Here is a 57,671-nt window from a genome sequence, read left to right as displayed (position 1 = left end):
TGATCGTCACGGGCCGGACCGGCCGGGCGGGCCGGCGTTCGGGCTGTCTGTTCCTCGGGGGCATGCGGCTCCTTCACTCGAAAGTGCTTCGGCTCGGACCTGGTCAGCCGGCGGCCGGGACGGGCGGGAGGGGGAGCACGCCCACTCCGGCGCCGGTGAACCCGTTGCGCTTCGGGTCGTTGATGATCTTGAGGCTGGACTCGCAGGTCAGGTCCACGGACTCCCAGACCAGCTCGTCGTTCTGCTCGACCAGCTCGTGCAGCTGGACGTGCACCGTGTACGGGTAGACCCCGGGCCGGCTCGTGTCCACGGTCGCGGCCCAGTACCAGCCGTCGTAGATCATGTCGGGTGACCCGTACTGGGCCGGGTACATGATCTTCTCGGTGACGGCCGGGCCGGTGATATCGGTGATCACCGGAGCCGGGTAGTTGTACGCGCCGGGGCTGCTCGTGGTCTCACCGGTGACGTCCAGCAGCTTGGCCTCGGTGAGGCCGCGCCCGCCGCCCGACTTGCGGGCGTGCCTGCCGACCCGCTGCTGCAGCCGCTTGAGATCGTCGTCGCTCACGCCGCCCTCACCGCTGAGCGCGGCCAGTTCCTCCAGCGTGCGCCGGTCGTCGGCGCGTTCCTGCTCGGCCAGGTAGTTGCGCGGCACCGTCGGGGGGATCGACCCCAGCGCCGCGGGCAGCCAGTTCAGCACCTGCTCGGTCGCCTGCGACCCGTCGAGGAAATGGGTGCCGGGCACGATCGTCACCAGTTGCTCGGTGCCCACCCCGACCGAGCCGAGCAACTTCATGTTGTCGAACCAGTACGTGTTGCCGTCGAGCGACCGCGTCCGGAGCGCGTTCTCGACGTCGAAGAGCACGATGATCCCGTGTTGCTGGGCCATGAAACCGCCTTTCGCAGAACGTGACTCACACGCGCAGCAGCGCGGGCGAGTCGATGTGCAGCACGCTGTTGGGTCCTTCGTGGAGCTTGAGGGTGAGCCGGTACCGGTACGGGACACCGGGCGTCATGTCGTAGGGCACGACGCCCTCCCACACCAGTAGGTCGTGGTTCTCGTGCCCGTTGGAGTCCATGGCGTCGGCCCCGGTCCCGGGCACGGCATCGGGTGCCGGAACGGTGGAGGGCTCCACCGGGTACGGCGGCACGGTCTGGTCGGCCGGGTACGGCACGGTCTGGTCGGCCGGGGGCGGGACGGTCGCACCGGCCAGGAACTCGATGGCCTGGATCTCGACCGGAGTCTGCACGTCCACGTGGATGGGCGTCCAATGGACGACCTGTCCCGGGACCACCACCGTGACGAGGTCGGGGGTCCCCTGGTGCTTACTCCCCGCCTCGCTGTCGTCGATCAGCGAGAGGTTGCCGTTGTGCAGCGTCCGGTCGGACAACGCCCCGACGGCGTCGACCATCACGACGATGCTGATCTTATCTTTCATCGATCCTCCCTTGTCGGATGTCATTCGGGCGTACGGGCCACCACGTGCTCAGCCTCGGTCCCTGACCAGCGGCGTCTTGCCGACGGTGGTCCGCTCGATCTGCGGTGAGGAACGTGGCACGAACACCAGCCGGAACCCGTATCCGGTCTGCTCGATGGCCGCCGCGTTGGCCTCCCGGTCGTTGAAGAGCGACAGGGAGCTCGGCAGCGCCTGGGTGAACAGCTGCCGCGTCCCGCTCGGGCCGAGGCCGAGCTCGACGACCGCGGCCATGCCCTCGGCGTCGTCCACCGCCGCCAGCAGGGTGAGGGTCCGGTCCTCACGGTGGTTGTGGAACTGGACCTCGTGCGCGACCAGGTCCAGGTCGACGCCGGTCGTCGAGCGCAGCCGCCCGCGCAGGGCCGCGTAGGCCAGCGTCGCCGAATACTGGCTGTCGTTGAGGTGCAGCACGTCGGCGGTGCGCCCGGCGAACTCGAATCGCTCGGTGCGCAGCCCGGCCCCGTTCAGGGCGGGGCGGCGGATCATCCGATCGCCGAGCTTGAGCCGGAGCAGCGGCGTCTCTTCGGCGTGCAGCCGGGTGACGACCAGCTCGCCCTCCTCGCCTTCGGCGACGGCACGGCCGTGCTCGTCCACGATCTCCACCAGGTGCAGCCCCGGCACGGCGGAGAGTGCCTGCGAGGTGTGGTCGAGCTGGAGCCCGACGCACTCGGCCTGGGTCGCGGCGAAGTAGCTGAGGATCGACACGTTGGGAAAGAACGCCTGCAGCTCGTCGCGCTTGCGCTGCGGCAGGGACCCGCTGCCGTACATGGCGACCCGGAAGCTCGCCCTGGCATGCGGGGGCAGGGCCGCGCCCAGCTCGGGCAGGAGCCCGATGCCGGCGGTGATGCCCATCAGCGCCTTGTGGCCCGGGTAGGAGAACATGTGCTCCAGCACCGGCGCGCTCACCGGCCCCGCGCCGATGTAGTTGACCCCCGGGACGTGGGACAGGACGCCGCCGACCATGGTCCCGCTGCTCCACATCTGGTAGTCGGCCAGGGTGGTGAACAGCCAGCGCGGCGCGGGGCCGCGCAGGTAGCGGCCGAGCTGGTAGGCGCCCATGAACGCCCCGGCGATGCGGTAGGTGTCGCGCAGCTCCCGCAGGGAGTACACGATCTCCAGGGGCATGCCGTCCCCGGTGCCGCCGCTGGCCACCACCTCGAACCCGCCGCGGTCGAGCGGCACGACCATCCCGGCCCGCGCGCCCATGAACATGTCCCGCTGCACGGCCTTGTCCGAGAGAGGGATCCGCTCCCACTCGGACATGTCGGCGGGGGCGCCGCGGATTCCGAAGTAGTGCAGCCGCTCGCGCCACAGCGGGTTGAGCAGGGCGACGCCGACGAGTTGCTGAAGCCGGCGGAACACCAGCGCGTTCTGGAGGTCGAGCGGCGACTCGCAGTACGGGACTCCGGCGAGCCGCCCGCACTCCTCCAGCTTCCCCGCGAACGACGGCAGCCGGGTGACGTCGTCCACCGAGCGGGGCCGCAGCTCCTCCTCGGGGATCAGTCGTGCCGCCAGCTCCGCCGAGGCGGCGATGTCCAAATCCATCATGGTCATGAATGACTCCCATTCCGCTGGTCGTGCCGGGCCGCGGCGCTCGCGCGCAGCACCCGTTGCCCGATGTCCCTGATCTCAGCGATGAGCATGGCCAGGTGGTCGGCGTCGATCAGGTGGTTCATCACCACCACGCGCAGCGCCGCCACCCCGTCGATGTCGACCTTGGAGATGAAGAAGCGCCCGCCGCCCCGGATCCGGTTGCGGATCTCCAGCTGCAACCGGTGCACGGTCGCCGGTTCCAGGCCGTCCGGCCGGTACCGGAAGCACAGGATGTTGGACTCCGGCTCGTGCGCCACGGCGAAGTCCGGCTCGGCGGCGAGCATCCGGTACGCCTGCCGGGCCACCGCGCACAGCCGGTCGATCCGCTGCGCGAACAGCGCCGGGCCGTAGACCGACCAGACCGTCCAGAGCGGCATGATCATCGGACGTTTCGTGCACTCGAAGCTCTTGTCCGCGCTGTCGTAGGCGCTGTAGACGTCCGGTTCCTCATCGAAGACGTAGCTGGCGCGCTGCCGGAACGCGCCGCGCGCCGCCGCGCCGTCGCGGTAGAAGAGCAGCGTGCACGGCGCCGGCATGAACAGCATCTTGTGGGCGTCCCAGGTCAGCGAGTCGGCCTGCTCGATGCCGCGCAGCCTGTCCCGGTGCCGCTCCGACAGCAGCAGGCTCGCCCCGTGCGCCCCGTCCACATGAAGCCAGAGCCCATACCGGCGTGCCACGGCCGCGAGCTCCTCCAGCGGGTCGAAGGCGCCCATCGACGTGGTCCCGGCCGAGGCCACCAGGCAGAACAGTCGCAGACCGCGCCGACGCGCCTCGTCCAGTATCGGGCCGGCCAGATCGGGGCGGATCCGCCCGGCCCGGTCGACCGGGAGCCGGACGATCTGCCGTTCCCCGATGCCGAGCACCCCGGCCGCCCGGGTCACGCTGTAGTGGGCCTCCTCGCTGACCGCGATGGCCGGGGGACCCGACATGCCGCCGGCGCCGCGCGTCCAGATCTGTGGGAAGGCACGGTTGCGGGCGGCCAGCAGCGCGGTCAGGTTGGCCAGGGAGCCCCCCGAGGTCGTCACCATGGCGAACCGGTCGCGGTCCCAGCCGATGAACCGGTTGAGCTCCTCGGCCATGAGCCGCTCGGCGACGCTGGGGAGCTGCCCGGCCTCATAGAAGGAGGAGGGCTGGTTGACCACCGAGCCGACCAGGTCGATAAGGCTGGCCAGCGGCACCACGCCGGAGAACTGCCGTCCCATGTAGCCGGGTGAGTAGACCGGGATGCCGGTCCCCGTATACAGGTCGACGATCTGGTTCACCCGGTCGGCGTCGAAGTCGGCGATGCGCCGCCGTTCCGGGGTCATCAGTTCCCGCGCGGCCTTCAGCAGCACCGCCGGGTCGAGGAGGTCGAGTCCCCGGACCGACCGGTCGCCTAGATACGTCGTCAGGCGGCTGACGATGTCCACGGCGCCGTCGTGGAAACGTTCGGGGTCGAAGGCCGCGGTGAGGCCCGGCGTGGGTGACCGGGAGCCTTCGCCGGTCGTCGGCTCTGGAAAGGAACTTTGGACATCGGAAAGCGAACTCGTCACGGAGGAGACTCCAAACGATCCGGCGTCGAGAACGCCCATATGGTCGCGCCTGGACGAGAATTCGGACATGGTGAATTGAACTCTCGGGCGATCACATGAAGGTTCTCGCGAATAAATGCGTGATCTACGGTGATGCGTCGATCTAGAAAGAGATCCCCGGCATCCGGGGAAACGAGGCGGCATTCGTGCCACCGCTGGGCCGTGCCGGCGGTTTGGAACGGTCCAGACTTGGGGGGGTGTCGATCGATGATAGTGGGAGATGGCACGAGAGGGTCTCGTTGCCCCTTGTTAACACCCTGTTCGAGCAGTTCGGATCGGTCCGGCGAGGATGTCGCCGACGATCAGGATCTGAAGGGGACCCGGTGCGGCCGGATCGCGATTAATTCGACCTGAATTTCACCTGATGTATGCGTGGGCACGCCCGTCATGTAAGTGAGCTAATCATTGATGACAGGGGGGCGCAAGACCTCGAATGCAGGTGGAGTGGCAGATTCCGGCCACTGTTACTTACGCGCGGCGATTGAGATGGGGGATGTTCGGTGAGTCTTGACCGTTTTGCGGTTTATGAGTTTTTCTCACAAACCTGGATTAAGCTCGGAATTCGAGGCCGTCGCCTCGGCGGGCGATCCCGTTAACAGAACATTCTTATTGCATGTGGTTGTATTCTCAAAAATGCGACAGAAGCCTCAACGAGGCGTTGAACCAGTCTTTCCCGGCATATCGACACTAAAAGAGGAAATCCCTAACGTTTTCGGGCGGTGCCAGGCCCGCCCGTCGGCTCTGGCCGGCGAGTGTCGATCCAACCGGCGAGGAGCTTGCCGACCGCCTGGTGGGAGACTCCGAGCAGCAGGCCGATGTCCCGATGGGGAAGCCCCTGATCGTGCAGACGGCGCGCGGCCTCGCGTGAACGACCTGGCGTGACTGCCACCATGCACATCTGGCGTCTTCGAGAACTCGAAGCCGTACCGCTTGGCCAGGCAAGCCATCCGGCCAAGCAGATCGTTCCGTTTCCTCAGTCGGGGAGGACCGAGAGGCCGGACCGGGCGACGATGGCCTGGAGCGCGGCGACGTGGCCGGTGTAGGCCGCGCGCCCTTCGCGAGTGAGGCTGAACCACGTCCTGGGGCGCTTGCCGACGTGTCCCTTGCGGATCTTCAGGTAGCCGGCCGCCTCCAGTGCGCTCGCGTGTTTGGACAGCACCGAGTCACTGATGCCCAGGTTGTCGCGTACGAAGGCGAACTCGGCCTCCTCGGCGGCGGCCAGCAGGGAGACGATCTGCAGCCGGGCCGGCGCGTGGATCGCCGGGTCGAGTCGCGACGTCATCGCTTCGGCGTCTCCGCCCGCCGAACGGTCCGCGCGGACATCCACCGGGCCAGGACGGACGCGGTGACCGCCACGACCACCGTCATGATCACGCCCATGACGGTGCGCGGATAGGCGACGCCGAGTTCCTTGAGCCACAACGCCAGCGCGTAGCCCGCGAGAACGGTGGTGATAAGCCAGACGGCGAAGCCGGCCCATGCCCATGGATCCGTCATGGAGGAGTGCGGGCGCAGGTTCGCGTTCCTGATGTCGCTCACGAACTTGAGGACGGCGACGGCGAGGCCGGCCGACAGGGCCGTCACGGCGATCCAGAGCCACCAGGGGGGTGTGATCTCGGTGACGAACTGCATTCCGGTGACGACGATCCAAACCGCCACCGGGTACCAGGTGGGGAACATCGGCGGTGCGGCGCGCAGGACCCTGTGCTGTGTCTCGTGGACCTGAGCCAGCGACCGCGCGGCTTCTTCGGGAGTGATCTCCATGGGCTGCCCCTCCTTCTTTCCAATTTGGAAAGTACTTTCAAGTTTCCATATCGTCAAGTACTTTCCAAAGCCCGTCGGAACGGATCGGCGTCCGCCGTCCGCCACAACCGCTCCACCGAACGCCGCCTGGAGTGGTCGAGCAGCACCCGGCTCCGGATCCCGAACCTGGCGCGGCCTTCGGCCAGCCCGTCGAGCACCGCCTCCAGCGGCATCTCGGGCTGTCCGACCCGCTCCCCGTATGAGGCGGCGGTGAAGGTCACCTCGACGTAACGAGTGCCCTGAGCGGCCTAATCCTCGCAGAACTCCACGGCGATCCGGCGGAAGTGCTCGAGGGAAACGCCTCACCCTCAGGAGCACGGGGGGTCGTAAGGAAGACCCGGAACGTACTTCTCCCATTCGGCCGCGGTGATCGGGCTGCCCGCCGTGGCGCAGACGCGCCGCGAGACCTGCGCGATGTCGGTGTCCCACAGCCGGATCGTCGCGTCCTCGGAGGCCGTGGCGATGATGTCGCCCCCGGGCTGGAAGGACACGTCGGTGATGGGAGCGGTGTGACCGCTCAGTTCCGCCTCCAGGACGGGACGACGGGGATCGACGACCGAGTAGAGGTGAACGATGCGATCGCCACCCACCGCGGCCAGGACGGTGCCGTCACCGCTGAACGCCACCCGGGCCGCGACCCCCGTGGTGGGCGGGATGACGGCGAGGGGTTGCCCGCCGTGGTTCCAGAGACGGACCGTACCATCCTCCGAGGCGCTCGCCAGAATCCTTCCCGAGGGGTGGAAGGCGACGCCGGTGACGGCACCGGTGTGGCCGGCCAGGTAGGCGCTCTCCCCGGGGCGTCCGGGGTCGGAGACGTCCCACAGCCGGATCGTGTGGTCGTCGAGGCCGCCGGCGAGGAGCGTGCCGGACGGGTTGAACGTCAGCGCGTTCGGGGCGACGAGGGTATCGGGCCCGGCGAGCGACCACGCCGAGGCGGGTGACCGCTTCCCGGTGGCGTCGAGATGCCACACGGCGACTCCGATGCCACCGGAGTCCGGCGCGAGCCCCAGCGCCAGCAACCGGCCCTGCCGCGACAGGGCGACGCCGAAGTGGTTTCTGGAGATCCCCTCTCCCATTTGCACGGTGATTGGCTTGCGTGGATTTTTCACGTTCCACAGCTGGCCGGAAGACGCGAGAACGGAATTCGTCAGGAACGGCCGGTCGACAGAGAACGACAGACTGTTGGTGCTCGCATTGGTGGCGCCCCCCTCCAGCGAGGCCGCCGCCTGGAGACGGGTCCTGTCGGTGATCTGCCACAGTCTGGATCCGTCGAGTCCGGCCGATGCGAGCACGCCCCCGTCCGGAGAGAACGCCACAGCGTTGATCCCGGCCTTGTGGGTGGCCGCGCTGGAACCCGGTAACGGCCAGACCCGGACCGCCCCGTCACCTCCGGCCGTGGCGACCGAGGTGCCATCCCGGGTGATGTCCACCGACCGAACCGGGCCGGTGTGCGGCAGTGTGACGACGATCTTACGGGCGCCGACATCCCAGACGCGGACGGTGTTCTCATTCGCATAGGCCGCCGCGAGCGTTCCGGCGTCGGAGGTGAAGCTGAGAACCGAGGGAATCGACTGCTGCGGCAGAGCGAGCTTGATTGGCTCGCCCTCCTTGCCGGACTTCTTTATGGGCGTGACCACGATTGCGTTCTCGACGCTGGCCCTGGCGATGACGTCGCGCTCTGGGGCGATCACGCTATCGAAGTACGAGTCGCTCACCACCGACCAGTCACGCACCCGCCCAGAGTCCTCCAGGCTCCACAGCCGCGAGTGGAACACCCCCCAAAGCGACTCCAGCAGAAAACGCCCGTCCGAGGAGAAGGACAGGGTGTCGGATCTACCGAAGGCCGGGGTGAGGGCCGCCACTCTTCTGGGCTTGCCGTCGAGTTCCCACAGGACCACCAGGCCGTCGCTCCCGCTGACAGCGAAGATCCTGCCGTTGGGGTGTACGGCCACCGTCCATCCCTGGCCCTTCTCGCCCAGGGGAGTGATCAGGACCGGGTTGCGCGGGTCGGCCACATTCCACAACGACGCCCTCGCGGTGCTCCCGGCGTTCACCAGCAGCGAGTGTCCGTCCGGGCTCCACGCGACCTCCGTCGCCTCGCCGTGTCCCAGGGCTCCGGCGTCGATTCTTCCCGTCTCCCGCTGCGCCGCCACGTCCCAGAAGCGGACGGTATGGTCCGCCCCGACGCTTGCCAGGACCTTCCCGTCGGGGCGGAACCGTACAAAGGTGACCAACCCCTGATGCCCCAGGAGGCGGGTGGCATAAGGAGAGCCGAACGACGACAGAAGACTGCCGCGCGCCTCGACCGTGGGCGAGATCCGGTAGGAGACCAGGCCCAGTTGCATGGCCAGGGCGGGGTCGACGCCCCGCAGCGCGTCGGCCCGCGCGGCGGCCTGCTGCGACGATGCGACGATCTTGGCCTGGTCGGCTTGGTCACGCAGATTCAACGCGAAGGCTCCCCCGGTGACGGCGAGTACCAGCAGGGTGGCCAGCGCCACGATCACCACGCGGCGTACCCGCCCACGACGCCGTTCGGCCAGCAGGTCGGCCTTCTCCGCCCGGTCGCTCGCCTCGACGAACTCCTTCGCCAGATCACTCAGATCCCGGTCGCCCTCCCCGAGCCAGGTGAGGGTGGCCTCCAGCCGCGGGCCACGGTCCAGAAGCGTGGGGTGCCTTCCCTCCTGCTTCCAGACCGCCGCCGAGCCCTCCACCCGCTGGCTGACGAGCAGCCCCGCCTGGTCCTCCCGCAGCCAGGTGGCCAACCTCGGCCAGTGACGCAGCAGGGCCTCGTGCGTGATCTGCGCCACGTTCTCCCCCACCATGACCAGCCGGGCGGCGACGAACCTGTCGAGCACCTGCTCGCTCTGATCATCCGCGGGCAGCAGCTCGGCCGGCGGCACCTGTCTGCGGACGGCTTCCACTCCCTCGCCGACCCAGAGCAGACGGAGCAGGATGCGCCGTGCGAGTCGCCGCCCTCGCTCGTTCAGGCTCTCGAAGGTGTTGTCGGCGGTGGTGGCGATCGCGCGGCTGATTCCTCCCGTCGCCCGGTAGGCCGCCACCGTCAGCACACCGTTCTCCCGGTACTGCCAGGTGACCAGGAGGGCGTGGGACAGCAGCGGCAGGACTCCGCCGGGGTCGGCGGCCGAGTGCGCCCCCATGTCCTCAAGTAAGAGCTCCATCAGCCCGTCCTGCAGGCGCAACCCCATCATCTCCGCGGGCCGTCGGATCACCGTCTCGAGCTGCTCCGGAGACATCGGTCCGACGATCTGCGGGCGTTCCTGCGCGGCGGCCAGATCGGGAAAGCCCGCGCAGTGCCCGAAGAAGTCGGCGCGTAGACCGATCACCACCGTCGCGGGAGGGGGACCGCCGGACGGCGTGCAGGCCCGGGCGAGCGCCGCGACGAAGGCCCGGCGATGGGTCTCCTCCTCGCACCGGCTGAAGGTTTCCTCGAACTGGTCGACCACGATGAGCAGCCCGTTGGGCTCCACGCCCGCGGCCACCTCGCGCAGAGCCTCCGGATCGAGCAGCAGGCGCGTCCGCAGTCCTTCGCGGTCCACGTCGTCGATCGGCGCGAGACGGTCCGCGAGGGCGCCCAGCGGGTCGGCCCCCGGCGTCAGCAGGAGGCAGGCCGGATCGTCCCGGCCACCGTGGGACAGCGCGGCGAGCAGTCCGGCTCTCAGCAGGGAGGACTTCCCCGCTCCCGACGGCCCGGTGACCATCAGCAGGCCGCCGCGCGACCGGTGCTCGCGGACCCGCTCCAGCAGCCTCGCCGTGAGTTCCTCACGACCGTAGAAGTACTTCGCGTCGCCCTGCCCGAACGCGGCCAGTCCCCGGTACGGGCTCTCCTCGTCATCGGCTCCAGAGGACCTGGGAGGCGATGGCTCCGCAGGCGGCAGGTAGGCACGATTGCCCGTCACGACGTGACGGCCGCCGAGATCGATGCTCTGCCGCTTCGGCAGTGGCAGATGACGCTCACGCATGACCCGTTCCAGGTATTCGTGGACGTAGTCGAGCGTCAGCCATCTCGGACCTGCCGGGTCTCCCCTTTCCAGCAGCCGGATCAATTCACCGGTGAACGCGGTGTGCCGTTCGTCCGGCAGTTCCCAGGACAGGCTGGACCCGCCGGCGGAGGTGAGGAGGAACGAACCGTTGAAACGTGTGTTGTCGAAAGCCGAGTCTGCGGCCGAGCGGATCGCGACGACTCCACGACCGGAAAAACAGCAGTCGAGTACCAGGACGACCACCTTCGCCCTGCACACATCCTGGATGATCTCAGGGACGGCCGAATAACGCAGGGCCCGGAAGTCCGCGTTGCTCCTGGTCAGCCCGCCGGTCGACCGGGTGACCAGGAGGAGTTCGTTGTCCGCGCCGATCTCCCCGTGACCGACGTAGTAGAGCACGAACGCGTCGGTGGCCTCCCTTGCCACCTCTGTCACGACGTCGAACAACTCGGTCGGATGGGCCGGATCCAGACACACCGTGAGCCGGGCCGGATCCAGCCCCGCCTGCTCGACCAGGGTCCGGCCAAGGTCGGTGACCGTGTCGGTGACCGTGCGCAGGGGCGGCAGGCTCTGCGGGTCTGCGCCTTCGCTCGACCCAACCAGTAGGACCCTGGTCCCCGGTGAGGTCAGGAAAGCCGGCTCATCCACGGTCATCGGAAGGCAGGGACTTGGCAGCGATCTCCGTGACCCTCTCGGTGAGCTCCCGAAGGCTCTGTGCGTCCAGAGCCTTCACCCCCTTACCGGTGAGCTCGATCTCGTCCGTTCCACGCTTGATCTTCAAGATCACCTCACCCGGACGCGTTCTGAGCCAGGCGATGACCACACCGGCAAGCGCCGCGACAGCGCCGCCCGAGCCCAGGGCGACCTGGACGCCCTCGACCACGGCGCCCATGGCACCCTCCGGCACCACCTCGTGAACGTACGTCACCCCGCCACGCAGATCCCGCTCCTCCAGCAACCAGGTGCCGAGCTCGCGGGCGAGGTCGTGATCCTTGGGGTGCACGGTCAACAGGACGCTCACATGACTCATCTCCTCGGAGGGGCAGCAGCGGAATCAGTGCTTTACATAGATCTCCCACCGGCCGCCAGATGTTTCATAATCGACCGCTTTCTTCCATGAAATATCAGCACGATGATCAACAACCCGCTCTCGCAGTTATTTTGTCCCTATATAGCTAGATAGGCACCATTCGCGACCTAAACGAAATTTAGTGCTATCGAACATGATCTACAGATATTAAGCGAGATCATGCCACCGAGGTCGAAAGGCGGAAATCATCGGTGAACCCCCTCCGACTGCGACACCACGCGGCGGCTGGTGCGCGTCCGGACGTCGATCCCGCCGAGATGGCAGTGGGACACCATTTCCCCGTGATCAGACGCCGGCCCTGTTCATGGCCGCCTCGATGCCGTCCAGGAGGACGGCGAGCCCGGCCGCGAAGGTCTCCCTCGCCTCCTGTTCCAGGTAGGGAACGCTCTCGTCCTCGGACTGGTAGGCGCCCTCGCTGTCGAGCCAGGTCAACGTCGGGAACCGCTCGGCGAAGTCGGGGGCGACCTCCTCCAGCATGGCCGAGCGGGCGTACCACCACTCCTCGTCGGACACCCCGGTCGCCGCCGGGGCCTGGCGCGACTCCGCGACCGTCTGCGCCGCCCCGCGCACGAAGTGGAACAGCGTCCCGACGAGGCGCCGCAGCATCCCGGCCTCAAGGCCGGTCTCACGGAGGATCCGCAGCGCGGTCTCCAGCATCACGTACTCGTTGGGGCCCAGCACCGGGCGCGCCTGCGAGACCTGCAGCACCCACGGGTGGCGCAGGTAGAACGCCCAGGAATCCCCGGCCCAGGAGGTCATGGCCGCCCGCCAACCGGCCCCCAGCTCGTAGTCGACGGGCAGCTCGGCGAGGGCCCGGTCGTACATCAGGTCGACCAGCTCGCTCTTGCTGGGCACGTAGGTGTAGAGCGCCATGGCGGTGCGTCCGAGCCGTTCGCCCACCGCGCGCATGGAGAGCGCGGCCATTCCCTCGGAGTCGGCGACGGCAATGGCCGCATCCACGATCTCATCCACACTCAGGCCGGGTTTGGGGCCTGGTCGCACCTCCCCCGACCTCGGGGTACGCCACAGCAGGGCCATCGAACGGCGCGCGTCGCCCTGTCCGGCGAAGACGACCAACTTGCCACTCCTTACGGCATAAACTAACTTTGTCGGGCTATCTCTTTACGCGATAAGGATATCAAGGGAGAAGGTCCGTGTTCCCCTCCAGCCCCACCCCCACCGACGACCACGGCGCACGGCACGGCCAGGCCGCCGCGGACAGCCACGACGTGATCGAGGTCCGCGGCGCCAGGGAGAACAACCTGGCCGACATCTCACTGGACATTCCCAAGCGACGGCTCACCGTCTTCACCGGGGTCTCCGGCTCCGGGAAGTCCTCCCTCGTCTTCGGCACCATCGCCGCGGAGTCACAGCGGCTGATCAACGAGACCTACACGGCCTTCATCCAGTCGTTCATGCCCAGCCTCGGCCGGCCCGACGTCGACGCCCTGCGCAACCTGAGCGCGGCGATCGTCGTCGACCAGGAGCGGATGGGCGCCAACTCCCGTTCCACGGTCGGTACGGCGACCGACGCGCAGACGATGCTGCGGATCGTCTTCAGCCGGATCGGCACCCCCCACGTCGGCACCTCGACCGCGTTCAGCTTCAACAGCGCCGAGGGCATGTGCCCGAAGTGCGAGGGGCTCGGCCGGGTGTCGGATGTCGACGTCTCCCAGCTGGTCGACGTCGACCTCTCGCTCAACGAGGGAGCGATCACCGCCCCGAACTTCAATGTGGACTCGTGGTACTGGCAGTCGATCGCACACTCCGGGTTCTTCGACCGCGACGTCAAGCTGAGGGACTACACCCCCACCCAGTGGGAGGACTTCCTGCACCGGCCGGCCACCAAGGTCAAGATCGGCACCATGAACACCACCTACGAGGGGCTCCTGGTCAAGGTGCGGCGGCTCTACCTCGCCAAGGATCGCGAGTCGCTGCAGCCGCACATCAGGGCGTTCGTGGACCGGGCCGTGACGTTCACCAGCTGCCACGCGTGCGGCGGCACCAGGCTCAACCCCGCCGCGCTGGGCTCGAAGATCGACGGCCGTAACATCGCCGACTGCGCCACCATGCAGATCAGTGACCTGGCCGAGTTCGTCCGGGGCATCGAGGACGAGTCGGTAGGGCCGTTGATCGCCACCCTGAGCAACACCCTGGACTCGCTGGTCGAGATCGGCCTCGGCTACCTGAGCCTGGACCGCGAATCCGGCACCCTGTCCGGGGGTGAGGCCCAGCGGGTGAAGATGGTCCGGCATCTCGGCTCCAGCCTGACCGACGTCACCTACGTCTTCGACGAGCCCACGGTGGGGCTGCACCCGCACGACATCGAACGGATGAACGGCCTGCTGCTCCGGCTGCGCGACAAGGGCAACACGGTCCTGGTCGTCGAGCACAAGCCGGAGACGATCGAGATCGCCGACCACGTGGTCGACCTCGGTCCCGGGGCCGGCTCGTCCGGCGGGCGGATCTGCTTCACCGGCGACGTGGCCGGGCTGCGCGCGTCGGACTCCCTGACCGGCCGCCACCTGGACCACCGGACCCGCCTGCGTGAGAAGGTACGGCAGCCCAGCGGGCAGCTGTCCATCACCGGCGCCGACTTGCACAACCTCAAGGACGTGAGCGTCGACATCCCGCTGGGCGTGCTGACCGTGGTCACCGGCGTCGCCGGTTCGGGCAAGAGTTCGCTGATCCACGGCTCGCTCCCCCGCCGGGACGACGTCGCGGTGGTCGACCAGGCCCCGATCCGGGGGTCGCGCCGCAGTAACCCGGCCACCTACAGCGGGCTGCTCGATGCGATCCGTACCGCCTTCGCCAAGGCCAACGGGGTCAGGGCCGCCCTGTTCAGCGCGAACTCCGAGGGGGCGTGCCAGAACTGCAAGGGCATCGGCCTGGTCTACACCGACCTGGCGATGATGGCCGGGGTGGCCTCGGTGTGCGAGCAGTGCGAGGGGAAGCGGTTCACCCCCGAGGTGCTCACCCACAAGCTGCGCGGCAAGGACATCAGCGAGGTGCTGGCCATGTCGGTGACCGAGGCCCGCGACTTCTTCGGCTCCGGCCCGGCCCGCGCCGTCCTGAACCGGCTCGCCGACGTGGGCCTGGGCTACCTCGGCCTGGGTCAGCCGCTCACCACCCTGTCCGGCGGCGAGCGGCAGCGGCTCAAGCTGGCCATCCGGATGGCGGAGAAGGCCACCACGTACGTGCTGGACGAGCCGACCACCGGCCTGCACCTGGCGGACGTGGACCAGCTCCTGGCCCTGCTGGACCGGCTCGTCGACGACGGCAACACGGTCATCGTCATCGAGCACCACCAGGCGGTGATGGCCCACGCCGACTGGATCATCGACCTCGGCCCGGGGGCCGGCCACGACGGCGGCCGGGTGGTCTTCACCGGCACTCCCGCGGACCTGGTCTCCACGGGGGACTCGCTCACCGCCCGGCACCTGCGTACCTACCTGGGGAAAAACGGCGCGTAGCTGCTGAACCCGAAAAAATCACTTTTTTGGAGCTTTAAGCGGCGCCCCGCCAGTGGTACTTCCGTTCTAGTGGTCGTCGCAACACCCCAGCTCGGGGACCGAGATCCGCGAGCACCATGGCCGCGTGCGGAGCCGGCCCCAGCCCTGCGAGTTCCGGGACGCGCAAGCCCGTCAGCGGACCGCCCCTGCCGGCATCAGTGGTCACGGTGTTGTCCTCCGCACGTTGGCCGGCTCCTTCGGATCGGCCGTCAGGCTGGTCATGACCAGGTCGGCGAGTTGGCGGTACGCTTCGGCGGCGTCGAGCCCGGTGGTCGCCTGGATCGTCCCGTGCTGGATCGCGCCCATGACCTGGGCCGCGGCGGCCCCCACGAACGACGCGTGAACCGGGCGCAGCGCTCCGGTCTTCACTCCCTCGGTCACGAGAGCCTGGACCCGCCGAGCCGCGTACTGAGTGTTCTCCTGGTACACGTCGTTGGCCGGACCGAAGTCGGCCACATCCGCGAAGAACATGGCCGAGGCCGGCTGAAGTTCCGAGGCGACGGCCTCCAGGTAGATCGCCAGCCGCCTCGCCGGATCATCGGAGGCCACGACCCGGGCCTCGATATGTTCCGCCGCGGTCTTGAAGAACGAGCGCACGGCTGCGACAACGATCTGCTCCTTGCTCGGTGCCACGGCGTACAAGGTGGTTCTCGAACACCGCAGCCGTTCCGCCAGATCTCCGATGTTGAACGAAGAGAATCCCTCGGTCAGGAACAGCTCTCGGAGCTGAACCAGCATCTCCTCGCGGCGCGCGCGAGCCTTCCCTGGAAGTGGCATGACGTCGACCTTATGGCAGAGTACCAGAGCCGATACCGTGGTACTCGTTCCGGTTCTCGGAGGATTGTCCATGCCCGCATCACGTGTCATGCCCACCGGCGAGAGTGCCGACCTGATCACCCTCGTCCGGGACCTCGCCGACAAGGAACTCGCGCCCCGGGCCGCCCGGGCCGAGGCCGACGAGGAGTTCCCGCGCGAGGTCTTCAGGACCCTCGGCGCGGTCGGCCTCCTCGGCCTCCCCTACCCCGAGGAGTGCGGCGGCGGAGGCCAGCCGTACGAGGTGTACCTGCAGGTACTTGAGGAGATCGCGGCGATCTGGTCGAGCATCGGCGTCGGTGCCAGCGTGCATACCCTGGCGTGCTTCGGGCTCGTCAACTTCGGCACGGAAGAGCAGCGGCGGGCGTGGCTGCCCGACATGCTCGGCGGCGACCTCCTCGGCGCGTACTGCCTGAGCGAGCCGCACGCGGGCTCTGATCCCGCCGCCATGAGGACCCGCGCCGTCCGGGACGGGGACGACTACGTGCTCGACGGCGCGAAGGCATGGACGACCCACGGTGGGCATGCCGACTTCTACCAGGTGATGGCGCGGACCTCGGACGATCGCAAGGGCATCTCCTGCTTCCTGGTCCCGGCCGACGCGGAAGGCCTGAGCGCGGACCCGCCCGAGCGCAAGATGGGCCTGACCGGATCCGCGACCGCCACCATGCGGCTGGACCACGTCCGTGTTCCCGCCTGGCGCAGGATCGGCGAGGAGGGCGATGGCCTCAAGATCGCACTGGCCGGTCTCGACTCCGGCCGGCTGGGAATCGCGGCGGTCGCCACCGGCCTGGCCCAAGGGGCACTCGCCGGGAACACCGGCGAAACGATCACCACCTACAGCAAGGAACAGGACTGATGGAAGTCCGCGACATCGCGGCGGTCGTCACCGGCGAACACGAGGTCAGGACGGCATCCGCGTCAACACCATCGCGCCGGGCATCGTCGAAACGCCGATGCTGGAAACCGTCTCCGCGGAGTTCCGTTCGGGCTGGCCTCCGGTGTGCCCTTCCCGAAGCGCCTTGCCCGGCCCGATGAGTACGCCCGGCTCGCGCCGGCGATCATCCATCACGACTATCTCATCAGCACACCCCACCACCTCGGCCGCCCGCCCCGAGACGCCCGGTTCTCGGGCTGCCCATGATCGCGATAATCGGGCTCGCTCTTCTCGCGGCGCCCCGGGTCGTGCTTCACGACCTGGATGTCATCCACGAGGGCACCTTCGTGAACGCCCTGTTCGTCTTCGTACCGGGCTGCTGCTACCGCGTGAGCGCGACAAGACGCTGACCTGCCTGGCCGGGGCCGAGCCCGTGGTCTGGGCCCCGGAATGCGGCGGCGTGGCGGCTGGGACGGCACCGGTGGAAGATTGAGAGGTCCCTTGCCTGGCTGTTCGGCTACCGTGCCGTTTCCCCGTCCGATACATAATGCAAGGGCAGCCACCTCTCGCCTTCCCCGGCCTCTCCGCCGCGCTGACCTGCTGCAGGAAACTCGCCAAGCTCACCAGGTGAGGCATCGTCCAAGGGAGTGTCTCGGGTCTGGTGGGCGGTGCGCCAGCCGGAGGGGATGCGGTAAGGGCCCATCCACGGTTCGAGGGGGACGCCCCAGCTATTCAGCGCGAAGGAGACCTTGTGGTACTCGCCGATCAGGGTGACGAGTTCGATCAGTTCACGCTCGCCATAGGTTTCCGACAGGATCGCCCAGGTGCGGTCGGAGACCACTGACTCGGTGTGCAGTTCGTCCACGGCGGTCAGCACCGCCCGCTCGTGCCGGGTCCATGCTCCCAGGGAGATGTCCCGGGAAATCAGGTCGATCTCCTCTTGAGTGAGGCCGACGCCGAGGGCGACATGGTAGTGGTGATTCCACTGGTAGATCGCCGAACACGCCCACGCGCCGCGCAAGATCGCCATTTCGCGCTGCCGTGGCGGTAGGACGCCGTCGATCACGCCATGGGCCAGGGGCATACTATCCTTGTACAGCTTGGTGTGCCGCACAAAGGTGGTCATGACGTTCGGTATGTTCACACTGTGCAGCTCGAAGATCGAGTTCTCTCCCCCGACGAGGCCCAACGCGTCCAGTGTTTCCTGGTCACGCTCACCGGGGGCGACGGGTGCGATCCGCGGCCGTCGGCGGATGCCCTCGGCGATCTCGGCGGCGGTGGCCAGAACCCCGCTGACCGTGCGCTCGGTGCTGTCGCCCAGGGAGTCGTAGACGGTGGCCAAGGTGATCGCCAGGTTCTCCCGGCAGGCCCACTGCTCCCAGCGGCCGAGCGGCAGGTCGACCGCGGCTTCCTCGACCGGCATTCCCTTGCGGTAGCGCACCTCCGCCTCGCTGTGCAGGTGCTCGAGATAGTCCCGCAGATCGATGATCCCGGTGATGTCGGTGACCGGCCCGTACCCGGGAACCACCACAGCCGGCCGTAGCGCCACGAGCTGGACGCACGCCGCACGCCACTGCTCGATCGAGCCCGACCACGACGCGGGATGCACACCGTTGACGACAGCGGCACCGGTGATCAGCACCGCCTCGTCAGGAAGCCACACGATCGTGTCGGCGGCGCTGTAGGCGCGCCCGATGTTTTGAACCTCGACCAGTGTGTGGCCGACCTTGAGGTCGGTCGCACCGCTGAAGGTTTGATCAGGTGTCAATCGCCGGGCCGCGATTCCGTGGGTGCGCTGGGATCTCCCGAGATAGGCATCGAGGGGAGAACCCCGCTCCACCTCGACGGCGTCGAGCAGAGGGCAGCCGGCGAGTGCGGTCGCCGTCTCCACCGAGGTGAGTGTCGTGGCGCCCTCCGGGATGTGCTGCCCGGAGTCGGTGTCGGTGAGCACCACCGTCTTCGCCGCGCCTTCGCCGTGACTGAGCAGCTGTCTCGTGGCGTCCGCACTGTCGAGAGTGCCGACGAGCATGCCCCCGCTCATGTCACCTCGCACGTACGTCGCGTTGCGAGTGGTTCCGTCGTAGGCGATCCACACGGACTCGCTCAGGTGTTCGTAGTACATGTCCAAGCTTCCTCTCACTGCCTTTTGTTCAACACCGTGCGTTCGAGCCAGCCCGTCACGCGGCCACCGGTCTCCACGACGTGCTGCTCAAGCATCGACAGATGGTCGCCGGGGCCGTCGATGACGTCGGTCATCCCGGGCAGCGTCGATCGCCAGGCGTCGTCGTGCACGGTGCCCAGCGGCACAGAGGCGCGTACCAGCAGCGATGGCACGCGCGTCGGCCGAGGACGCCACGACGACAACAGGTCCACATACCAGACGGTGGCCGACAACCGGATCCAGTCGAGCCCGTCGACCACCGATTCCCGGGCATGCAACGCCGGCCACAGCCTGGGCCGCAACACCTCGGCGGCTTTCGAGTCGAGCAAGTGGGTATCCAACAGGACAACCGCGTCGACGGCAAGGCCGCGATCTTCAAGCCAGGCGGCGACCTCGTGGGCGAGCAACCCGCCCGAAGATGTCCCGAGCAGGACAAGCGGACCCGCCACGGTGCGGTCCACGACCGCGGTCGCCAGTTGCTCGATCAACGCGGTCCGGGAGCTGGGCAACGGCTCGCCGGCGGTGAACCCGCCGGGCGTGACCACGCTGACATCCCACTGGCCGCCAAGAGCGGTGGCCAGACCATAGTAGACATGCTCGCCGGTGGTGGGAACGACGGGCGCGACACAGACCAGCTGACGCCCGGTTCCACTGTCCCTCAACGGCGTCAGGCGCAGGGCCGGCGGCTCGGCCGACTTCTCACGCACTTCGGCCACCCCGCGCAGCAACGCGTCCGCCTGGTCCAGCATGCCGGCGTCGACCGACTGCCGGTACAGGTCCGCGATGACGTCCGGCGGGCTCTGTGGCGCGCTTGGCGCAGTGTCCACCGCGACCCCGCGGACAAACAGCTCGGCCGCCGAAAGCACCACCCTGTCCATGCCACCCTCGTCGCGGCGCAACGTCCCGACGACCACCGCGGTGACCCCCGCCTCGTCCACCGCCTGCTCGATCCCCAGCGCCAGCAGCGGATGCGGGCCGACCTCGACGAACGCCCGATACCGCTCCTCCAGCAACCGCTCGATCGCCGACGCGAACTCCACCGTCCGCCGTACGTTCTCGTACCAGTAGCCGGAGTCCAACTCGGAGCCGTTCAGCCATTGCCCGGTCGCCGTCGACAACATCGGCACCCGCACCGTACGCGGCGCCACCTCGGCCAGATCGGCCAACAGCTCGTCCCGGAGCCCCTCGACCTGAGGCGAGTGCGCAGCGAAGTCCGCTCCGGCCAGCTGCCAGCGCATCACCCCATCGGCTGACAACCGCCGCTCCAGCACCCGCATCGCATCCGGATCACCGGCCACCGTCACCACCTGGGGACCGTTGACCGCCGCGATCGAGACCCGGTCCAGCAGCCCGGCATCGGCGAGCATCCCGCGAACCCGCTCCGCCGGAGCCATCACCGACAGCATCATCCCGCCTCCGGACAGCCGCTCAGCGATCAGGCGGCTGCGCAACGCCACCACCCGGGCGCCATCGGACAACGACAGCCCGCCCGCCGCGACCGCGGCGGCGATCTCGCCCTGCGAATGGCCCACCACCGCGTCCGGGCGCAGCCCCAGCGACTCCCATACGGCTGCCAGCGACACCATCACCGCGAACGACGCCGACTGGACCACATCCACCCGATCCAGCCCCGGAGCACCCTCCACCCGGCGGATCACATCCAGCAGCGACCAGTCCACGAACGGCTCCAACGCCGCCGCGCACTCCGCCATCCGGCGGGCGAACACCGGCGACTCCTCCAGCAGCCGCGCACCCATCCCCGCCCACTGCGCCCCCTGCCCCGGGAACACCCACACCATCCGGCCATCCACGTCGGCCACACCCCGCACCACACCCGCCGCCGAGTCACCGGAAGCGACCGCGGCCAACCCCGCCAGCAACTCCTCGCGATCCCCGCTGACCACCACCGCCCGATGCGCGAACGCCGACCGTGACGTGGCCGGCGAGAACATCACATCGGCCGGCCCCAGCTCGTTACCCTCCTCCACATACACCGCCAGACGGCCCGCCTGCGCCCGCAACTCCCCACCCGACCTGCCCGAGATCACGTACGGCATCACACCCGCCGGCAGCGCCGCGTCCGCCACGCCCGGCTCGGCCTGCGGCCCCTGGTCGAGCTCGTCCAGATAGTGGGCGAGAGCCTCGGAGGTCGAGTGCCGGAACACCGCGCTTGCTTCGATCTTCTTGCCGGTGCGGGCGCGCAGCCTGGCGCGCAAGTCAATCAAGGCCAACGAGTCCAGGCCGAGCTGGGTGAACTCACGGTCCGGCGCCACCGCTTGCATATCAGGCAGGCCGAGGGCCCTGGCCACCTCGGTCCGGACGAGATCCACCGCCGACAGCGGCTCGGTCCGGGCATCGGCATCGGCTTCGATGGGGCCGGGGGGCATGGTGTGGGCCACCCGCGGCCAGAACCGCTGCCGTTGGAAGGCATACGTGGGCACGGCGCACCGCCCGCCCGGAATCACGGCCGCCCAGTCCACCGCGACGCCGCGCACATGGAGTCCTGCCAGCGCGTTGACCAGGCCGGACAGTGAACCACAGGTTCCCGGTTCGACGACGACGTCGTCCTGCCCGAACGGCCGGACCCGGTAGTCGGCGACACGAGGGTCCTGGGCCTTGGCGGTGACCAGTTCGTAGGCGTCGTCCAGCGACAACGCCCCGGCCACGTACGCGGCGGCGACCTCGCCCCCCGAATGGCCGCGGACCTCTGCCTGCACTCCCCAGGACTCCAGCAACCTGAACAACGCCACCTCGAACGCGAAACCGCTCTCCTCCCCGAACCGGCCGCCGATCTCGGCCGGCGCTGCCGCGAACACCGGGAACCGGGCCAGCTCACGGCCCATCTCTGTGCACGCGGTCGCGCCGGCGAACACGATCGTCGGTACCACCGGCTTCCCAACCACACCACGGGCGACCAGCTCATGGTCCTCGCCTCTCGCGAGAGCGGCGAGGGCGTCAAGGCTGCCGTCCAGCACCGCCGCGCGGTACTCGAAGTGCGTGCGAGACACCGCAAGCGGTCGAGCCGCACGCGCGTCAGGGTCGGCCGCCAGGAGGCGTTCCGCCTGTACGCCAAGGGCATCGGCGGTGCGGCCGGACAGCAACCAAGGCGGCTCCCCCGGGCCGGACGGATTTTCGGACCGTTCGCCTTCTTCAGGAATGGACCGTTCGGCTTCTTCGAGAATGACGTGTGCGTTGGTCCCGCTGATTCCGAAGGCGGACACCGCACCGCGTCGTGGGCGCCCGTTGGTCGCCCACGGCACCGCCTCGGTCGCCAGCCTGACCGAACCGGCCGACCAGTCCACATGAGACGAAGGCTCGTCCACATGGAGCGTCCGCGGCAGAGTTCCGTGCCGCATGGCGAGGATCAGCTTCACCACGCCTGCCACCCCCGCGGCCGCCTGGGTGTGCCCCAGGTTCGACTTCACCGAACCGAGCCACAACGGCCGGTCCCGGTCCTGACCGTAGGTCGACAGCAACGCGTCGGCCTCAATCGGGTCTCCCAGCCTGGTTCCGGTGCCGTGTGCCTCCACCACGTCCACATCGGACACCGACAGGCCTGCGGAGGCCAACGCCTGGCGAATGACACGTTGCTGCGCGACGCCGTTCGGTGCGGTGAGCCCGTTCGAGGCGCCGTCCTGGTTGACGGCACTGCCCCGGAGCACTGCCAACACCTCATGGCCCTTCGCCCGCGCGTCCGACAGCCGCTCGACCACAAGCATGCCCACGCCTTCAGCCCACCCTGTCCCGTCGGCCGCGTCGGCGAAAGCCTTGCAACGCCCGTCGCCGGCCAGCACTCCTTGCCGAGTTAACTCGACGAACCCTTCTGGCGTCGTCATCACCGTGACGGCACCGACCAGGGCGAGCGAGCACTCCCCGGACCGGAGTGACCGAGCGGCCAGATGCAGAGCGACCAACGACGAGGAGCACGCGGTGTCCACGGTGAGCGCCGGACCGGTGAAGCCGTACGTGTAGGAGAGCCGCCCGGACGCCACGCTCGCCGCGCTGCCAATGCCGACATAGCCCCCGAAGTCGTCTTCAGACTGGGCCAGCAGCGTCGGGTAGTCCTGACCGTTGGTCCCGATGAACACGCCCACGTCATTACCACGCAGGGTCGCGGGCACGATGCCGGTTTGTTCCAGTGCCTCCCACGACGTCTCCAACAGCAGTCGCTGCTGGGGGTCCATCGCCAGGGCCTCGCGGTGGTTGATCCCGAAGAATCCCGGGTCGAAGTCGGCGACTCCGGCGAGGAACCCGCCGGATGTGGTGGCACTGCGGCTCGTCAAGGTCGTCAGATCCCAGCCGCGGTCCTCCGGGAAAGAGGACAGCACCTCACCTCCATCGGCCAGCAATCGCCACAGTTGCTCAGGAGTGTCGATCTCACCTGGAAAACGGCACGCCATACCAACAATCGCGATCGGGTCGTCGTCGTGGTCGGCCCTCGTCTGAGGCCGGCTGACATCCGGAGCGGCGCCTTCGATCCGCGACCAGAGATAGGTGATCAGCTCATCAGCCGTCGGATGGTCGAACACCATGGTCACGGGTAGCGCCAGCCCGATGCGTTTCGCCAGGCCGTTGCGCAGCTCCACAGTGGTGAGCGAGTCGAAGCCCAGGTCCTTGAAGGCGCGGTCACCACCGATGTTCACACCGTCCGCGTGGCCGAGGACAGCCGCGATCTGGTGGCGTACCAGCTCGGCCAAGGCGTCCTTGCTGTGCAGGCGCCGACGTTCGCCCGCGTCTTCGCCGCCACCGGCGGCCGCACGAGCCACCCGCCTCGCCGGTACCAGCCCTCGCAGCAACGCCGGCACCTCGCCGGCGCGGCCCCGCAACGCCTCCACCTCCACCCGCAGCGGCACCGTCATCGCCGCATCCGTCCGCACACTCACATCGAACAGCCGCAACCCCTCGGCCGCGGACAGGGCCGGCAACCCGATCCGGGCCAGCCGCTCGCGGCCGGCGTCGGACAGCTCGGCGCTCATCCCGGTGTCCACATCCCACAGCCCATACGCCAGCGACGTCGCCACCAGCCCTCGCGACCGCCGATAGGCCGCCAGCGCGTCCAGGAACACGTTGGCCGCCGCGTAGTTGCCCTGACCCTCCGCCAGGACCAGCCCACCGGCCGAGGACACCAGCACGAACATCGCCAGCGGCAGATCCCGGGTCAGCTCATGCAGATGCCAGGCCGCGTCCGCCTTGGGACGCAGCACCGCATCCAACCGGCTTGGCGACAACGCCTCCACCACACCGTTGTCCGCCACTCCCGCCGCGTGCACCACACCCACCAGCGGGGCCGAATCCGGAACCGACCCCACGACCTGTGCCAGCGCGTCCCGATCCCCGACATCGCACGCCATCACGCGGACGTCGGCCCCCAGCCCGGTCAGCTCCTGCACCAGCGTCTCGGCACCCTGCGCCGTCAGCCCGCGCCGGCTCACCAGCAGCAAGGAACGCACACCGTGATCGGTCACCAGGCGACGAGCCAGCAACGCCCCCAACCCGCCCGTACCGCCGGTCACCAGCACCGTCCCCGCGGCCACCTCAACCGAGCCGCCGGACCGCTCGGCGAAGCCCAGGTCCGGCTCCGCCTCCGAGTCGTCGGCGACCACGGTGACGGGCCGCTCAGGCTGCGCCATCCTGACCAGCCGGGGGACCAGGAACGCCCCGGAGCGCACCGCCAGCTCCGGTTCACCGCAGGCCACCGCCACACCCACCGCCGCGTCCCGTTCCTGGCCCTCGTCCAGATCCAGCAGCACGAACCGTCCCGGGTGCTCGGCCTGCGCCGCCCGCACCAACCCCCATACCGGCGCGACCGCCACATCCACATCCACGTCCGTGCCATCGCCCACCGCCACCGCGCCCCGGGTCACCACCACCAAAGGTGCCGAACCCTGGCTCTCCCGCTCCAGCCAGGCCTGCAGCGCCTCAAGCACGCCGCCGACCACCGAACGCACCACCTCCGGCGTCTCACCGGCCGGCCGCGCCTCACAGTCCACCACCACCGAATCGACAGCCACCTCAAGAGAGCGGTCGGCGGCGAGCTCGGACCATTCGGTCACCGCTGCCGCACCGGCCGCGAGCGTCTCGATCGGGTTCCACGCCACCTGGAACAGGGACTGCTCTGCCGCTGCCGCGCCCAACTGCTGCGCCGACACCGGACGCCCCACCATCGCCCCCGCCGACAGCACCGGACGGCCGTTCTCATCGGCCACGTCCAAGGTCAACGTGTGCTCACCCGAATGCCGCACCCGCACCCGCAGCGTCGAAGCACCCGAGGCGTGCAGCGCCACCTGCCGCCACACGAACGGCAACACCGCCCGCCCGCCGCTCGCCACACCCGAGGGATCGATCAGCGACACGTGCATCGCCGCGTCCAGCAACGCCGGATGCACCCCGAACCGCGCCGCCTCCGCAGCCACCCGCTCATCCAGCACGACCTCGGCGAACAACTCCTCCCCCCGCCGCCACGCCGCGCGCAACGCCTGAAACGCCGGCCCGTAGCCGTAGCCGACCTCGGCCAGCCGCTCATACGCCCCCGCCACCTCCACCTCGGCCGCCCCCGCCGGCGGCCACTGCACCAGATCGAATCCCGGCTCGGCCGCCCGCTCCGCGAGCACTCCCTGGGCGTGCAGCGTCCACTCACCGCCCGCTCGCTCATCGGCTCGGGAGTACACCCGGACCGCGCGCCGGCCGGCCTCACCGGGGCCGTCGACGACCACCTGGACCCGCACCCCGCCGGTCTCGGGCAGCACCAACGGCGCCTGCAGCGCCAGCTCCTCCACCACCGCACAGCCGACCTCATCGCCCGCGCGGACCACCAGCTCCACGAACCCGGTCCCGGGCATCAGCACCCGTCCCAGAACCTGGTAATCACCCATCCACGGCTGCTCCGACGCCGACAACCGCCCGGTCAGGACCACCCCACCGGACTCCGGCGACACCACCACCGCCCCCAGCAACGGATGGAGCACCGTTCCCAGCCCCAGACCTCGCGCGTCCCCGCCCCGCCGACCGGTCGGCCAGAACCGCTCCTTTTGGAAGGCATAGGTGGGCAACTCCACCCGGCGGGCAGCGGGGAGCACTGCCGGCCAGCTCACCGGCACCCCACGCACGTGCAGGGCGGCCAACGCCGTCACGATCGTCTTCTGCTCGTCCTGGCCCCCGCGCAGTGCCGGCACCAACACCGCAACCGGATCAGAACCGGCTTCGGCTTCCGCGGCGAGGGTGTCCTGCGCCATCGCGGTCAGTACGCCGTCGGGGCCCAGTTCCAGGTAGGCCCGCACCCCCTGAGCGTGCAGCGCCCGGACGCCGTCGGAGAACCGCACCGCGCCACGCACCTGATCCACCCAGTAATCCGGCGAGCACAGCTGCTCGGCGGTGGCCGCCTGCCCGGTCACCGTGGACACGAGAGGAATCTGTGGCGGGCTGTAGGTCAGCGTGCCCGCCACCGCCCGGAAGTCCTCCAGCATCGGATCCATCAACGGCGAATGGAAGGCGTGCGACACCCGCAACCGCTTCGTCCTGACCCCCCGAGACTCCAACTCGGCGGCGATGGCCAGCACCGCCTCCTCCACCCCGGCGATCACCACCGAGGCCGGACCGTTCACCGCCGCGACCGACACCTCGCTCTCACGCCCCGCCAGCAGCCCGGCGACCTCCTCCTCAGAGGCCCGCACCGCGACCATCGCCCCACCGGCAGGGAGCGCCTGCATCAACCGCGCCCGGCCCGCCACCAGCACACACGCATCCGACAGGGACAACACCCCCGCCACATGCGCCGCGGTGATCTCCCCGATCGAATGGCCCGCCAGCACACCCGGCCGCACCCCCCAGGACTCCACCAACCGGAACAGCGCCGTCTCCACCGCGAACAGGGCCGGCTGCGCCCACCCCGTCCGATCCAGCAACCCGGCCTGCGCACCACCCGGCTCGGCGAACAGCACCTCACGCAACGACCCATCCAGCAGCGGGTCCAGCTCCGCGATCACCGCATCCAACGCCGCCGCGAACACCGGGAACCGCTCATACAACTCCCGGCCCATCCCCGCCCGCTGACTGCCCTGACCGGTGAACAGCACCGCCGGCTTGGCCGCGCCCCGCGCCGAACCGGTCACCACACCGGCGGCCGGCGCACCCTCGGCCACCGCGGCCAGACCCCGCACCAACTCCGCCCGCTCAGCACCCACCACCGCCGCCCGATACTCAAACGCCGATCGAGCCGTCGCCAGCGACACCCCCACCTCGGCCAACCCCAGACCAGGCGAACCCTCCACATGCGACAACAACCGGGCCGCCTGCGCCCGCAACGCCACCTCACTGCGCGCCGACACCACCCACGCCACGGCCCCGCCATCAGCCCCGTCGACCCTGGCCGCCGCGACCTCCGCCACCCCGGAAGGCTGCTCCAAGATCACATGCGCGTTGGTACCGCTGATCCCGAACGACGACACCGCAGCCCGACGCGACCGCTCCACCCGAGGCCACGACCGCGCTTCGGTCACCAGCTCGACCGCGCCCTCGCTCCAGTCCACATGCGACGACGGCGCATCCACATGCAATGTGCGCGGCACCACGCCCTCACGCATCGCCATGACCATCTTGATGATCCCCGCCACACCGGCGGCCGTCTGGGTGTGACCGATGTTCGACTTGATCGAGCCGAGCAGCAACGGCTGTGCGGCATCGCGGCCCTGTCCGTAGGTGGACATCAGAGCCCGCGCCTCGATGGGATCACCCAACCGCGTTCCGGTGCCGTGCGCCTCGACCACATCGACATCCGACGCCGACAGCCCGGCACCGGCCAGCGCCTGGCGGATCACCCGCTGCTGCGACGGACCGTTCGGCGCCGTCAACCCGTTCGACGCCCCGTCCTGGTTGACCGCCGACCCGCGCAGCACCGCCAGCACCTGATGACCGTTGCGCCGCGCGTCCGACAACCGCTCCAGCACCAGCACCCCGACACCCTCGGCCCAGCCGACCCCGTCGGCCGACTCGGAGAACGACCGGCACCGGCCATCCACCGACAGACCACGCTGCCGGGCGAACCCGATGAAGGTGTTCGGAGTGGACATCACGGTCGCCCCACCCGCCAACGCCAGCGAACAGTCCCCCGCCCGCAGCGCCTGCGCCGCCAGATGCACCGCCACCAGCGACGACGAACACGCCGTGTCCACCGTCACCGCCGGACCCTCCAACCCCAGCGTGTACGACACCCGGCCCGAGGCCACACTCGGCGCGGTCCCGATACCTTCGTAGCCCTCGACGGCGTCACGCCGACCGAGCCCCTCATCGGCCGTGGCCTGGTGTACCCGGCCGGCGGCGTTGCCCAGCGCCAGACCGTAATCGTTGTACGTCAGACCGGTGAACACCCCGGTCTCGCTGCCCCGCAACGTCCCCGGCTCGATCCCGGCCCGCTCGACCGCCTCCCAGGACACCTCCAGCAGCAACCGCTGCTGCGGATCAACCGCCAGAGCCTCACGCGGCGAGATCCCGAAGAACCCCGGATCGAACTCATCGGCATCGTGCAGGAACCCGCCATGACGCGTATACGACGTCCCCACCCGACCAGGATCCGGATCATAGATACCCTCCAGATCCCAACCGCGATTGGTCGGGAAACCAGTGATCGCGTCGCTCTCCTCGATCACCAGGCGCCACAGATCCTCCGGAGAGGAAACCCCACCTGGATAGCGGCACGCCATCCCCACGATCACGATCGGATCGTCGGCCACCGAACGCACCACCGGCAGATCCGCGACCTGCTCGGAGTCCACCGAGCCGAACAGCTCCCCGTATAGGAATTCCGCCACGCGGTACGAGGTCGGGTAGTCGAAGACCAGCGTTGCGGGCAACGACAACCCCGTCGCCGCGGCCAGCTGGTTGCGCAACTCCACCGCGGCCAGCGAATCCAGCCCCATCGTGCTGAAGGCCCGGTCGGGCTCCACCGCATCCCCCGACGCGTGACCCAGCACCACCGCCACCTGCCGCCGTACCAGCTCTTCCAGCACCCGCCCCCGCTCGCCCACCTCCAGGCCGGCCAAGCGCCGCCGCAACCCGTCTTCTTGGCCGCCGCCGGCGGCCACCCGGACCGTTCGCCTCGCCGGTACCAGCCCCCGCAGCAACGCCGGCACCTCACCGCCGCGGCCCCGCAACACCTCCACCTCCACCCGCAGCGGCACCGTCATCGCCGCATCCGTCCGCACACTCACGTCGAACAGCCGCAACCCCTCGGCCGCGGACAGGGCCGGCAACCCGATCCGGGCCAGCCGCTCGCGGTCGGCGTCGGACAGCTCGGCGCTCATCCCGGTGGCCGCATCCCACAGCCCGTACGCCAGCGACGTCGCCACCAGCCCTCGCGATCGCCGATAGGCCGCCAACCCGTCCAGGAACACGTTGGCCGCCGCGTAGTTGCCCTGACCCTCCGCCAGGACCAGCCCACCGGCCGAGGACACCAGCACGAACATCGCCAGCGGCAGATCCCGGGTCAGCTCATGCAGATGCCAGGCCGCGTCCGCCTTGGGACGCAGCACCGCATCCAACCGGCTTGGCGACAACGCCTCCACCACACCGTTGTCCGCCACTCCCGCCGCGTGCACCACGCCCACCAGCGGGGCCGAATCCGGAACCGACCCCACGACCTGTGCCAGCGCGTCCCGATCCCCGACATCGCACGCCATCACGCGGACGTCGGCCCCCAGCCCGGTCAGCTCCTCCACCAGCGTCTCGGCACCCTGCGCCGTCAGCCCGCGTCGGCTCACCAGCAGCAAGGAACGCACACCGTGATCGGTCACCAGGCGACGAGCCAGCAACGCCCCCAACCCGCCCGTACCGCCGGTCACCAGCACCGTCCCCGCGGCCACCTCAACCGAGCCGCCGGACCGCTCGGCGAAGCCCAGGTCCGGCTCCGCCTCCGAGTCGTCGGCGACCACGGTGACGGGCCGCTCAGGCTGCGCCATCCTGACCAGCCGGGGGACCAGGAACGCCCCGGAGCGCACCGCCAGCTCCGGTTCACCGCAGGCCACCGCCACACCCACCGCCGCGTCCCGTTCCTGGCCCTCGTCCAGATCCAGCAGCACGAACCGCCCCGGGTGCTCGGCCTGCGCCGCCCGCACCAACCCCCATACCGGCGCGACCGCCACCTCCACGTCCGCGCCCTCACCCACCGCCACCGCGCCCCTGGTCACCACGACCAAAGGCGCCGACGTCGGATCCTCCCGCTCCAACCACGCCTGCAGCGCCTCAAGCACGCCGCCGGCCACCGAACGCACCACCTCCGGCGTCTCACCGGCCGGCCGCGCCGCGCAGTCCACCACCACAATCGAATCGGCGGCATCGACAGCCGCATCAGGAGAAGCGGACCACTCCCTCACCTGCGCCGCACCGGCGGTCGCGGGCGTCTCGATCGGGTTCCACGCCACCTGGAACAGGGACTGCTCCCCTCCCGCCGCGCCCAGCTGCCGCGCCGACACCGGACGCCCCACCATCGCCCCCGCCGACAGCACCGGACGGCCGTTCTCATCGGCCACGTCCAAGCTCAGCGTGTGCTCACCCGAATGCCGCACCCGCACCCGCAGCATCGAGGCGCCCGAGGCGTGCAGCGCCACCTGCCGCCACACGAACGGCAACACCGCCCGCCCGCCGCTCGCCACACCCGAGGGATCGATCAGCGACACGTGCATCGCCGCGTCCAGCAACGCCGGATGCACCCCGAACCGCGCCGCCTCCGCAGCCACCCGCTCATCCAGCACGACCTCGGCGAACAACTCCTCCCCCCGCCGCCAGGCCGCGCGCAACGCCTGAAACGCCGGCCCGTAGCCATAGCCGATCTCGGCCAGCCGCTCGTAGGCCCCCGCCACGTCCACCTCGGCCGCCCCCGCCGGCGGCCACCGCACCAGATCGAATCCCGGCTCCGCCGCCCGCTCCGCGAGCACTCCCTGGGCGTGCAGCGTCCACTCACCGCCCTCGTGCTCATCCGCCCGGGAATACACCCGCACCGCGCGCCGGCCGGCCTCACCGGGGCCGTCGACGACCACCTGGACCCGCACCCCGCCGGTCTCGGGCAGTATCAGCGGCGCCTGCAGCGCCAGCTCCTCCAGCACCGCGCAGCCGACCTCGTCACCCGCGCGGACCACCAGCTCCACGAATCCGGTCCCGGGCAGCAGTACCCGGCCCAGAACCTCGTGGTCGCAGATCCACGGATGGGTCGATGCCGACAACCGCCCGGTCAGGACCACCCCGTCCGACTCCGGCGACACCATCACCGCCCCCAGCAGCGGGTGCAGCACCGTCTCAAGCCCCAGACCTCGCGCGTCCCCGCCCCGTCGGCCGGTCGGCCAGAACCGCTCCTTCTGGAAGGCATAGGTGGGCAGCTCCACCCGCCGCCCACCCGGCAACACCGCACGCCAATCAAGGGGAACCCCGCGCACGTGCAACCCGGCCAACGCCATCACGATCGTCGTCTGCTCGTCCTGGCCCCCGCGCAGTGCCGGCACCAACACCGCAACCGGATCAGAACCGGCTTCGGCTTCCGCGGCGAGGGTGTCTTGGGCCATCGCGGTCAGCACCCCGTCCGGGCCCAGCTCCAGATAGGCCCGCACCCCCTGAGCGTGCAACGTCCGGACACCGTCGGAGAACCTCACAGCCCGACGCACCTGCTCCACCCAGTAATCCGGCGAGCACAACTGCTCCGCCATGGCCGCCTCCCCAGTCAGGGTGGACACGATGGCGATGCGCGGCGAGTTGTAGGTGAGCGTCCCGGCGATCGCGCGGAAGTCCTCCAGTATCGGATCCATCAACGGCGAATGGAACGCATGCGACACCCGCAACCGCCGCGTCCTGACCCCGCGCTCCTCCAGGGCGGCGGCGATGTCGAGAACCGGCTGCTCGATCCCGGCGATCACCACCGAGGCCGGGCCGTTCACCGCCGCGACCGACACCTCACTCTCACGCCCCGCCAGCAGAGTGGCGACCTCCTCCTCGGACGCCCGCACCGACACCATCGCCCCACCGGCAGGTAGCGCCTGCATCAACCGCGCCCGACCCGCCACCAGCACACACGCATCCGACAGGGACAACACCCCCGCCACATGCGCCGCGGTGATCTCCCCGATCGAATGCCCCGCCAGCACACCCGGCCGCACCCCCCAGGACTCCACCAACCGGAACAGCGCCGTCTCCACCGCGAACAACGCCGGCTGCGCCCACCCCGTCCGATCCAGCAACCCCGCCTCGACCGACCCCGGCTCGGCGAACAGCACCCCTCGCAGCGACCCGCCGTCCAGTTGCCCGGCCGGCTCCCGCTCCAACCGCTCCAGCAGCGGGTCCAGCTCCGCGATCACCGTATCCAACGCCGCCGCGAACACCGGGAACCGCGCATACAACTCCCGGCCCATCCCCGCCCGCTGACTACCCTGACCGGTGAACAGCACCGCCGGCTTGGCCGCGCCCCGCGCCGAACCGGTCACCACACCGGCGGCCGGCGCACCCTCGGCCACCGCGGCCAGACCCCGCACCAACTCCGCCCGCTCAGCACCCACCACCGCCGCCCGATACTCAAACGCCGATCGAGCCGTCGCCAGCGACACCCCCACCTCGGCCAACCCCAGACCGGGGAAGCTCTCCACATGCGACAACAACCGCGCCGCCTGCGCCCGCAACGCCACCTCACTGCGCGCCGACACCACCCACGCCACGGCCCCGGACTCGGCGACCTCGACCTCGACCTCGGCCGCCGCGACCTCCGCCACCCCGGAAGGCTGCTCCAAGATCACATGCGCGTTGGTACCGCTGATCCCGAACGACGACACCGCAGCCCGGCGCGGACGCCCGGCCTCCGGCCACGACCGCGCTTCGGTCACCAGCTCGACCGCGCCCTCGCTCCAGTCCACATGCGACGACGGCGCATCCACATGCAACGTGCGCGGCACCACACCCTCACGCATCGCCATGACCATCTTGATGATCCCCGCCACCCCGGCGGCCGTCTGGGTGTGACCGATGTTCGACTTGATCGACCCCAGCAGCAGCGGCCGGTCGGCCGACCTGTCCTGCCCGTACGTCGCCAGCAGCGCCTGCGCCTCGATCGGGTCACCCAACGTCGTCCCCGTGCCGTGCGCCTCCACCGCGTCCACCTCGGACGCCGACAACCCGGCGCTCGCCAGCGCCTGGCGGATCACCCGCTGCTGCGACGGACCGTTCGGCGCCGTCAAACCATTCGACGCCCCGTCCTGGTTCACCGCCGAACCGCGCAGCACCGCCAGCACCTGATGACCGCTACGTTGCGCGTCCGACAACCGCTCCAGCACCAGCACCCCGACACCCTCGGCCCAGCCGACCCCATCGGCCGACTCGGAGAACGACCGGCACCGGCCATCCACCGACAGACCACGCTGCCGGGCGAACCCGATGAAGGTGTTCGGAGTGGACATCACCGTCGCCCCACCCGCCAACGCCAGCGAACAATCCCCCGCCCGCAGCGCCTGCGCCGCCAGATGCACCGCCACCAGCGACGACGAACACGCCGTGTCCACCGTCACCGCCGGACCCTCCAACCCCAGCGTGTACGACACCCGGCCCGAGGCCACACTCGGCGCGGTCCCGGTACCTTCGTACCCCTCGACGGCGTCACGCCGGCCGAGCCCTTCGACCACCTCGCCGACGGCGGCGTTGCCCAGAACCAGGCCATAGTCGTTGTACATCACTCCGGTGAACACACCGGTCTGGCTGCCCCGCAACGACTCCGGCTCGATCCCGGCCCGCTCGACCGCCTCCCACGACACCTCCAGCAACAACCGCTGCTGCGGATCAACCGCCAACGCCTCACGCGGCGAGATCCCGAAGAACCCCGGATCGAACTCATCGGCGTCATGCAGGAACCCGCCATGTCGGGTGTACGACGTCCCCACCCGGCCGGGATCCGGATCGTAAATACCTTCCAGATCCCAACCGCGATTGGTCGGGAAACCGGTGATCGCGTCGCTCTCCTCGATCACCAGGCGCCACAGATCCTCCGGAGAGGAAACCCCGCCCGGATAGCGGCACGCCATCCCCACGATCACGATCGGATCGTCCGCCACCGAACGCACCACCGGCGACAGCACAGCCGAATCGGCCCGCTCACCCAGCAACTCGCCCAGCAGGAACTCCGCCAGCACGACCGGTGTCGGGTAGTCGAACACCAGCGTCGCCGGCAACCGCAAGCCCGTCGCACTGTTCAGCCGGTTACGCAACTCCACCGTGGTGAGACTGTCAAATCCCAGGTCACGGAACTCCCGCCGCACCTCCACCGCATCGGGCGACGCATGCCCCAGCACCATCGCCGCCTGCGCGCGTACCAACTCCAGCACGAACCGAACCCGATCAGCCTCACCCATCCCGGCCAACCGTCCACCCAGTGCCCCGTCACCCGCCGGCACCAACGCCGAGGCCGCCGACCGGCGGACCCCCCGCACCAACCCCCGCAGCAGGTGCAGCACCTCACCACCCGCCCGCACCACCGCCGACGCATCCAACCGCGCCGCCACCACCACCGCAGGACCCGCCACAGCAGCCGCGTCGAACAACGCCAGCCCCTGCTCGACCGTCAAGGCCGAAATCCCCGCCCGCTCAATCCGCCGCATATCCGCCTGGCCCAGCGTGCCCGTCATCCCCGCGTCCCGCACCCAAGCACCCCACGCAACCGACACCCCAGCCAGGCCCAGCGCACGCCGATGCTCGGCCAGCGCATCCAAAAACGTGTTCGCCGCCGCGTAGTTGCCCTGCCCCTGCCCACCGAACGTCCCGGCCACCGACGAAAACAGCACAAACCCCGCCAGATCCATGTCCTGGGTCAGCTCATGCAGATGCCACGCCGCATCCACCTTCGGCCGCAGCACGGTGTCCAGCCGCTCCTTCGACAGCGACGCGATCGTCCCGTCATCCAGCACACCCGCCGCATGAACCACCGCGGTGAGCGGATGCTCTGCCGGGACCTGCGCCAGCAACGCCGCCACCTGCTCCCGATCCGCCACATCACACGCCACGACCGCGACCTCGACCCCATGCGCGATCAGCTCGGCCTGCAACTCCACCGCACCCGGAGCCTCCAACCCCCGGCGACCGGCCAAAAGCAGGTGCCGCACCCCGTGCTCGGCCACCACATGCCGGGCCACCTCCGCACCCAGACCACCGGTGCCACCGGTGATCAGCACCGTGCCCTCCGGGTTCCAGACCTGGGGCATGGTCAGCACGATCTTGCCGGTGTGCCTGGCCTGGCTCATGAACCGGAACGCCTCCCGGCCCCGCCGCACATCCCACGCCGTGAACGGCAACGGCCGCAACTCACCCGAGGCGAACAATCCCATCAACTCGCCCAGCATCTGCTCCAGCCGCTCGGGGCCGGTCTCCCCCAGGTCGAACCACCGGTAGGTCAGCCCCTCCGGGAACTGCTCCTGGTCGCGGATGTCCAGCTTGCCGATCTCTATGAACCGGCCCCCTGGGGCCAGCAGCCGCGTCGAGGCGTCGATGAACTCACCCGTCAGCGAGTTCAGCACCACATCGATCCCCCGCTCCCCGCACACCTTCCGGAAGCGCTCCTCGAACTCCAGATCCCGGGAGGAGGCGATGTGATCCTCGGGGATGCCCAGCGAACGCAGCACCTCCCACTTGGCCGGGCTGGCTGTGGCGAACACCTCCACCCCAAGCCGCTGAGCCAGCTGAATCGCCGCCATCCCCACACCACCGGCACCCGCGTGCACCAGCAGCGACTCGCCCGCCCGCAAAGCGGCCAGGTCCATCAGCCCGTAATAGGCCGTCAGGAACGCCACCGGGATCGTCGCCGCCTGCTCGAAAGAGCAGTGATCGGGAATTTTGGCCACGGCTGTAGCGTCGGTGATCATCACCGGGCCGAAGGCGCCCTCGGCCAGACCCGTCACCCGATCCCCGGGGTGCAGACTCTCCACCCCGAGGCCGACCTCCAGCACCACCCCGGCGGCCTCGCTGCCCATCAGGCCGACCTTGTCCTGCCACCAGCCCAGCGCGTTCAACCCGTCCAGCAGGTCGCGGAAGTTCACGCCCGCCGCATGCACCGCCACCCGCACCTGACCGGCCCCCAACGCCTCGGCCGCCTCCGGGAACGGCAGCAGTTCCAGCGCGTCCAGGCTGCCCTTGGCCCGGCTGCCCAGCCGCCACGGCACCCCACCGCCTGGAGGCAGCAACCCCGCTCCCGAACCCAGCGACGCCAGCCGAGCCACCCGCACCTCGCCGTGGCGCACCACCGCCTGCGGCTCGCCCGAGGACATGAGCGCGGGCAACACCGCCGGCAACACCGACAGCGAGGACTCCTGCCCGTCCACATCCACCAGCACGAACCGGCCCGGATTCTCCGACTGCGCCGACCGCACCAGCCCCCACACCGCGGCAGCCACCGGATCGGGGGACTCCCCCTCACCGGTCGCCACCGCACCACATGTCGTCACCACCAGGCAGGAGTCGCGGTACCGCTCATCGGCCAGCCACCCCTGCAACAAGCCCAGCACTCCGGCGGTGACCTCATGCGCCGACTCCACCACGTCCACGGCTCCGCACGCCGCCGTGGCCACCTCGGCCAGCACCACAGCCGGCACCGGACCCGCCTCAACCAACGCCGACAGATCCCGATGAACCGCGATCGACCGCCCGGCCGCATCCCACACATCCGTGAGCCCCAGCGTGTCAGGCTCAAGCACCGCGCACCCGACCGCTGCCGCCGCCGTCGGATCGGTCACCTGCAGATCGGGCAGCACAGTCCACTCCAGCCGGAACAGCGCGTCCCGATCCACCCCGCGGCCGCCGTCGGCGGCAGCCAGCCGGTCGCGCGAGATCGGCCGCAACGCCAGGGAGCGCACCGACAACACCGGTTCCCCCGCGGCGTCCACCGCCGTCAGCGACACCGCCTCATCGCCCGTCTTGACCAGCCGAACCCGCAGCGCCGACGCCCCGGACGCGTGCAGACACACCTCACCCCAGAAGAACGGCAACCGGCCACCCTCGACCTGCTCCAGTCCTATGAACGCCAGGGCGTGCAGCACCGCGTCCAGCAACGCCGGATGCATCCCGAACGCGCCCGCGCTCAAGGCCGCCTGTTCAGGAAGGGCGACCTCGGCGAAGATCTCCTCCTCACCCTGCCAGGCCGCCCGCAGCCCCTGGAACACCGGACCATAGTCGAAGCCACCCGCGGCCAGCCCCTCATACAACCCGTCCAGCTCGATCGCGGTCGCCGCAGCCGGCGGCCACACACTCGCGTCGAACATCTCGGCCATCCGGCCACTGCCTGCCAGCACACCGGTCGCATGCTGTATCCACGGCTGATCATCCGGGGCGTCGGCAGCCCGGGCATACACGTTCACCGTCCGGCGGCCCGGCTCCTGGGGCGCACCCACCGACACCTGCACCACGACCGCTTCCCGCTCATCCAGCACCAGCGGCGCGATCAGGGTCAGCTCCTCCACCATGTCACAGCCGACCTGGTCACCCGCCCGGATCGCCAGCTCCAGGAATCCGGTACCCGGGAAAATCACCGTTCCGGCCACCATGTGATCGGCCAGCCATGGATGCGATCGCAGGGACAACCGCCCGCTCAGCACCACCCCATCCGAATCGGCCAGACTCACCGCCGCACCCAGCAGCGGGTGATACGTCGCGGCCAGGCCCACCTCCGCCACATTCCCCATACCGGCGCCGGTGTTCTCGGGCCAGTACCGCCGATGCTCGAAGGCGTACGTGGGCAGTTCAACCCGGTGCCTGCCCGGCAGCACCGCACGCCAATCGACCGGCACCCCGTGCACGTGCAACTCGGCCAGCGCCGACATCACCGTGCTCTGCTCATCCCGGTCCCTGCGCAACACCGGCACCAGCACGGTGGCCGACTCGTGCACGTTGGCGTCCGAGCCGGCGAGCGTGGCAAGGGTGTCCTGGGCCATCGCGCTCAGCACCCCATCGGGGCCCAGCTCCAGGTAGGCCCGCACGCCCAGACCATGCAACGCACGGACGCCGTCGGCGAAGCGGACCGCGTCACGCACCTGGTCGACCCAGTAGTCCGGCGAGCACACCTGCTCGGCCGTCGCCTGCTCCCCGGTCAGGGTGGACACCACCGGGATTCGCGGCGGGTTGTAGGTGAGCGTCCCGGCGATCGCGCGGAAGTCCTCCAGCATCGGATCCATCAACGGCGAATGGAACGCATGCGACACCTGCAACCGCCGCGTCTTGACCCCCCGCTGCTCCAGGGCGGCCGCCACCTCAAGAACCGGCTCCTCAACTCCGGAGATCACCACCGAGGCCGGGCCGTTGACAGCGGCGATCGACACCTCACCCTTACGCCCCGCCAGCAGAGCGGCGACCTCATCCTCGGACACCGCCACCGCCGCCATCGCCCCACCGGCAGGAAGCGCCTGCATCAACCGCGCCCGCGCCGCCACCAACACGCACGCATCACTCAGCGACAACACCCCGGCCACATGCGCCGCCGTGATCTCCCCGATCGAGTGCCCGGCCAGCACGTCCGGCCGCACCCCCCATGAGGACACCAGACGGAACAGCGCCGTCTCCACCGCGAACAACGCCGGCTGCGCCCATCCGGTCTGATCCAGCGCCTCAGCCTCGGCCGTACCCGGCTCGGCGAACAGCACCTCCCGCAGCGACCCACCCGACTGCCCGTCAAGCAGCGGGTCCAGCTCGTCGATCACCTCATCCAACGCCCCCGCGAACACCCGGAACCGGTCATACAACTCCCGGCCCATCCCCACCCGCTGACTACCCTGACCGGTGAACAACACCGCCAGCCTCGGCTCCACCGCCGCCACCCCGCGCACCACACCCGCACCGGCGCGGTCCTCGGCGAGCGCGCCCAAACCGGCCAGCACACCCTCATGGTCGCTCGCCAGCACCACCGCCCGATGCTCGAACGCCGACCGGGTCGTGGCCAGCGAGAACGCCACATCGGCCAAGGCCAACTCATCGTGGCCCTCCACATGCGCGGCCAGCCGCCCGGCCTGCGCCCGCAACGCCCCAGCCGTACGGCCCGACACCACCACCGGCAGCACACCCGCACCCGCGGCCGGCGCATCGTCCCGCGCCGCCGTTCCGGCCTCGATCCGCGGAGCCTCCGGCCCCTGTTCGAGGATGACGTGCGCGTTGGTGCCACTGATTCCGAACGACGACACACCTGCCCGGCGCGGACGACCCGTCTGCGGCCACTCGGCCGCCTCGGTCAGCAACTCCACCGCACCCGAGGCCCAGTCCACATGCGAGGACGGGGTATCGACGTGCAGCGTCTTGGGCAGCACGCCGTGCCGCATCGCCAGCACCATCTTGATCACACCGGCCACGCCCGCGGCGGCCTGGGGGTGACCGAGGTTCGACTTGATCGCGCCCAGTAGCAGCGGCCGGTCCTCCGGCCGGTCCTTGCCGTACGTGGCCAGCAGCGCCTGGGCCTCGATCGGGTCACCCAGCCTGGTGCCCGTACCGTGCGCCTCCACCGCGTCCACCTCGGACGGCGACAGCCCCGCACCGGCCAGCGCCTGACGGATCACCCGCTGCTGCGAAGGACCGTTCGGCGCGGTCAACCCGTTCGACGCCCCGTCCTGGTTGATCGCCGACCCGCGCACGATCGCCAGCACCTGATGACCGTTACGGCGGGCATCCGACAACCGCTCCAGCACCAGCATGCCCAAGCCCTCAGACCAGGTGGTGCCGTCCGCGGTGTCGGCGAACGCCTTACACCGCCCATCAGGCGACAGCCCACCCTGCGCGCTGAACTCGATGAACCCAAACGGGGTGGTCATCACCGTGGCACCGCCGGCCAGCGCCAGGCTGCACTCGCCCGAGCGCAGCGCCTGCGCCGCCATGTGCATCGCCACCAGCGACGACGAACACGCGGTGTCCACCGTCACCGCCGGACCCTCCAACCCCAGCGTGTAGGACAGCCGGCCCGACAGCACACTGGCCGCCATACCGGTGATGGCGTGGCCTTCCACATCCGCCCGGGCGTTCACGACGAGGCTCGCGTAGTCCTGACCGTTGGTGCCCACGAACACCCCGGTCGGACTGCCCTTCAGCGAAACCGGGTCGATCCCGGCCCGCTCGACCGCCTCCCACACCCCCTCCAGCAGCAACCGCTGCTGCGGGTCCATCGCCAGCGCCTCACGCGGCGAGATCCCGAAGAACCCCGCGTCGAACCCCGCCACATCCGCCAGGAACCCACCCTGGACGTCGAGGCCCGTCCCGGACAGCGTCTCCAGGTTCCAGCCCCGATCGGCCGGGACCGGCGAGATCGCGTCCTCGCCCTCGGACAGCAACCGCCACAGCTCTTCCGGCGAGTTCACCCCACCGGGGAACCGGCAGCTCATCCCCACGATCACGATCGGATCCTCGGCCGTCGACGCCCTCGGCCCGGCCACCACACCCGAGACCGCCGCCTGGTCCTGCCGGCCCAACAGCTCCGACACCAGGAACCGCGCCAGCACGGTCGGCGTCGGATAGTCGAACACCAGCGTCGCAGGCAACCGCAACCCGACGGCGATGTTGAGCCGGTTACGCAGGTCCACCGCGGTCAGGGAGTCGAAGCCCAGCTCACGGAACTCACGTCCGGGCTGGACGTCCTCCCCCGAGGCGTGCCCCAGCACCACCGCCGCCTGAGCGCGCACCAGCTCCACCACCAGCCGAACCTGCTCGGCCTCCTCCAGCCCCGCCAGCCGCCGCACCAGCTCCGAATCCCCGCCCGCCAGAACGGAGACCGCCGACCGGCGCCCCACCCGGACCAGGCCACGCATCAGATGCGGCACCTCGGGGACCAGCACCGACAGATCCAGCCGCGCCGCCACCACCGCCGCGTGATCCGACGCGGCCGCCAGCTCGAACATCGCGAGCCCCTGCTCGGCCGACAGCGCCGGCATCCCCGCCCGCGCCATCCGCTGCAGATCGATCGTCCCGAGGCTGCCGGTCATCCCGGTCTCCTGCGCCCACAAGCCCCAGGCCAGCGACAACCCGGGCAGCCCTTCGGCCCGGCGCAGCTGGACCAGCGCGTCGAGGAACGCGTTCGCCGCCGCGTAGTTGCCCTGACCGGCGTTGCCCATCACCCCCGCCATCGAGGAGAACACGACAAACGCCGCAAGGTCCCGGTCCTGGGTGAGTTCGTGCAGATGCCAGGCCGCGTCCGCCTTGGGACGCAGCACCGCATCCAGCCGCTCCGGCGTCAGCGACGGAATCGTGCCATCGGCCAGCACACCGGCGGTGTGGATCACCGCGGTCAGCGGGTGCTCGTCGTCCACCCGCGTCAGCAGCGCCGCCACCTGGTCGCGGTCGGCCATGTCGCAGGCCGCGATGGTGACCTCAACGCCGTGTGCGATCAGCTCGGCCTGCAGTTCCACCGCGCCGGGGGCGTCCAGGCCCCGGCGGCTGGTCAGCAGCAGATGCCGCACACCCCGCTCGGCCACCACATGCCGCGCGAACAGCGCGCCCAGACCACCGGTACCACCGGTGATCAACACCGTCCCCTCCGGATCCCAGGCCCGATCCTCATCCAGACCAGAGCCGGGCGTCACCCGCGCCAGACGCGGCACCCACACCTCGCCCCCGCGCACTGCCACCTGCGGCTCACCCGACGCCAACACCCCCGGCAGCACATCGAGCGAGGACTCCTGCCCGTCCACATCGACCAACCCGAACCGGCCCGGGTTCTCCGACTGGGCGCTGCGGACAAGCCCTCGCACCGCCGCCACGACCGGGTCCGGCGCCGCTTCATCCTGCACACCGGCACCGGTCGCCACCGCGCCCCGGGTGAGGAACACCAGCCGCGAATCGGCGAACCGCTCCTCGGCCAGCCACCCCTGCAACAGGTCCAGCACCCGGGCGGTCAGCGCATGCGCCGACTCCACCACCCCACCCACCGGATCCGAGACCACCTCCGCCAGCACCACAGCCGGCACCGCACCCACCTCCGCCAGCGACGCCAGCTCCGCGTGCACCTCCACCGCAAGGCCACCCGGCTCCCCGGCCACCCGCAACGCGGGAGCAACACCCAACACGTCCGCACCGAGCACCGCCACCGACATTCCGCCGACCTCCGGCAGAGCAGCCGCGGGCGCCCACTCCACCCGGAACAACGGGTCCCGACCGGCCCCGCGACCATCAGAGGCGCCTCCCAGCCGCTCAGCCGAGACCGGCCGCAACACCACCGAGCGCGCCGACACCACCGGCTCCCCGGCCGCGTCCACCGCGCTCAGCGACACCGCGTCCGGCCCCGTCCTGACCAGCCGCACCCGCAACACCGACGCCCCACCCGCGTGCAGACACACCTGTCCCCACGAAGACGGCAACCGGCCACCTTCCGCCGGCTCCAGTCCGACGAACGGCACCACGTGCAGCGCCGCGTCCAGCAATGCCGGATGCAGCCCGAACGAAGCGGCCCCACCGGTCTGCTCCGGCAGCCTCAGCTCGGCGAACACCTCACCGTCGCGTCGCCAGGCCGCCCGCAGCCCTTGGAACGCCGGGCCGTAGGCGATGCCGTCCTCGGCCAGTTCCTCGTACAGCCCCTCCAGCTCGATCGCGGTCGCCCCGGCCGGCGGCCACACCGCCACATCGAACGGCACGGCTTCCGGAACACCGGTCGCGAGCGTACCGGTCGCGTACCGTACCCACGGCACTTCATCAGCCGCATTCGCCGAACGGCCGTACGCATTCAAGGTTCGGCGGCCGGTCTCCTCCGGCGCACCCACCGCGATCTGGATCACGACCGCGTCGTCCCCGCCCAGCACCAGCGGCGAGTCCAGCGTCAACTCCTCCACAAGGTCACAGCCGACCTGGTCACCGGCCCGTACCGCCAGCTCCACGAACGCCGAACCCGGCACCACCACCGAGCCCGCCACCACGTAATCGGCCAGCCACGGCTGCGCACTCACCGACACGCGGCCGGTCAGCAGCGCGCCGTCCGAGTCGGCCAGACCCACCACCGCACCCAGCAGCGGATGATCCGTCGCGGCCAGACCCAGCACCCGAGCATCACCGCTCTGCTTGGCGTTCGGCCAGAACCGCTGGTGCTGGAAGGCGTAAGCCGGCAGGTCGACGAGGCGCCCGCCCGGCAGCATCTGCCGCCAGTCCACCGCCACGCCACGGACGAACAGCTCGGCCGCCGAGACCAGCACCCGATCCAGGCCGCCGTCCTCACGCCGCAACGTCCCGGCGATCACCGTGACAGCGTCCGTCTCGTCCACACATTCACCGATACCGACCGTCAGCACCGGATGCGGGCTCACCTCCACGAACACCCGATACCGCTGCTCCAGCAACACCCCCACCGCCGGAGCGAAGCCCACCGTGCGCCGCAGATTCTCACACCAATACCCGGCCCCCAGCTCCGTACCCTCCACCCACTGACCGGTCACCGTCGACAGCATCGGCACCCGCACCGGCCCCGGCGCCACCCCCGCCAGCACCTCAGCCAGCTCCTGCCCGATCAGATCCACCTGCGCCGAATGCGAGGCGTAATCCACCGCGATCCGCCGCACCCGCACCCCGTCCTCGGTCAGCCGCTCGACCAGCTCCTCCACGGCTTGGACCTCACCGGCCACCACCACCGAGTTCGGACCGTTGACCGCAGCCACCGAGATCCGCCCGTCCCAAGCCGCCAACCACTCCCGCACCTGCTCGACCGACAACGCCACCGACGCCATCGCCCCCAGCCCCGCCAACCGGTCAGCGATCAACCGGCTGCGCAACGCCACCACCCGCGCACCGTCCTGCAACGACAAGCCACCGGCCACCACCGCCGCCGCGATCTCCCCCTGCGAATGGCCCACCACCGCGTCCGGGCGAACCCCCAGCGACTCCCACACCGCCGCCAACGACACCATCACCGCGAACGAGGCCGGCTGCACCACATCCACCCGATCCAGCCCCGGAGCACCCTCCACCTGCCGCACCACATCCAGCAACGACCACTCCACGAACGGCTCCAACGCCGCCGCACACTCCGCCATCCGAGCCGCGAACACCGCCGACTCCTCCAGCAGCGCCGCGCCCATCCCCACCCACTGCGCCCCCTGACCCGGGAACACCCACACCGACTTCCCATCCACATCGGCCACACCCGCAACCACGCGCGGCGCCGACTCACCGGAAGCCACCGCCGCCAGCCCCGCCAGCAGACCCTCATGGCCACCGCCGACCACCACGGCCCGGTGCTCGAACACTGACCGCGTCGCGGCCAGCGAGAACGCCACATCGGTCAAGGCCAGCTCATCGTGGCCCTCCACGTGCGCGGCCAGACGCTCGGCCTGCGCCCGCAGCGCCCCAGCCGTACGGCCCGACACCAGCACCGGCACCACACCGGTAGCCGACGCCTGGTCCTCCGCGCCCGGCTCCGCCCCGATTCGTGAAGCCTCCGGTCCTTGCGGAGCCTCCTCGGTTGCGACCTCCAGGACCTGTTCGATGATCACGTGGGCGTTGGTGCCGCTGACCCCGAACGACGAGACACCCGCCCGGCGTGGACGACCTGCCTCCGGCCACTCCACCGGCTCGGTCAGCAGCTCGACCGCACCCTTGCTCCAGTCCACGTGCGAGGACGGCGCGTCCACGTGCAGCGTCTTGGGCAGCACCCCATGCCGCATCGCCATGACCATCTTGATCACACCGGCGACACCGGCTGCGGCCTGTGTGTGACCGATGTTCGACTTCACCGACCCCAGCAGCAGCGGCCGTGCGGCCTCGCGGCCCTGCCCGTAGGTGGCCAGCAACGCCTGCGCCTCGATCGGGTCGCCCAGCGTGGTTCCGGTCCCGTGCGCCTCGACCACATCCACCTCGGCCGACGACAAACCGGCACTGGCCAGCGCCTGGCGAATCACCCGCTGCTGCGACGGACCGTTCGGCGCGGTCAACCCGTTCGACGCGCCGTCCTGATTCACCGCCGAGCCACGCACCACCGCCAGCACCTGATGGCCGCTACGCCGCGCGTCCGACAACCGCTCCAGCACCAGCACCCCGACACCCTCGGCCCAGCCGACCCCATCGGCGCTGTCGGAGAACGCCTTGCACCGCCCGTCGGGAGCGAGCCCCCGCTGTCGCGAGAACTCCGTGAAGGAGAGGGGGGTGGACATCACCGTGACTCCGCCGGCCAGGGCGAGGTCCGATTCTCCCGAGCGGAGCGACTGTAGGGCCAGGTGGAGGGCGACCAGTGAGGAGGAGCAGGCGGTGTCGACGGTGACGGCCGGTCCTTCGAAGCCGAAGGTGTAGGCGATGCGTCCTGACGCGACGCTGCCCAGGTTGCCGATGGTGAAGTACCCCTCCAGTTCCTGGGGCACGTGGGGGAGTCGTGAGCTGTAGGTGTGGTCGAAGAGTCCCACATACACCGAGGTTCTGCTGCCGCGGAGCGGCGCCGGGTCGATGCCGGCTCGTTCGAGGGATTCCCAGGCGGTTTCGAGGAGGAGTCGTTGCTGGGGGTCGCTGGCGAGGGCTTCGCGTCGGGAGATGCCGAAGAAGTCGGCGTCGAAGCCGGCGATGTCGTCCAGGAATCCGCCGTGGCGGGTGTAGCTGGTGCCGGGGTGGTCGGGGTCGGGGTCGTAGAGTTGGTCGAGGTTCCAGCCGCGGTCGGCGGGGAACTCGGTGATGACGTCGCGGCCGGAGGCGACCAGGTCCCACAGTTGCTCGGGGGTGCTCACCCCGCCCGGCAGCCGGCACGCCATGCCCACGATCGCGATCGGCTCGCGGGACTTTGCCTCGATCTGGCGCAGCTGCCTTTGGGCCTGCTTGGTCTCGGCGATGGAACGCTTGAGGTATTCGCGTAGCTTGTCGTCGTTCGCCATCGCGGATCAGCCCCTGTCCAGGAGGTCGAAGAGTTCGTCATCGGTGGCGGAGTCGAGGTCGAACTCCTCCTCCTGCAGCTCGTCGCCGGGGACGGCGGTGTCGAACCGGGCCGCCAGGGCGCGTAGCCTGGCGGCGATCTCGGCCCGGTCGTCCGGGGTGGCGGACAAGCTCGCCTCCAGATGTCGTAGCGCGGCCAGCGGGTCGGGTGGCCCGCTGCCGGAGTCCGGGTCGGCTTGCCAGAGGGCCGAGAGGATGTGGTCGGTGACCGCGGCCGGGGTCGGATAGTCGAAGATCAATGTCGCGGGCAGGCGCAGCCCGGCGGCCACGTTGAGCCGGTTGCGCAGCTCGATCGCGGTCAGCGAGTCGAAACCCAGCTCGCGGAAGTCCCGCCGGACGTCCACCGCCGCGGGGTCGGAGTGTCCAAGGACGGCGGCGGTCTGAGTGCGGACCAGGTCGACCACGAAGCGGGGCCGCTCGGCCTGTGGCAGGCCGGCCAGTTGCCGTACCAGCCCTCCTTCATCGGCCGCGTGCGCCGACGCCGCCGTACGGCGGGTGCCTCGCAGCAGACCGCGCAGCAGCGGCGGCACCAGCTGAGCGGGCATCGCCTCCGGCATGTTCAGCGGGACCGGGACCACCAGCGACGCATCCGACGCCAGGGCCGCATCGAACAACGCCAATCCCTGCTCGGTGGTGATCGGCAGCAGCCCGGTGGCGGTCATTCGCTGAACGTCGGTCTGTGACATGCCCCCGGTCATCCCGGTGGCCTGCGACCACAATCCCCAGGCCAGCGACAACCCCGGCAACCCCTGCGCCCGGCGGTGGGCCATCAACCCGTCCAGCCACACATTGGCCGCCGCGTAGTTACCCTGACCTGCGGTGCCCATCACCCCGGCCATCGACGAGAACACCACGAACCCGGCCAGATCAAGATCTGCGGTGAGCTCGTGCAGATGCCAGGCGGCGTCCACCTTCGGCCGCAGGACCGCGTCCAGCCGCTCCGGCGTCAGCGAGGCGATGATCCCGTCGTCCAGGACACCCGCGGCGTGGATCACCGCGGTCAGCGGATGACCGGCATCAACCTGCGCCAGTAGCGCCGCCGCCTGATCCCGGTCGGCCACATCGCAGGCGGCGATGGTCACGTGCGCGCCTTGCGCGGCCAGTTCCCGCTCCAGCTCACGTGCCCCGGCCGCTTCCAGGCCCCGACGGCTGGCCAGCAGCAGGTGCCGTACGTCGTGCTCGGCCACCAGATGCCGGGCCACCTCCGCACCCAGACCACCCGTGCCGCCGGTGATCAGGACCGTGCCGTCCGGGTTCCACCGCCGGGGCATGGTCAGGACGATCTTGCCGGTGTGCTTGGCCTGGCTCATGAACCGGAACGCCTCCCGGCCCCGCCGCACATCCCACGCCGTCACCGGCAACGGCCGCAACTCACCGGCCGCGAACAACCCCTCCAACTCGCCCAGCATCTGCCGCAACCGCTCAGGCCCCGCGTCCAGCACGTCGAACCAGCGATACACCACCCCCGGGAACTGGTCCTGGTCGCGGATGTCCAGCTTGCCCATCTCAATGAACCGGCCGCCCGGGCGCAGCAGCCGCGCGGAAGCGTCGATGAAGTCCCCGGTCAGCGAGTTGAGGACCACATCGATCCCCCGCCCGCCACACACCGCGCGGACCCGCTCCTCGAACTCCAGACTCCGTGAGGAGGCGATGTGATCATCGGGGATGCCCAGCGAGCGCAGCACGTCCCACTTGGCCGGGCTGGCGGTGGCGAACACCTCCACCCCCAGCCTCTGGGCCAGCTGGATCGCGGCCATGCCGGTCCCGCCGGCACCCGCGTGCACCAGCAGCGACTCGCCCTCCCGCAGCCCGGCCAGATCCATCAGCCCGTAGTAGGTCGTCAGGAACGCCACCGGGATCGTGGCCGCCTGCTCGAAGGAGACCCCGTCGGGGACCTTCACCAAGGCCGTGGCCTCGGTGACGACCACCGGGCCGAACGCGCCCGCGGCCAGACCCATCACCCGGTCGCCCGGACGCAGGCCGTCGACTTCGGGGCCGACCTCCAGGACCACCCCGGCGGCCTCGATGCCCATCAGGCCGACCTTGTCCTGGAACCAGCCCAGCGCGTTGAGTCCGTCCGGCAGGTCCCGGAAGTTGATTCCCGCGGCGTGCACCGCGACTCGCGCCTGCCGAGCCCCCAGCGGTTCCGCCACCGCCGGGAAGGGGAGCAGCTCCAGGGCGTCCAAACTGTCCTTGTTGCGGCTGCCCAGTCGCCACGGCACCCCAGCCAGAGGCAGCAAGCCCGCCCCCGACCCCAGCGACGCCAACCGCGCCACCCGCACCCCACCCTCGCGCACCGCCACCTGCGGCTCGTCCGAAGCCAGCACCCCGGCCAGCACCGGCGCGGAGATCTCCTGCCCGTCCACATCCACCAGCACGAACCGGCCCGGGTTCTCCGACTGCGCCGACCGCACCAGACCCCACACCGCAGCGGCCGCCAGATCAGTGACCGACTCACCCTCACCCGCGGACACCGCACCCCGCGTCACAAACACCAACCGCGAATCGCCATACCGCTCATCGGCCAGCCACCCCTGCAGCAGACCCAGCACCCCAGCGGTCACCCCATGCGCCGCCGCCACCGCATCCACCATCGGCTCGGTGACAACCTCGACCAGCACCACCCCCGGCACCGGACCGGCCTCGGCCAGCGCCGACAGATCACGATGAACCTCAACCGACTCCCACATCCCCGCAAGACCCAGCGCATCCGGCTCGAACCCGGCAAAACCAACCACCGCCATCGACACCGGATCGACCACGGGGACCTCCGGCAGCGGAGTCCAGTCCAACCGGAACAACCCGTCCCGCATCGTCGCCGGCCCCCCACCCACAGCGACCTGATCAGGCGAGAACGGGCGCAGTACCAGCGAACGCGCCGACAGCACCGGCTCCCCGGCGGCGTCCACCGCGCTCAGCGACACCGCGTCTTCGGCCACCTTGGCCAGCCGGACGCGCAGCAGCGCCGCTCCGGTGGCGTGCAGGCTCACCTCCTGCCAGGAGAACGGCAACCGCGTACCCGCCGCGACGTCCAGCCCGGCGAACGTCGACGCGTGCAACGCCGCGTCCAGCAATGCCGGATGCACCCCGAACGCACCCGCGTCCGACTGCGCCTGCTCAGGCAGTGCGACCTCGGCGAACACCTCGCCGCCCTCGCCCCACCAGGCCGCCCGCAACCCCTGGAACACCGGGCCGTAGACGAGCAAACCCTCGGCCAGCTGCTTGTAGAGACCGTCCAGCTCGATCGCGGTCGCACCGGCCGGAGGCCACACCGCCGCATCGAACGACACGGCAGGGGAAGCAGCGGCCATGCGGGTGCCCATGGCCAGCGTGCCGGTGGCGTGCCGTACCCACTTCACCTCATCGGCCGCGTCAGCGGGCCGGGTGTAGATGCTCACGCTTCGCCTGCCGGTCTCCTCCGGCGCACCCACCGCGATCTGGACCACGACCGCCTCATCCTCACCCAGCACCAGCGGCGCGACCAGGGTCAGCTCCTCGACCACCTCGCAGCCGACCTGGTCACCCGCCCGGACCGCCAGCTCCAGGAACCCGGTACCCGGGAAGAACACCATCCCGGCCACCATGTGATCGGCCAGCCACGGATGCGACCTCACCGACAGGCAGCCGGTCAACAGCACGCCGTCCGAGTCGGCCAGACTCACCGCCGCCCCCAGCAGAGGGTGCCTTGTCGCGGACAGACCCAGAACGCGGGCATCACCGCTCTGCCTGGCATTCGGCCAGAACCGCCGGTGCTGGAAGGCATAGGTCGGCAGATCGACCCGGCGTCCACCAGTCAGTACGGCCCGCCAGTCCACCCGCACACCGCGGACGAACAGCTCGGCCGCCGAAACCAGGACCCGATCGAGCCCGCCGTCGTCACGACGCAATGTGCCCGCGATCACCGCGATCGCATCACCCTCGTCCACGCATTCACCGATGCCGACCGTCAGCACCGGATGCGGACTCACCTCCACAAACACCTGATACCGCTGCTCCAGCAACTGCCCCACCGCCGGAGCGAAGGCCACCGTGTTGCGCAGGTTGTCACACCAATACCCGCCGTCGAGTTCCGGCCCCTCCACCCACTGACCGGTCACCGTCGACAACATCGGCACCCGCACCGCACGCCCTGCCACCCCCGTCAGAACCTGCGCCAGCTCCTCACCGATCAGATCGACCTGCGCCGAATGCGAGGCGTAATCCACCGCGATCCGCCGCACCCGCACCCCCTCACCCGACCACCGCTCCACCAACTCCTCGACGGCTTGGACCTCACCGGCCACCACCACCGAATTCGGGCCGTTGACCGCCGCGACCGACACCCGCCCATCCCAAACTGACAACCGCTCACGCACCTGCTCGACCGGCGACGCCACCGACGCCATCGCCCCCAGCCCCGCCAGCCGGTCGGCGATCAGACGACTGCGCAACGCCACCACCCGCGCACCGTCCTGCAACGACAAGCCACCGGCCACCACCGCCGCCGCGATCTCCCCCTGCGAATGGCCCACCACCGCGTCCGGGCGAACCCCCAGCGACTCCCACACCGCCGCCAACGACACCATCACCGCGAACGAGGCCGGCTGCACCACATCCACCCGATCCAGCCCCGGAGCCCCCTCCACACCCCGCACCACATCCAGCAACGACCAGTCCACGAACGGCTCCAACGCCGCCGCACACTCCGCCATCCGAGCCGCAAACACCGGCGACTCCCCCAGCAAGGCAGCGCCCATACCCACCCACTGCGCCCCCTGACCCGGGAACACCCACACCGACTTCCCGACGACATCGGCCACACCCGCGACCACGCCACCCGCCGCAGGCTCACCCGAGGCAACCGCACCCAGCCCCGCCACCAGCTCGCCGCGCCCCCCGCCGACCACCACCGCACGGTGCTCGAACACCGACCGCGACACCACCAGCGACAACCCCACATCCACCGGGTCAAGCTCGCCGGCCTCCACATGCGCGCCCAGACGACGAGCCTGCCCACGCAACGACTCCCCGGTCTTCGCCGACACCACCCACGGCACCACACCCGGCGCCCGCTCCTGCGGAGTGTCCTCCCCTTCCGGTGTTTCCGGTCCTTGTTCGAGAATCACGTGCGCGTTGGTACCGCTGATCCCGAACGACGACACACCGGCCCGCATCGGACAACCGTTGTCCGGCCACGGTCGGCTGCTGGTCAGTAACTCGACCTGACCACCACTCCAGTCCACTCTGGACGATGGCTCGTCGATGTGCAGCGTGCGCGGCAGGGTCTGCTGCCGCATCGCCAGCACCATCTTGATCACGCCCGCGACGCCGGCCGCCGCCTGGGCATGGCCGATGACGGATTTCAGTGATCCCAGCAGAAGTGGTGTGCTCCGGTTCTGGCCATAGGTCGCGAGGATGGCCTCGGCCTCGATCGGGTCGCCCAGACGAGTCCCGGTGCCATGCGCCTCGACCGCATCGATGTCTTCGGCGCATAGGCCGGCATCGTCCAGGGCCTGTTCGATGACCCGCTGCTGGGCGAGGCCGTTCGGTGCGGTCAGCCCGTTGGAGGCGCCGTCGGAGTTCACCGCCGAGCCCCGCAGAATCGCCAGCACCTGATGGCCGTTGCGGCGGGCGTCCGACAGGCGTTCCAGCACCAGCACGCCGACGCCCTCGGCCCAGCCCGTGCCGTCGGCGGCGTCGGCGAACGCCTTGCACCGCCCGTCCGGAGAGAGGCCGCCCTGCTTGGCGAACTCCAGGAAGATGCCCGGCGTCGACATGACGGTGACCCCGCCCGCCAGCGCCAGCGAGCACTCCCCGGCCCGCAGCCCCTGCGCGGCCAGGTGCAGGCCGACCAGCGACGACGAGCACGCGGTGTCCACCGTGATCGCGGGACCTTCCAGCCCCAGGGTGTACGCCACCCGGCCGGACAGAACACTCGGCGAGGTGCCCGTCAACGTGTAGCCCTCGGCGTCACCGGACGCCTCGTGCATCCGGGCGCCGTAGTCCTGCGCCATCGCACCGAGATACACGCCGGTCCGGGTGCCGTGCAGCGACGACGGCGGGATTCCGGCCCGCTCCATCGCCTCCCAGGTGACCTCAAGCAGCACTCGCTGCTGCGGGTCCATCGCCAGCGCCTCACGCGGGCTGATCCCGAAGAAGTCGCTGTCGAACCCGGCCGCATCGGCCAGGAACCCGCCTCGCTGCGGCACCGTCGACAACGCGTCGAAATCCCAGCCACGGTCGACCGGGAAACCGGAGATCGCGTCGGCACCGGAGTCCATCAGACGCCAGAGCGCGGCCGGCGAGTCCACTCCACCCGGCAGACGGCACGCCATTCCCACGATCACCACGGGATCGTCGTCGCCGGCCACCCGCTCCTGGGTCACACGGGCCGACTCTGACGATCCGTCGGCAAGAGCGTCCAGATGAGACGTCAACGCCGCCGGAGTCGGATGGTTGTAGATCACCGTGGTGGACAGCGAAAGCCCGGTCGCGGCGACGAGTCTGGCCCGCAGGTCGGCTGCGGTGACCGATTCGATGCCGAGTTCTTTGAACGTGGCAGTGGGGTCGAGGTCGGTGTGGCCGAGCACGGCGCCGATCTCGGCGGCGACGATTCCGGCCATGTCCACGGCGGCCGGCCGCTCGGCTTTCTCCGGCTCGTCAAGCCAGTACCGCCGGCGCTGGAAGACATAGCCCGGCAACCGGACGCGGCGCGCGGCATCGAACACCGCGTGCCAGTCCACGGTGACGCCGTGGGTGTACGCGGTCGCCAAGGACAGCAGGAACCTGTCAAGTCCTCCGTCGTCGCGACGCAATGTGCCCACTGCCGAGACATCACCCTCTATCGAGGGTGTCAGCACCGGATGCGGGCTCATCTCCAGGAAGACCTCGTGCCCGGCGGCCTTCAGCGCGTCCGTCGCCGCCTCGAACTCAACCCTCTGGCGCAGGTTGCGCACCCAGTAGTCGCCGTCCAGCACTTCGCTATCGTCCACCGTGGACTGGATGGGAATCCGAGGTTCCTGTGGTCGTATCGGAGCGAGCAGCTCGGCCAGCTCCGCCATGACAGGTTCGACCTGTGCCGTGTGGGAGGCGTAGTCGACATCGATCAGTTTGATCCTGACATCAGCCTGCGTAAGTTCGTCGACGAGCTGCCGCATCGGACCAGGTTCACCTGCCACGACGACGGATTTGGGGCCGTTGACCGCCGCGACCGAGATTCCCGACCGGAGCAACGGTCGCAGCTCGTCGAGGGACATCGTGACCGATGCCATCCTCCCGCGACCGGCAAGTCGCTCACCGATGACCTTGCTGCGCATGGCGACGACACGCGCACCATCCTCTAGGGACAATGCGCCGGCCACGTTCGCCGCGGCGATCTCGCCCTGGGAGTGACCGACGAGCGCTGCGGGCTCGACACCGTAGGAACGCCAAAGCGCGGCGGCGGAGACCATGAACGCCCACAGCACCGGCTGCACGACGTCCACTCGGGCGAGCGCGGCCTCGTCGTCGAGCACGCTGAACGGATCCCAGGTCACGAACGGTTTCAACGCCTTCGCGCAGGCGGTGTACTGCTCGCGGAAGACCGGTGAGGTGTCAAGGAGTTCGGTCCCCATACCGACCCATTGCGTCCCTTGCCCAGGGAACACGAAGACCGGTTTCACCTCGGCGCGGGCCTTGGCGCTGACCACGTTCGGTCCGGTAAGGGTGTCGAGAGCCCCCAGAAACTCGGTCCGGCTGGTTGCGCCGATCACCGTCCGATGCGGGAACACGGTGCGGGTCGTCGCCAACGAGAAGCCGACGTCCGCGGGACTCAAGTCGGGACGGGACAGCAGCTCCGCGTGCAGGACGCGGGCTTGGTCGCGGACCGCGCCCGCCGTCTTGCCCGACATCGGCCACAACAGCGGTGCCTCGACGGGGTTCTCCGGTGCGTCGACCTCGCGCCCGGTCGACGAAAGCACGACGTGACAGTTGGTCCCGCCGACTCCGAACGACGAGACACCCGCCACCGCACCGTCTGGCAGCGGGGTGTTGTCTTGGACGACCTGGAGGCGCCAGGCGTCGAAGTCGATCTCGGGGTTGGGTTCGGCGAAGTTCAGGCTGGGCGGAATCACCCGGTGCCGCAGCGAAAGCACGGCCTTCAGGAAACCTGCCAGCCCGGCCGCGCCTTCCAGGTGACCGATGTTCGTCTTGACCGACCCGACCAGCAACGGCGAGTCCCGGCCCGGGGCGAAGACCGCGCCGAGCGCCGCCGCCTCGATCCGGTCGCCGACCGCCGTGCCGGTCCCGTGCAATTCCACGTAGTGCAGATCGCTCGGCGCCACCCCGGCCCGGCGACAAGTGGCCCGAATCACCGCCTGCTGCGCCTCGCCGCGCGGCACCGCGAGCGAGTCACCGCCACCGTCGTTGTTCAGCGCGGTTCCCCGTATGACGGCGTACGCGTCGTCGCCGTCCTCCCACCGTTTGAGCACGACACAGACGCCGCCCTCACCGCGCACGTAACCGTTGGCGCGAGCGTCGAAGGTGAAGCATCGCCCGTCGGCGGACAGCCCACCGAACTCCTCGACGATATTGGTGCTCTCCTCGGCCATGATGAGGTTCACGCCGCCGACCAGGGCGATCTCGCTCTCGCCGCTCCGCAGGCTTTCGCACGCCAGGTGCAAGGCGGCCAATGACGAGGACTGCCCGGTGTCGACGGTCAGACTCGGCCCGTTGACACCCAGGAAGTACGAGAGGCGGTTGGCAATGATCCCACGGCCGATTCCAGTCAGCGAGTAGTGGCCGATGTGCCCGGCGCGGTGGCTCAGATACGCATAGTCATCGGCCATCGCACCAATGAAAACACCGGTCGGCGTCCCTTTAAGGACACCCGGGACAATGCCGGCGTCTTCCAGCGCCGCCCAGCCGAGTTCGAGCATGATCCGCTGCTGCGGATCGGTGTACCGGGCCTCTCGTGGGGAGAGCCCGAAGAAGGCCGCGTCGAAAGCCGCCTTGTCCGCCAACCGTCCCGCCCACCTCGGCCCACCGTCACCGGTCCGTTCGGTGACCGCGTCGACCCCACCGGTCAACAAGTCCCAGAATGCCGCTGGGCCGTCGGCCTGAGGCAACCGACAAGCAAGCCCCACAACAGCTACATCCGCCGAAGTCGCCAGTTTACTCATGGGAGTGTCTCCAAGGGGCTGGCCTCAGTTCGTCCCCGAGATCCTAGGGACAATCTATCTAGGGCAACGCCTAGTTCTCATCGGTCCTGAATACCGACCCGAGTGCGACAGACAATTGCTCTGCCGGGGTCATGATTGGCTCATTTGCGCAGCTCAGCGCGTGAGGGCCTATCGGGATAGGCGAATTCTCCCAGGGGCACACTTCGGCCGGAAAAGCTGCGTCGGCATAGGTTTTCCCTGTATGCACTCTAGTGCTACGTTCGTCTTTGTCTGGGTAGATTCACGCTTGCCGCCCGAGAGTGTGCGCCGGCGCCGCACCCGCTCGTGGATCACGAGCAAGGACCCGGACTTCGCCCCAAAAGAACGCGGATCGTCGGCCTCTACCCCGACCCGCCCGAGGACACCACGGTGATCTGCGCCGACGAACTCGGCCCGGTGATCCCCCCACACCTTCCCGCCCGCGCCCACGATGACATTGCCGCCGGTGGAAGTCTCGGCGAAGAGACCTTCTTTCCTGGCCGGCCGAATGGCCATGACAATAGCCTCTTCCGTGGAAACCTTCTCAATACGGTCAGTTATCTTCTCCTGCCAGAGTGGCACGACGAAGCCCGCTCCGACGCCGTCGATTTTGTGGGCGCCTTTCTGCCCGCCGGACAGAACCGGGGATTTGGAAGGCTCCACCGCGCAACCAACTCGCCCGCTCTTTGGGATTACTCGTCGCCACCCGGGACCACTCGATCAGGTCCCAGAGCTCGCCTCTCTCCATGGTCAGAAGATATGCCAAGGGTGCCATCCAAAAAGGGGAGCGACGGCGACAAAACAGGGTGATCCAGTGTGGCGGAGGGACGACATGTGCGGCTCGCTACAAACCTGATGATGTGGATCGACCGGGCGACGCTGATCTATCAGTACACGACACGGGACGCTGATCAGAAGATCGCCGACGCGCTGAGCGCTCGGGTGGAGCGGGACGGCCACGCAGGCCTGAGGCAGGCCGCGGACGGCGCATTGCAGTTAGCGGGTATGCCGGGATTGTCGTTGGCATGGGGCCCGAATGGGTGCTGACGGCGCAGACAACGGGCGTCGGGCGCGGCATCGTAGAGAGCGAAAGCAGCTCACCGGACCGGAACGCCGGCGATGACCGTCAAGCCGGAGCCGATGGCTCTCCTGCGATCGTCAAGGATCGAGGTAACGGTCATGTGTCAGCACAAGCCTCCGTGCCCGCCCGCAAACGCGCCTGACCACAACGCGGCCCGCCTCGTGTCGTTCCACCCGGAACAGGGGTGGGGGCTGCTCTGCAACGGCGTGGTGCTGTTCGACGACACCGGCGAGCTTCTGCCCGATGGGCGCAGCATCCCCGCTCACCGGGGTTCCTACGTGCAGGCGGCCTGAACTCGCGTGCCGCCGGGGTCCCGCGGCGCCCGGCCGGTCCGCTTCCCCGGCCCAGCCGGGGCACGGCTGTCCGGGAGGATGGCGCCGGCTACGGCGGCTCTGGCCTTGAGGGAACCTCAGTCGGTATTGGCCGGAGTTGCCCATTGACCGACAGTTACGTGCCGGTCATTGTCGAAACGGGTGGCCGAGGAAACAAAGAGGCCGGGGGATGCTATGCCTGACAACGGAGACTGCCAGGCGTTCCTGCGTGAACTGCGCAGGGATTCCGTCAACTCCGGTCTGGATACCGGCCAGTTGGGTACACCGGTCGTGGTTCCCGATCACGTGTTCAGCTGCCTATGGCGTGAGGTTCTGGGTCGTGACGGCACCGTGAACGGTTGGTGCGTCTGGCAGCGTGACGGTTCCGAAGTGGCCCTGCATGTCGTGGAGAGCCGGACCGCGCTGCGTGAAGGTCTTGTCCTTGCCGCTTTGCGCCTGATGTGTGATCAGGAACCCCGGGCCGGCGAGCTGGTGGTGCCGCTGGCCACCGGCAGCGAGGCCGAACCGGCGGGACTGCTCACGGCGGCCGAGACACGAGCCAGAGGGAAGCCGCTGCTGGTGGAGGCGTGGGGTGAGACCGCCGTGGCGGTGTGCTTCGCGGCCATGCTGGAGATCGCCGCCACCGTGGCGGCCGCCACCGGCACGGATCGGGCAGGACGTCCGCTGCTGCCGGGCGCCGTCCGTGCCGAGCACGACGAGTTCATGGTGTTCCCGCAGGCGGCCCACTCGATCGACCGGTGGTGGCGATGAGCGTGTCAGCCGGGGTCTTCGCCCCGGAACTGGCCCAGCTCGGTGTCACGCTGGGTGTGCTGCTGCCCCGTGCGGACGGCGGTTTCGATTTCAATGACGCCTTCTTCGCCGACCCGATCGGGGCGCTGCGCGGGGTCGTCTCCGATCCCGTGCGACTGGACGCGCTGCTCAGCCTGCTGGACTTCGGCGACGGCCCGCCCACGGTCGGCGAGCGGACCAGGATCAGGCTGCAGCGTTTCGGGGCCGCGTCGATCTACCTGACGATCGACCGCACCGCCGGGGGCGTCGATCTGGGCGTCGCGGGTACGGCCGCGTACCAGAAGGGTGGCGTCGGCCTGGCCGGCGAGGTGTGGTTGCCACTGCTGCGGATCGGCGAGGGCATGCCGCCTCGACTGTTGCCCGGCGGTCCGGATGGCCCGTTGGGCGTGCGGTTCACCGTGTTGTCGCCGGCCGGAGGATCCGTCTCGATCGGCTCTGTCGCGGGCGAGTTCCACTGCCCCACCGATGGCGGTGATCCCGGCTTCGGCCTGGACGTGCGCGGCCTCCAGTTGCCCGGCTGGCCGCAGGCCCGCGATCTGACGCTGACGGGGGGCCAGAACTT

General features: G+C 69.7%; 23 protein-coding genes (2 of these 23 running past the window's edge). 7 read left to right on the top strand and 16 right to left on the bottom strand.

All coding sequences use genetic code 11. The annotated features are described in order from the left end of the window. The 11 genes from OG884_RS34005 to OG884_RS33955 form a co-directional block, all read right to left on the bottom strand. Positions 1–64, bottom strand: partial view of a hypothetical protein gene (locus OG884_RS34005; protein ID WP_326639719.1) — the 5' end (the start) only. It extends 404 nt beyond the left edge of the window; only the first 64 of its 468 coding nucleotides appear in the window; the start codon lies at positions 62–64; the stop codon falls past the left edge of the window. Positions 65–103: 39 nt separating this feature from the next. Next, positions 104–886, bottom strand: coding sequence for a hypothetical protein (locus OG884_RS34000; RefSeq protein WP_326639717.1), 783 nt, complete (start codon positions 884–886; stop codon positions 104–106). Positions 887–911: 25 nt separating this feature from the next. Further along, positions 912–1,436: a hypothetical protein gene (locus OG884_RS33995; RefSeq protein WP_326639715.1), complete on the bottom strand. Its 525-nt coding sequence runs from the start codon at positions 1,434–1,436 to the stop codon at positions 912–914. A gap of 48 nt (positions 1,437–1,484) precedes the next feature. Next, positions 1,485–3,026: a hypothetical protein gene (locus tag OG884_RS33990; RefSeq protein ID WP_326639714.1), complete on the bottom strand. Its 1,542-nt coding sequence runs from the start codon at positions 3,024–3,026 to the stop codon at positions 1,485–1,487. Continuing rightward, positions 3,023–4,597, bottom strand: a complete 1,575-nt coding sequence (locus OG884_RS33985) for a pyridoxal phosphate-dependent decarboxylase family protein (RefSeq protein ID WP_326639713.1) — start codon at positions 4,595–4,597, stop codon at positions 3,023–3,025. Before OG884_RS33985 ends, OG884_RS33990 begins: the two co-directional genes overlap by 4 nt. Before the next feature lie 1,012 nt (positions 4,598–5,609). Next, positions 5,610–5,918: a transcriptional regulator gene (locus tag OG884_RS33980; RefSeq protein ID WP_326639712.1), complete on the bottom strand. Its 309-nt coding sequence runs from the start codon at positions 5,916–5,918 to the stop codon at positions 5,610–5,612. Continuing rightward, positions 5,915–6,400, bottom strand: coding sequence for a hypothetical protein (locus tag OG884_RS33975; protein ID WP_326639711.1), 486 nt, complete (start codon positions 6,398–6,400; stop codon positions 5,915–5,917). Before OG884_RS33975 ends, OG884_RS33980 begins: the two co-directional genes overlap by 4 nt. Positions 6,401–6,453: 53 nt before the next feature. Then, a complete protein-coding gene (locus tag OG884_RS33970; protein ID WP_326639710.1) occupies positions 6,454–6,660 on the bottom strand; it encodes a hypothetical protein in 207 nt (68 codons plus the stop codon). Between the two features lie 87 nt (positions 6,661–6,747). After that, on the bottom strand, positions 6,748–11,094 hold the full coding sequence (locus tag OG884_RS33965; protein ID WP_326639709.1) for a caspase, EACC1-associated type: 4,347 nt from the start codon (positions 11,092–11,094) through the stop codon (positions 6,748–6,750). Next, on the bottom strand, positions 11,081–11,461 hold the full coding sequence (locus tag OG884_RS33960; protein WP_326639708.1) for an effector-associated constant component EACC1: 381 nt from the start codon (positions 11,459–11,461) through the stop codon (positions 11,081–11,083). The genes OG884_RS33965 and OG884_RS33960 overlap by 14 nt, the downstream gene beginning before the upstream one ends. Before the next feature lie 354 nt (positions 11,462–11,815). After that, positions 11,816–12,607 (bottom strand): TetR/AcrR family transcriptional regulator, encoded by a 792-nt coding sequence (locus OG884_RS33955; RefSeq protein WP_326639706.1) that lies wholly within the window; start codon positions 12,605–12,607, stop codon positions 11,816–11,818. A gap of 77 nt (positions 12,608–12,684) precedes the next feature. On the opposite strand from OG884_RS33955, the gene OG884_RS33950 reads away from it, so the two are divergent. Then, positions 12,685–15,003, top strand: coding sequence for an excinuclease ABC subunit UvrA (locus tag OG884_RS33950; protein WP_326639705.1), 2,319 nt, complete (start codon positions 12,685–12,687; stop codon positions 15,001–15,003). A gap of 201 nt (positions 15,004–15,204) precedes the next feature. Here the strand turns inward: OG884_RS33950 and OG884_RS33945 are convergent, their stop codons facing one another. Continuing rightward, positions 15,205–15,819 (bottom strand): TetR/AcrR family transcriptional regulator, encoded by a 615-nt coding sequence (locus tag OG884_RS33945; protein ID WP_326639704.1) that lies wholly within the window; start codon positions 15,817–15,819, stop codon positions 15,205–15,207. Positions 15,820–15,889: 70 nt separating this feature from the next. On the opposite strand from OG884_RS33945, the gene OG884_RS33940 reads away from it, so the two are divergent. Continuing rightward, the gene (locus OG884_RS33940) at positions 15,890–16,714 is read left to right on the top strand and encodes an acyl-CoA dehydrogenase family protein (RefSeq protein WP_442811587.1); all 825 of its coding nucleotides are present in this window, start codon (positions 15,890–15,892) and stop codon (positions 16,712–16,714) included. 45 nt (positions 16,715–16,759) lie between these two features. On the opposite strand, the gene OG884_RS33935 is transcribed toward OG884_RS33940, so the two are convergent. Further along, positions 16,760–16,927, bottom strand: a complete 168-nt coding sequence (locus OG884_RS33935) for a hypothetical protein (RefSeq protein ID WP_326639703.1) — start codon at positions 16,925–16,927, stop codon at positions 16,760–16,762. 68 nt (positions 16,928–16,995) lie between these two features. Here OG884_RS33935 and OG884_RS33930 point away from each other — a divergent pair, with 68 nt between their 5' ends. Next, positions 16,996–17,142 carry a hypothetical protein gene (locus OG884_RS33930; protein WP_326639701.1) on the top strand — a complete coding sequence of 49 codons (147 nt, stop codon included), beginning with the start codon at positions 16,996–16,998 and terminating at the stop codon, positions 17,140–17,142. A gap of 107 nt (positions 17,143–17,249) precedes the next feature. Here the strand turns inward: OG884_RS33930 and OG884_RS33925 are convergent, their stop codons facing one another. Genes OG884_RS33925 through OG884_RS33915 form a run of 3 tightly spaced genes read right to left on the bottom strand, consistent with a single transcriptional unit; the run spans position 17,250 to position 54,889 of the window. Then, entirely contained in the window at positions 17,250–18,854 is a 1,605-nt protein-coding gene (locus tag OG884_RS33925; protein WP_326639700.1) for a carboxymuconolactone decarboxylase family protein, read from the bottom strand. 14 nt (positions 18,855–18,868) lie between these two features. After that, positions 18,869–45,694 carry an SDR family NAD(P)-dependent oxidoreductase gene (locus tag OG884_RS33920; RefSeq protein ID WP_326639699.1) on the bottom strand — a complete coding sequence of 8,942 codons (26,826 nt, stop codon included), beginning with the start codon at positions 45,692–45,694 and terminating at the stop codon, positions 18,869–18,871. Between the two features lie 6 nt (positions 45,695–45,700). Further along, the gene (locus OG884_RS33915) at positions 45,701–54,889 is read right to left on the bottom strand and encodes an SDR family NAD(P)-dependent oxidoreductase (RefSeq protein WP_326639697.1); all 9,189 of its coding nucleotides are present in this window, start codon (positions 54,887–54,889) and stop codon (positions 45,701–45,703) included. 834 nt (positions 54,890–55,723) lie between these two features. Between OG884_RS33915 and OG884_RS33910 the strand changes: the two genes are divergently transcribed. The 4 genes from OG884_RS33910 to OG884_RS33895 all read left to right on the top strand — a co-directional run. After that, a complete protein-coding gene (locus tag OG884_RS33910; protein ID WP_326639696.1) occupies positions 55,724–55,954 on the top strand; it encodes a hypothetical protein in 231 nt (76 codons plus the stop codon). Between the two features lie 132 nt (positions 55,955–56,086). Continuing rightward, complete coding sequence (locus tag OG884_RS33905) at positions 56,087–56,281, top strand: DUF5999 family protein (protein WP_326639694.1); 195 nt, start codon at positions 56,087–56,089, stop codon at positions 56,279–56,281. A 213-nt stretch (positions 56,282–56,494) separates the two neighbouring features. After that, positions 56,495–57,070: a hypothetical protein gene (locus tag OG884_RS33900; protein ID WP_326639693.1), complete on the top strand. Its 576-nt coding sequence runs from the start codon at positions 56,495–56,497 to the stop codon at positions 57,068–57,070. Continuing rightward, positions 57,067–57,671 carry the start of a DUF6603 domain-containing protein gene (locus OG884_RS33895; protein WP_326639692.1) on the top strand. 9,124 nt of this gene lie beyond the right edge of the window, so only the first 605 of its 9,729 coding nucleotides appear in the window; the start codon lies at positions 57,067–57,069; its stop codon lies off the right edge, out of view. Before OG884_RS33900 ends, OG884_RS33895 begins: the two co-directional genes overlap by 4 nt.

The organism is Streptosporangium sp. NBC_01755 (genome assembly GCF_035917995.1).
In the GTDB taxonomy this organism is placed as follows: Bacteria; Actinomycetota; Actinomycetes; order Streptosporangiales; family Streptosporangiaceae; genus Streptosporangium.
Note: the sequence above shows the minus strand (reverse complement) of the source record. Positions and strands in the feature narration are given on the sequence as shown.

What these genes read in the sequence shown, in the direction of transcription:
- OG884_RS33925 (WP_326639700.1), bottom strand. Translation starts at nt 18,854, where the DNA reads ATGTACTACGAACACCTGAGCGAGTCCGTGTGGATCGCCTACGACGGA.
- OG884_RS33990 (WP_326639714.1), bottom strand. Translation starts at nt 3,026, where the DNA reads ATGACCATGATGGATTTGGACATCGCCGCCTCGGCGGAGCTGGCGGCA.
- OG884_RS33995 (WP_326639715.1), bottom strand. Translation starts at nt 1,436, where the DNA reads ATGAAAGATAAGATCAGCATCGTCGTGATGGTCGACGCCGTCGGGGCG.
- OG884_RS33975 (WP_326639711.1), bottom strand. Translation starts at nt 6,400, where the DNA reads ATGGAGATCACTCCCGAAGAAGCCGCGCGGTCGCTGGCTCAGGTCCAC.
- OG884_RS33915 (WP_326639697.1), bottom strand. Translation starts at nt 54,889, where the DNA reads ATGAGTAAACTGGCGACTTCGGCGGATGTAGCTGTTGTGGGGCTTGCT.
- OG884_RS33930 (WP_326639701.1), top strand. Translation starts at nt 16,996, where the DNA reads ATGATCGCGATAATCGGGCTCGCTCTTCTCGCGGCGCCCCGGGTCGTG.
- OG884_RS33905 (WP_326639694.1), top strand. Translation starts at nt 56,087, where the DNA reads ATGTGTCAGCACAAGCCTCCGTGCCCGCCCGCAAACGCGCCTGACCAC.
- OG884_RS33945 (WP_326639704.1), bottom strand. Translation starts at nt 15,819, where the DNA reads ATGCCACTTCCAGGGAAGGCTCGCGCGCGCCGCGAGGAGATGCTGGTT.
- OG884_RS33920 (WP_326639699.1), bottom strand. Translation starts at nt 45,694, where the DNA reads ATGGCGAACGACGACAAGCTACGCGAATACCTCAAGCGTTCCATCGCC.
- OG884_RS33965 (WP_326639709.1), bottom strand. Translation starts at nt 11,094, where the DNA reads ATGACCGTGGATGAGCCGGCTTTCCTGACCTCACCGGGGACCAGGGTC.
- OG884_RS34000 (WP_326639717.1), bottom strand. Translation starts at nt 886, where the DNA reads ATGGCCCAGCAACACGGGATCATCGTGCTCTTCGACGTCGAGAACGCG.
- OG884_RS33940 (WP_442811587.1), top strand. Translation starts at nt 15,890, where the DNA reads ATGCCCGCATCACGTGTCATGCCCACCGGCGAGAGTGCCGACCTGATC.
- OG884_RS33900 (WP_326639693.1), top strand. Translation starts at nt 56,495, where the DNA reads ATGCCTGACAACGGAGACTGCCAGGCGTTCCTGCGTGAACTGCGCAGG.
- OG884_RS33980 (WP_326639712.1), bottom strand. Translation starts at nt 5,918, where the DNA reads ATGACGTCGCGACTCGACCCGGCGATCCACGCGCCGGCCCGGCTGCAG.